The sequence below is a fragment of the Acinetobacter sp. CIP-A165 genome (genome assembly GCF_000367985.1).
Taxonomy (GTDB): Bacteria; Pseudomonadota; Gammaproteobacteria; order Pseudomonadales; family Moraxellaceae; genus Acinetobacter.
In genome coordinates, this window is record NZ_KB849202.1 from 745512 (window position 1) to 803182 (window position 57671).

The window sequence follows — 57671 nt, forward strand, 5'->3', positions numbered from 1 at the left end:
TTTCTAAGCTGCCTATGCGGCAGTGAACAATTAGTCATGACTAATTAATTACAACTAATATTTCTAAGCTGCCTATGCGGCAGTGAACGTCCCTTTGAGGTTTTGACGGCGCTTAACAGTTTCTAAGCTGCCTATGCGGCAGTGAACCTGAGTTGGCAACTTCTGAACGCTTACTTTCATTTCTAAGCTGCCTATGCGGCAGTGAACGCCATTCATAATGTTTAATAAACTTGTTTAAATTTCTAAGCTGCCTATGCGGCAGTGAACTTCAATGCTATCTGCCAACTCTTTAATTTCCATTTCTAAGCTGCCTATGCGGCAGTGAACTATAAAATAGCATAAATAAATTAAGCAAAAACATAAAGTTGAACGCTAATTTATGTAAATACCCAAAGTTTTTACACTGTATCGTAATTTATTGATTTTATTAGGCTGTTAAAGAGTAATAAAAATATTGGGGTAAAAGTGTGAGTTTGTCAAAGTAAAATCATTGAAGATATAACACTTATTCCTTTGCTAAATCATTTTGCACACTTAAAATCGAGAACGAGTGATTCATTAGAGAAGAAAGAACGTGTCTGACCATCAAGAAAATGCATTTGAACTGAGTGACGATGAGATGCATCTATATAGTCGTCAGATTCTGTTGGATGGTTGGGATATTGAAGCACAAGAAAAGCTGAAACTTGCTAATGTTCTGATTGTCGGTGCAGGGGGTATCGGTTGTACCAGTGCCGAATTGCTTGCTCGTGCGGGCGTAGGAAAAATAACGATTGTTGATGCTGATAGTATTGAAATGAGCAATCTACAACGACAGATTGCATTTACCTCAAATGATTTGGGACACTACAAAGCAGAAGTTCTGGCTAAACATCTACAAGATATTAACCCACATATACAAGTCAACTATCAAAATATACGATTTGATGAAACGAATGCTGATGATTTAGTACAGCATCAAGATGTAGTTTTAGATGGTTGTGATAACTTTACTACCCGATATCTAGTAAATTTAACTTGTAGAAAGCAGCAAGTTCCACTGATTAGTGCGTCTGCAATTGGTTTTGAAGCGCAATTATTTATGGTGGATACCGATTCAGCTTGTTATGAATGTCTATTTCCTAAAGAACAGCAAGCTGATGAAGGCTTGCGTTGTGCTGAATCTGGGGTACTAGCGACCACACCTGTAATCATAGCGTCATTACAAGCACATCACACTTTGCTTTATTTAGGCTTGGGTTTAACACCGCTCAAGCAAAAACTGTTACTTTGGAATGGTTTCAACCTTTCACAGCGCATTCTACAATTTGAAAAAGATGCAAATTGTCCAGTTTGTCAGGCAACTTGATCGGTAATATCAGCAAACTTTGCTAAACTAATGCCATTTTCGAGACAATGAAAGATTATGAAAAGAAATATTTTATTTGATGGACTACGCTCTGTTGCACGTATTGGTGAGACAGTTATGGTTGCGGCACAAGCAGGTGTGAAATATGCAACCGAAAAACCGAGTAACGCTAAACTCATGCGTGAAACCTTTGAATCATTAGGTTCAACTTATATTAAGCTCGGGCAGTTTATTGCCAGTACACCATCTTTATTTCCTCGTGAATATGTTCAAGAGTTCCAAGGTTGTTTAGATCAAACCCCAACCTTGCCATTTAGTTATATTCAAGGCGTTTTGGCTGAAGAGTTTGAGGGTAAAAATCTCAATGAGATTTTTAGTTTTATTGATGAAAAGCCGCTTGCTTCAGCATCAATCGCGCAAGTACATGCTGCCAAGTTGGTCACAGGTGAAGACGTTGTATTGAAAGTACAAAAGCCTGGGGTTGAAACCATCTTATATACTGACTTAAATGTTGTACATTGGGCTGCAAAATTACTAGAAAAAGCAGTTCCAAAGATTAAATTTGCATCTTTGTCCGAAATCGTAGACGAGATCAAAACACGTATGGTACGTGAAGTCGACTTTATTGAAGAAGCACAAAACCTCGATGATTTTGTTCAATACCTCAATGTTTCAGGCAATACTGCTGCAACTGCACCAAAGGTTTATCATCAGTTTTCAACACGCCGTGTTTTAACGATGCAACGTTTGTACGGTGTGTCATTAACGGATTTTGATGTTGTTAAACAATATGCAAAAGATCCAACACAAGTTTTAATCACAGCAATGAATACTTGGTTCGGTAGCTTAATGCTATGTAAAAGTTTCCATGCTGATCTGCATGCTGGCAATCTGATGTTGCTTGAAGATGGGCGTGTTGGTTTTATTGATTTTGGTATTGTTGGGCAACTCAATCCTGCGGTGTGGACAGCGTGTATGGCATTTATGGATGCTTTGCAGCATACCAATTATACCGCTATGGCTGAAAACATGCTCAAGATGGGAATGACCAATAAAAAGATCGATACACAAGTCTTGGCTGATGATTTAGAGCGTTTATTTAGCGGCGTATTATTGGCTGACCCTCAAGAAATTTTGAGTTCAAATCCTGCTGATTTGAATGACATCATGATGGATATGATCGGTGTTGGTGAGCGACATGGGATCAAATTCCCGCGTGATTTCGCTTTACTATTCAAGCAAATGTTATATTTTGATCGTTTCATGCGTATTCTTGCACCATATACCGATATTTATGCTGACCAACGTCTGAAAATGGTTCACAATATCGAACCTGCTTCGTTTTTAAAGCATTAATTTATTTATCGGTTCATTATTAGGTCATTATGGATGCCATTATTATTGAAGGATTAAAGGTGGATACGGTTATTGGTTGTTTCAACTGGGAACGCCAAATTATTCAACCTTTGATGTTAGATCTCACCATTCATAATGATCTCAGTCAGGCTGCAAATTCTGATGAGTTAGACGATACACTTAACTATGCTCAAATTTGTGAACTTGCAGCCGAAGTGATTCAACAAGCTCAACCCAAACTCATTGAGCATGCGGCTCAGTTAGTGCTTGATCGTTTATTTTCTACTTTCCCTTCAGTCGAATCTATTATTATCACGATTCGCAAACCTGCAATCATTGCACAAGCTCAAGCAGTAGGAATTCGTCTTGAACGCAACAGAAACGATTTTTGCGCTCGCACTGGCGAGTAATGTTCAGCAACAGCAAAATTTTACTTTTGCTTATACTCAACTTGCAGATTTAGGTACGGTGAAGTTTTCTCCGATTTATCAAATCCCATGTCGTGATGGGATTGGTGCTGATTATTGGAACTCAGCGTGTTTATTGCAAAGCCATCTGCCTGTTGATGAAATAATAGAGATACTCAAAAAGTTTGAAGCGCAATCGGGGCGTATTCGTCCATCGCACCATATCAGTTTAGATATCGATGTAATTGCTTGGGGCAATACTTTAGACAATATGCAATTTAATCCAAAAAAGTTACCATTAGCATTAGACGTAAAAATTCCTTTAAGCGATTTATGGCAGCAAACTGCATTAAGTTATGACCAAAATATACAGTATCCTGTCATTACAATATAATTTTTTATAAATAATAGCGAATAATTAGGAAGCGCTTTATGAAGACTATTTTACTCGGTTTCACTTTGGCGGTTTTACTTTCTGGCTGTGCGTCAATGAGTGTTGAGCAATGTAAAACAGCAAATTGGTTTAATGTCGGTGAGAAAGATGGTTCGGCTGGGCATGCATCTCGTTTAGATAAATATTATTCATCTTGTCAAAAAGCCAATGTTGTTCCAAATCAAAGCTTATATGAAAAAGGTTATCAGAAAGGCTTGGGTTATTATTGTCGACCTGAGACGATTTTTAATGAAGCATTAGATGGTCGTGGTGATTTTAGGGTTTGTCCAATCGAAAAACGAGAGTCATTGCGTAATTATTACCAAGTTGCAAATGCTTACTATCAAGCAGACTCAGAATTCAATCGTTCACAAACTGACATAAATCATTATCTCAAAGAATTGGAGCGCAAAGATCTATCGATTAAGGATCGTGATGATTATAAAAAGCGTTTATATGATTTAAGAATAAATAGTAGTCGGGTGCAATCACGCTATCACGATGCAGTTCGAAACTTAGAGCGCTTTAAAGCAGAGCATGGTTTAAACTAATTACGAACAATTTCTAAAAAAGCCTATGGTTTATCTCATAGGTTTTTTACTTTTAGACTCAACATTTAAATTACAGATCTATTATATGATTGATGTTTAAATAAATAATTGATGAATAGAACATATAAGGGTGCTCTATGCAAATGAAGCTGATGATTGTTGGTCTTATCTCTTGTGGGGTTATGAATTCTGCTTATGCAATCGATGCCAAATATAGACAACAATTGGAATTTTCAGGCTGTACACAATTAAGTGAATTACAAGGCTGTGATATTAGCAAAACTAAAGAAGAAAATATCAAAGCTGGATTCGTTCAATCTAGTACCGTGGTAACTGATCAAAATACATCAATAAGCCAGCCGCAGTGGATCGCTGAACGACGAGATGGAACATCTTTAGCTCGGATCAAAATTGATCAGCAACAGCGTATTTGGGTAAATGATCTAAGAGTTATAGCTGTAAAAAATCGTGATCAAATCAGTTTTAGGCAAGGAAAAATTAACTATACGATTTTTACAGATACAGAAAAGCAATCTCAAAGTTTTTGGTATGATCGTTATTCAAAAGATAAGGGAAAAATTGTATTTAAATAAAATTACTTAAAGTTTTGAAAAAATAGGGGAATTATGATTTCACAATTCCCAAGTCTAAATTTTATAAATAATAACTGGTTTTAGTCATCAATTTTGAAATGGCGGTCATGGTGATACGCACAGGCGCTGGTAGTTCAACAACGCCACCTGCTTGTAATGCGGTGTCGCGATGCTGTAATTCATCCTCATTCATTTGCTCTAAGATCTTACGGGAACGGTCATCGTGTTCAGGTAGTTGTTGAAGGTGCTCTTGCAAATGTTGACTGACTTGGCGCTCAGTTTCCGCGACGAACCCTAAACTGTATTTATCACCCGCAATTCCTGCAATTGCGCCCATGCCGTAAGATAACCCATACCATATTGGGTTTAAGACACTGGTGTGACTATCCAACTCTTTTAAGCGATCCTCGCACCAAGCTAAATGGTCTTGTTCTTCAATCGCAGCGTGTTGCATTTCTTCACGGACATGTGGAAGTTTTGCTGTCAATGCCTGACCGTGATAAAGCGCTTGTGCGCATACCTCACCACTATGGTTTACCCGCATTAAACCCGCGACATGGCGTGCATCGCTGACGCATAATTGTGCAGCTTCGTCATGTGCAGGATTGGCGCGCTGAGAGGCAGTCGCACCCGGAACTAAACTGCGTAATGCTTGGTCAAAGGAGTTAATGAGTTGGTCGAGACCTGTGTACTGACGCATAGATTAATCCTCTAAAGTATTGGGAGCGTTTTCCAATAAAGGTTTTAGGCGTTTTAATAACCAGAATGAATAAATTGCACTTAAAACCGCAGTAATCGTAAATAATATTTTAATATCAATTTTTAAGATGCTTAAGATTAAAATTGAGAAAATTGCTGAAGAGACCATAAATATAGCATTGAGAATGTTATTAGCAGCAACCACTCGAGCACGATGAGAGCGTGGTGAATAAGCTTGCATCATTGCATATAAGGGTACGATATAGAATCCACCGCTAATGCCAAGCAAAGTGACTGCAAGCATAACATGATAATACACAGCACCTTCAGTAAAGACATCTTTTAAGCTCAGCAGTTCACCTGTACGTTCTGGTACAAACGCCAAGCTAGCAGCCAAATAAAGCGCGAAAACGGTTAAACCAATCGCGCCATACGGAACCATTCTGATATTAATATCAGTTCCACCAATTCGTCTACACAGCAAAGAACCGACACCAATACCGACAGAGAAAAAGGTGAGTAGTAAGCTGACGACATTCTCTGAAGCATGAAGATTTTGTTGGGTGAGCTGTGGAATCTGAGTTAAATAGGTCGCCCCATAAAACCAATACCAAGAGTTACCGAGCAAAATCATAAAAATAACAGGAATACTTTTCGCGTATTTTACTGTTTGCAGGCTTGTACGAAAAAAGTTCCAGTCTATTTTTAAATCTGGTGCCGCAACTTTTTGCGGGAGAATAAATCGACTACAAAAATAGCCTAAGCAAGCGATCGTAACAACCGTAATACTAATCCATAATAAATTGCCTGCTGAAGTTGCAATCACAGCACCGCCCAAGATCATCCCGAATAAAATGGCGATCGATGTGCCTGACTGGAATAGCGCATTTCCTGACATGAGTTCATTTGGTTTTAATATTTCAGGGAGAATGGCGTATTTGATTGGGCCAAAACAGGTTGAATGTGTTCCCATTAGAAAAAGAGCGAATAATAGTAACCACAAATTACCGAGCAAGAAACCTGCGGTACCGATCAGCATGATCACGATTTCAAGTAGCTTAAGCAAACGGACGAGCTGTGATCTTTCATATTTATCAGCAACTTGACCAGCAGTTGCTGAAAAGAAAAAGTAAGGCAAAATAAACAGTAATGCAGCTAAATTATTGAGTGTACTTACGGCTGCGGTTTGTTGTTGAATCCAACCATAAGTAATGACTAAAAGAAGGGCTTGCTTATAGACATTATCATTCAGCGCGCCGAAAAATTGAGTGAAAAACATCGGGGCAAACCGACGTGATGTCATTAAGCGCTCATCTTGTTTCATCATGTGTTCACTTCATTGTGATTTATAAAAAAATGTGACGTAGTGTAAATTTACTAAATAATACATGTATGATACTTTCATGTTTGATTGGATGAAAAATCAAAGATTTGAAGCGGTTTTCAACCATCAAAAACGATAAATCTAAAAAGTAAGTTTAGAGTACTACATGCTATCTAAATCTAAGTTTAAACAGTCAACATTGGTTCATTCTATGCATTTAATTCTTAAAATGCAGAGCTTTCCTAAACTTATTTGTAGTGGTTTTTTGATTAGTTGTTTTATATCAAATGCTTATGCGGAAGATCAAGTTGCTGAAGCGATTGAAAATCAAACAATTGAGCGGATGAAAGATCAGGTTAAAAGTATTCCTGCTCCAGAAATCCCAATTCAAGCCTTTCAAATAGATCAACAAAATTTCAATCCAGCACAAGACAGTGTGGCGGCACTAAAACAACAAGAACAGTCAGCACATCAAATTGATGTGTTGCAGCCGATCGATTTGGACGAAAATTTAGACAATTTGCCAGTGATCACTGTTGATCAAAATATGGCAAATGAAATCTTTCAGGTTGCCGAAGACGCAAAAAATCAAGCACAGTCACATCGAGCAGATACTGCAAAGAACACCGATATTTTAGTCAACGAAGCAACACAAACTGAGCTCACCGAGATCAGTCAGGCACCTATTAATATTGATCAATTGATGAAGGATATCCAGACCGATAGCCAGATCATTGTTGAAGCAAATGAATCAGGTAAGACATTGTCTGAATTTCAGGTGCAAACAGATCAAGAGCAAGAAAAAGTTGGGTTCTTTAAAAGAGTCTTGAATCGATTGCGCCCAGAAAATTTGCTCGGTGCAGACAGAATTCCGCGTATTAGTGCGGATGTGACAGGTGCTCCACCTGTGCTTGCTGCCAACATCAAAGCAAAGCTATCTAGTTTTACACAGGAGGCTTTCGAGGAGTTCAATGTCGCTTTGCCTCAATTGAGAGTATTGACCAATCAAGCGGCGCAAGCAGTCGGCTATTATGATTCAACCTATACCTTTGAGAAATTGAGTGATAGCAAAGTCAAAGTGAACGTTGTTCCAAATGAACCCGTTCTGATAAAAGAACAAAATATTGAATTTACTGGCGCGGGTGAGAATGTCCCTCAATTCCAAGTGATTGGTTTGATTCCTGAGCAGGATGAAGGTGATATTTTCAACCACGGTAAATATGAGGCAACCAAAAATAAAATTGCAACAACAGCGTCAGACAATGGTTTCTTTGATGCATTTTGGCGATTACATGACGTTAAAATTAGCCAGCCTGAGAAAACAGCAGAAATTAATTTAAAGTATGAAACAGGCGACCGGTATAAACTCAAACAAGTCCAATATAAAATGAGTGATCCGAGCAAGCCATTACCACTGACACAAAAAGTGCTCGATAGCCTCGTGCCTTGGAAAGAGGGTGATGATTATGCTTTTTGGCGGGTTAATCTTTTAGCAAATAACTTAACCAATACACGTTATTTTAATTACACGTTGGTCGATACCATTAAACCTGATCTGAACCAACCGCCTTTAGAATTACCACCTGACTTGCAAGCATTGGTCGATCAACAACGTATCGAGCAATCTCAGCTCTTAAATACTCAGCAAAAAGCTGACTTAGCGCGACAGAAAGTGACCTCTGCCGAAGAAGTCACCCAAGATGTTGTAGATGAGTCCCAGTTCTCAGGAAGTGAACCAGCACAAGCTTATTCTTTGGCACGTTCGATGCCAAGCGTACAGGATGACAATCAAGAGCGGCAGCAACAAGAAGAACAAGCGCGTTTGGATAAAAAGATTCCGGTTGTGGTCACCTTAAATGCCGATCGGTTAAATAGTATCGAAACAGGTGTGGGTTATGGTACGGATACTGGAGCGCGTATTCGTTCTCAGTATCGTCGTGCAATAGTCAATAAACATGGTCATGCCTTTGATGCCAACATCGAGGTTTCGGAAATACGCCAGTCTATTGATGGACGTTATAGCATCCCTTATAAGCATCCACTCAATGACTACTTTAACCTTGTCGGAGGTTATGAGCGTGAAACTCGAGATGACATCGGTCCTAACATCGGTTTGTTAGTTGAGTCTGCTGTACTTGGTGGTGAACGTGTAATTAAGAATCCACTTGGTAATTGGCAGCATACTTTTGGATTGCGCTATCGCTTAGACCGCCTAACTGAAAAAGGGAATGTTGATATTTCGGAGTTACCCGATGCCTTTAAAGCAGCAGGTACAAACTCTGAGCAACAATCATTACTCTTAGGTTATGAAATTTCTAAGACAAATACGAATACTCGTTTAAATCCAACCAAAGGCTTTAAACAAATTTATAAACTCGAATTAGGAGCTGAGTCGCTTCTTTCAGATGCCAATATGGCGATACTGGGAGCAGGTTGGAGATTTATTTACTCGCTAGGAGAAAATGACAATCATCAATTTGTCGGGCGTGGTGATGCAAGTTATATTTTTACCGATGATTTTAATAAAGTCCCTTATAATTTGCGTTTCTTTACGGGTGGTGATCAATCTTTACGTGGATTCGATTATAAAAGTCTATCCCCAGAAATAGATGGATATAAGATTGGTGGTCAGGCGTTAGGTGTTGGATCGTTAGAATATAACTATCAATTTAAAGATGGTTGGCGTGCTGCAGTTTTTTCTGACTTTGGTAATGCTTTTGATAAAGATTTTAGTAATCCAACTGAATATAGTGTAGGTGTTGGTATCCGTTGGAGATCTCCAATTGGTCCGATTCGTTTGGATGTTGCATCGGGTATTTCTAATGAAAACCGCCCAATTCGACTGCACTTCTTTATTGGATCACAACTTTAAAGACTTTTTATAACCCTTTAAAAGCGAAAAAAATTTAGGTTAATTATGACGGAAGCAGACCAGCAACTTACACCTCCAACTGCACCAAGACGAGAACGGCGTATTCTTCGGAGTATCGTGCTGGTGGTGCTGTTCATTCTTTTATTCTTGGTCAGCTCATTATTTGTGATGATGTCAACAGATAAGGGAAGTCGTTTTTTACTCGATCGTGTGCTACAAAACCAAAAAATAATTCAATACGAATATGAAGGTGGCAATTTATTACGAGGCATTATTCTAAAAAACGTTTTGGTGAAATTAGAGGCCGTTGATGTTTCTTTGGACCGTGCAGACGTTTCTTTGGGTTGGCGTGCGATTTTAAATAAAGAGGTGCATTTGAGTCATGCGGATATTTCCAACCTCATCGTTATAAATAAAAAGCCGCCATCAGGAAAACCATTCGATTTTGCGCCAATCAAACTTCCGTTTGTACTTCGTATTGATAAAGCTACTTTAGATCATTTGGAAATAAAGACCACAACTGCAAAAATTGATTTTAATGATATTTATTTAAAAGATGCACTTTGGTCAGATACGAAATTAGAGTTTGAAGACTCTCGTATGGATATGGGGTATTTGGCGGTTAAAAATGCCACAGGTCAAATGGATTTTAATGGTAAGTATCCTTTAGATCTAACAGCAGATCTGATTATTCCATCACTAAAAAGTATTGACGTTGAGACGATCAAGGTCGTGGCGACAGGTACATTGGATACCATAAGAGCAGGCGTGGCGACCCATACACCAGATTTATTGACGGGTTGGGCTGTGATTCATCCTGTGCGTGATCAGGTGCCTATGAAAGGTGCATTGTTATTCAAAAACTATCATCTTCCGATATTGAAAGAGCAAAAACTTTTTGCGAAAGATGGTATCGCTAGATTTAATGGTGATATTGATAAACTGATTTTGAGCTTGGATACTGACCTGAAAGGTGAGCAACTTCCCGAAGGCAAGTATAATGCGCTCATGGAAACAGATCTGAAAAATCAACTCAACATCCAAGACTTTAATGGTCAGTTAATGGGTGGATCGGTTGGATTAAAAGGCTTTGTAAATTGGAATGAACAAGTGTCATGGGATATAAAAGGGCGATTAGATCGCTTAAACCCAAAAGACAAAACGCTACCGCAAATTGCTCAGGATTTTTTGCCGCCAAGCTTGGATGCAAATATAAGCGCTGTAGGCTCGTTGGAAAATGGGTTAGCACTCAATGCGCAGCTTGCCTTTGATAAGTACGAAACTTGGCAGGTCAAATTAAATCAGGCAGAAGCAAAAAATAATAAACCTCAACCGATGGTGTTAGATATTGCTTGGCAAGGTATAGATCGAGCGATGCCTTATATTGGCTGGTTAAGTAGCGCGGAAGGTCAAACCAATGTGACCTTAAGAGAAGATCAACAAGACATTTATCTTACAACGATTGTACGTCCCAATGAGCAAGGTTTATTGCCAGCAGGGAAATATGATGCAAAAGTTGATTTGAAATCGAATGTTCTAAATGTCGAAAATTTCCTTTATCAAGCGGATAAAGGTAGCTTAACTGGACAAGCGACAGTTAAATTACCACATGAAAAGCAGCAACTGTCATGGCAAGCCCAACTTAAAGCACAAGACTTTAATCCTCAAACAGTCGCGACTGCAGCACCTGTAAATCTACTGAATGGCGAAATCAAAGCGTCTGGTTTTGCAAAACCGAACCAACAGATTATTCAACTTGAAAATATTGATCTAAAAGGACAACTTGCTCAAGCCAATCAAAATGAAACGATTGTGCTCAAAGGAAAAAGTACAACGACGTTAATGTTTGATGATGTTCAGGCAGGCGGTGGATTTAAACGTTTTTCGGTAGATTATGATGGTTCGTTAAATGCTTTAAATCAAGGCAACGGGCTGTTAAAGATTAATATTGCAGGAACACCGACTGAGATTCAAATTAATGAGTTAAAGCATGATGGTGTTGCAGGCAAAATGTTTGCAACAGGTAAAGTCGATCTTAAAGATAAGCTTGGTTGGAACATGGAAGTATCCTTAGTCCGATTTAAGCCTCATTACTTTGTTTCTAGTCTTAAAGGTGAAGTCTCAGGCCATGTAAAAACGCAAGGCGTTTGGTCAGATCAAGTAAAACGCGTTGATATTCGAGAACTCAATGCAGCGGGTTTTCTCAACAATAAGCCTGTACGCGGTCGTGGTAATCTGTCTTTGTTACTGGATTCAAATCAGACTGGTTTCTTACCACAGCAGTTTGAAGCAAATAATTTATTTTTTGCTTATGGGCAGAACCAACTTCAAGCCACTGGAAATGCACAAAGTTTACAATTTAAGATAAACGCACCTGCATTATATGAGTTATATCCTGGCTTGCGTGGGCGTGCTTACGGCAATTTAAATGTACAGTCACAACCACGACTTAAGGCGACTGCAAATATTGCTGTCGATAATTTTGCTTTCAGTGACTTGGCAAGTATCAAATCTTTGCGTGTCCAAGGTGAGTTACCAACTTCAGAAACAACAGCAACGCAATTGACTGCAACATTGGATCATTTACGCAGCGGAAAACGTGAAATTGAAAAGGCAACGATCAATTTAGCGGGCACACGAAAAGCGCATTTGTTAAAACTAGAAAGTAAAAATGCGCATACCAATTTTTATGTACAGCTTGCTGGTGGTTTTAATCAAAACAATGATTGGCTAGGTGAAATCCAGAAAGGAAGGTTCAATTCGCGCCGCATTGATCTTGCCCAAAATCAAAATACGCCTGTTATCTATACGACAGCACGATCTGAGTTATATGTCGGTCAGCATTGTTGGCAAAGTGCTGAAAGCCAATTGTGTTTAGATCAACCTGCTCGTATTAGTAAAGAAAAAGGAAGTTTTTCGTTTATTACTAAGGATTTAGATCTAAAAGACTTTGCCGCATTTATGCCTGAAGGCTTGGCTGTAACTGGGCAGTTAAATGGTTATGCAAAAGCATCTTGGGTAAAAGGCACTCGCCCTAAATTAGATTCACGTTTAGTGACACGCAAAGGTGAGATTGGTTTAGCCGCAGAAGATCCACAAGATATTGCAACGACAGTGACCTATGACGAGTTAAGCTTAATTGCAAAAAGTGTCAATGATGGACTTCTGTTCCGTGTTGATATGAAAACACCTGATATTGGAACTGGGTATGCCAACGTTGTAGTCGATCCATTTCAAACAGGTATGCCTATGCGTGGGGAAATTGCTTTTGATGATGTACAACTGAAAATCTTTAAACCATTTATTAAAGATGTACGCTCTATGGCAGGCACATTAGCGCTTGCAGGTAAAATTAATGGCACACTGACTCAGCCACAATTTACAGGCGAAATGCGTTTGAAAAATGGCGCAATCAGTATGATTTCATTGCCTGTAAATTTAACCAATATGCAGCTTTATTCATCTATTCGCCAAGACTCGGCAAGTATTGATGGTGCATTTAATAGTGGTCAAGGCGTTGGGCGGTTGAAAGGAAGCTTTGATTGGAAAGATAAACCACATTTGGCACTGACTTTGAAAGGTGACAACCTCTTGGTTCGCCAAGCTCCAATGATTACAGCAATTGTTAAACCAGATCTCAGTCTAGATGTATATCCATTTGACCAGCGATTAAGTTTGAAAGGTACAATTGATGTGCCGCGTGCTCGAATCTCTATGCCAGAATCAACAGCAAACGTCGTGACGCTTTCACCAGATGTTCGCGTTGTTCATCAAGGACAAGATTTGCTTGCGACATTAAAGGCATCGAAACCGTGGGATATTCGTGCGGATATGACCCTCACTTTGGGTGATCAGGTTATTTTCCAAGGTTTTGAAAGTAATATTCCATTGGTTGGACGATTGCATTTGTCTCAACGTGGTTTAGAAACAGCCATGCGAGCCAATGGTGCAATTGGTGTCAGTCAAAAAGTAAAAATTGAAGCATATGGTCAAAGCTTAGACTTGAATCGTGCGATTGCACGTTTTAATGGCCCACTTGCCAATCCAACGCTTGATATTGATGCCAATAAGCCAGTTCAAGGCAGTATGGTTGGGATACGTGTAACAGGCACCGCGACTGTTCCGAATATTCAAATCTATAACGATGCCGGTCTCTCTGAGCAAGAAGCATTGAATGCGTTATTGACAGGGCGTATCAATGAAGGGAGCAGTGGTCTAAGTAATACTGAAGGATTTAAGTCGGATGTAAACAATACCATTGCCGCGGCGGGTATTAGTATGGGCTTAGGCGGCACACGCGCACTCACCAACCAAATCGGACGAACTTTTGGTTTAAGTGGCTTAGCACTTGATGCACAAGGAACGGGTGATGACACCCAAGTCAGTTTGACAGGGTATATCACCCCAGATCTATTTATCCGCTATGGTATCGGTGTATTTACCCCTGTAAATAAATTGACCTTACGCTATCAAATGAATCGCCGCTTATATCTTGAGGCTAGCCAATCTTTGGAACGAGCGATAGATATATTCTATAATTGGCGATTCTAAATTTTATATCAGACCTGTTTTATGTAAATAAAGCAGGTTTTTTTATTTATAGTCATTTCTACCAAGCTTTGGCATATTCTTAAAAACGAATGTTTGAATATGAATGAGAATACGATCTTTTATTAGATAGAGAACGATTTATCCTTGTAAGTGGCGTTAAATGCCAAAAGACAGGCAATACCATGTATAGTAGTGACGGATTTGTATGTTTTTATTGCTAAAAGGTCAGTTTCAAATGCGTCCTTTTGCAAAATAATTCAGTTTTAGTATGATGTGCGCATCAAATTAGCCGTAGTATGATCATGAAAAAAGTTTTGTTGATTGCAATAGGTTTAGTTTTGGTCGGTTGTGCTGAAAAAAAACCATTAACACCCGAAGAACAATGGCATGGCTATTGTGTTAGTGTCGGCAATGCAGCGCGTTCTATTACGTTGGATCGTCAAAATGGAATTGAGCAAAAGCAAGCAACAGAACATGCTGGCAAAATTGAAGATGAAACAACACGTAAATTTATCTTTGAAATTATTGAAAATGTATATGCGATGCCTGTAGATCAAATAAAAGCAGATCCAGAGGCTATACGCGACAAATTGAAGCAGCAATATACGGATCAGTGTTTAGCTACTCCACACGATAAGCTACCGAGTTATAAGTCATTTTAATGTGTTAATCGAAAAGACAACAACGTTGTCTTTTTTTATGTTTGTAATATTTTATTAGGCTTTAGAGTAAGACCAAAGCGGTATTTAAAAGGTATGAACATTTCGCTATAAAATAATGGTCATCACGTAGATATACGGCAGTTGCATTAACTTTTAACGCGAAGTCTAGTAAAATTTTGCTGTCCATATTGCTTGTAGAGCTTGTATAAAGCTGGAACTTACAAGTAATTTATTAAAGAAGAGGAATAACACTGTGCTAGAAGCTTACCGCCAACACGTTGCAGAACGTGCCGCACTCGGAGTCCCACCGAAGCCACTTGATGATGCTCAAACTGCTGAACTCGTAGTATTATTTAAAAACCCACCGGCAGGTGAAGAGGCATATTTAGTAGATTTGCTTGAAAATCGTGTTCCAGCAGGTGTTGACCAAGCTGCTTATGTAAAAGCTGCTTTCTTAGCTGCGGTTGCAAAAGGCGAAGCGACTTCTCCACTTATTACTAAAGAACGTGCTGTTTACTTACTTGGTACGATGCTTGGTGGTTATAACGTAGCACCACTTGTTGAACTTCTTGACAATGCTGAACTTGCAGGCTTAGCTGCTGAAGCATTGAAAAAGACGCTTCTAGTATTTGATGCATTCCATGATGTTGCTGAAAAAGCAAAAGCTGGCAATGTAAATGCAAAAGCTGTTTTACAGTCTTGGGCTGATGCAGAATGGTTCACAAGCCGTCCTGACGTGCCAGAAGAAATCAAAATCACTGTGTTCAAAGTAACTGGTGAAACCAATACCGATGACTTGTCTCCTGCACAAGATGCTTGGAGTCGTCCAGACATTCCATTGCATGCGAATGCAATGTTGAAAAACGAACGTGATGGTATCAATCCTGAAAAACCAGGTGAAGTTGGTCCATTAAACCAAATCAAAGAATTGATCGCGAAAGGCAACCAAGTTGCTTACGTAGGTGACGTTGTTGGTACTGGTTCATCTCGTAAGTCTGCAACGAACTCTGTGCTTTGGTTCTTTGGTGATGAACTTCCACACATTCCAAACAAAAAAGATGGTGGTGTGTGCTTAGGTTCTAAAATCGCGCCAATTTTCTTCAATACAATGGAAGATGCAGGTGCGTTACCTGTAGAAATCGACGTTGCCAACATGAATATGGGCGACGAAGTTGTATTGAAAATTGACCATGCTGCTGCAAAAGTAACTGCATTCAAAGATGGCGTACAAATCTCAGAAGCAGAACTTAAAACTCCTGTACTTCTAGATGAAGTACGCGCTGGTGGTCGTATTAACTTGATCATTGGTCGTGGTTTGACTTCAAAAGCACGTGACGAATTAGGTTTAGAACCTTCTACATTGTTCCGTACGCCAGTACAACCTGCTGACACAGGTAAAGGTTTTACTCAAGCGCAGAAGATGGTTGGTCGCGCATGTGGCTTAGCTGAAGGTCAAGGTATCCGTCCGGGTACTTACTGTGAACCTAAGATGACTACTGTTGGTTCGCAAGATACAACGGGTCCTATGACGCGTGATGAGTTAAAAGACTTAGCTTGCTTGGGCTTCTCTGCTGACTTAGTCATGCAGTCTTTCTGTCACACTGCTGCATATCCAAAACCAGTTGACGTAACTACTCACCATACATTACCTGACTTCATCATGAACCGTGGTGGTGTATCTTTACGTCCAGGCGATGGTATTATCCACTCTTGGTTAAACCGTATGTTACTTCCTGATACCGTTGGTACAGGTGGCGACTCACATACGCGTTTCCCAATCGGTATTTCATTCCCAGCGGGTTCTGGTCTTGTTGCTTTCGCAGCTGCGACTGGTGTTATGCCACTGGATATGCCTGAATCTATCCTTGTTAAGTTCAAAGGTAAAATGCAGCCTGGTATCACTTTACGTGACCTTGTACATGCGATTCCTTACTATGCGATTCAAGCAGGTGACCTGACTGTTGAGAAGAAAGGTAAGAAAAACATCTTCTCTGGTCGTATCCTTGAGATCGATTTATCAGAAATGGAAAATGACTTGACGGTTGAGCAAGCATTCGAACTTTCTGATGCATCTGCTGAACGTTCTGCTGCTGGTTGTTCTATCACGCTTTCTGAAGAGAAAGTTGCTGAATACTTACGTTCTAACATCACCATGTTGAAGTGGATGATCGCTGAAGGTTATGGCGATGCGCGTACGATGGCTCGTCGTGCTGAAAACATGCAGAAGTGGTTAGATAACCCAAGCTTGTTAAAAGCTGATGCTGATGCTGAATATACGAAAGTATATGAAATCGATCTTGCTGATATCAAAGAACCTATTCTTTGCTGCCCGAACGATCCAGATGATGCAAAACTTCTTTCTGACGTTCAAGGTGACAAAATTGATGAAGTATTCATCGGTTCTTGTATGACCAACATCGGTCACTTCCGTGCAGCGGGTCAATTGTTAGATAAAGTACCAAGTGGTTCATTATCTACTCGTTTATGGTTGGCTCCACCAACTCGTATGGACGAGCATCAATTGATGGAAGAAGGCATGTACAACATCTATGGTCGTGCTGGTGCGCGTACAGAGATGCCAGGTTGTTCATTGTGTATGGGTAACCAAGCACGTGTAGCACCGAATACGACATGTGTATCTACTTCTACTCGTAACTTCCCGAACCGTTTAGGTCAAGGTGCAAACGTTTACTTAGCTTCTGCTGAGCTTGCATCTGTAGCTGCTGTTCTTGGCAAATTACCAAGCCCAGAAGAATATCAACAGTACGCGTCGCAAATCGACAGCGCTTCTGCTGACATCTACAAATACTTGAACTTCGACAAGATGAGCGAATATACAAAAGAAGCTGATCAAGTTGATACTAAGAAAATCCAAGCTGCTCAATTGACTTAATGAGCTAGGATCAAGAAAAGCCGAAAGGCTTTTCCCTGAGAAGTATTACTTCGCAAGAAGAACAAAGCTATGCTTTGTTTGAGCAAAAAGCTAAAATAAGGGCTGATTACTCAGCCCTTATTTTTTATAAAATGAAAAGCATTTTAAGTTTAAAAGACAATATTTTTGAGTTAGAAAATATTTTTTATAAAAAACAAAATCTTGAAGAGTTAAAAATCTCAATCCAACAATTATTTTCTAGGGTATTAAAAGCTTATCCTTATCTAAAACTTCCAACGTTTTTAATTGTTCCCACTAAAAGTCTAGAATTTATCGTTTGGTATCAAGATCCGAATGCTATTACTGAGACATTATTGATCGAGCAAAATGGTTCTGATGCGTATATATGGAAATGTGCTGATCAGAAATGGTATTTGGATGATTTGTATGCTGCACCACATCAGATTGCCTGTAAGTTAATAGAAAGTATTCCTGTATTTCATTCTCTTCCTGAAAATCCTAGAGAGGTAAAGCATCTACTTGAAATAGGTATAATGCATTTTGATGCTAATTTTTTTCCAAAGTTTTCAGAAAGAAAACTAGAAGATGATAGGGAGGTTCTTACATGGGATGATCGTTTTTTGTTGGTAGGAACTCAGCTAGAAAATCTTAAAATTTATAGTCATAAGCAATGGCACGATTTAGTTAATAGAGAAAATTATTATTCAGAGTAAGGTAGTTGTTTATGGCATTTACACATGATTTTGTTTTATTGAATAAAAATGAACTCTCTTACGATGACTGTTGTGATCTTATCGGGGGGATTTCTTACGATGTTTCAATCCATGATGATTTAATCCTATATTTTATGGATTATCTAAAATGGTTACCAACCTATAGTCCTTTATTAAAAAAAAGAATATATGGACTTGATTATCATGCGATGACTATTATAGATGTTGAGGGAGCTACAGAAGCTCTAATTTTATTTTCTAGTCTAGTCAATATTTTAAAGTTATCGCCGAATGTTTTAACGTTAACAGGCACATATACTTTTGTTCACGCTTATGATGATGTGATTGATCCAAATGAGAATGTTGATCGTATTTTACGAGAAACAGCAGGTTATGAAAAAATCATTATGCAAAAGAGTGAAGTGATACAAAAAATTGAAATATTGGCAGAACTTATGCAAAAGGTCATTGATTCAAATAATAGTTTATATGTTCTACATTTGGGTATTTAAGTTTAGAGGAACATTCCTATTCACACAGAATGTTCCTCAGGTTTCAAATCACCAATAACCCAACACTTTCCACCAAAGTCCGCCAATCACCACAAAGATGATGATATTAACGACACTCATAACAAAGCCAGCTTTCCACCATTCACCCAGTGTGGTGTAACCCGAACCGAATACCACAGGCGATGTACCTGTTGCATAATGGGTTAAGGTCATCATGATACTTGAAGCGGCTGCCATCATTAAGGCAAACAACATCGGTGGTGCACCAAGCGCAATCCCTGCGGTATAGAACGCAGCAAACATCGCAGTGATATGTGCTGTGGTACTTGCAAACATATAATGTGCATATAGATATGCGAGCATCAGCAATAGACATGCAGGTGCCCAGCTTAAACCTAATGACCCAATACCACTTTCTAATACACCTGAAAACCAAGCAATCAGACCGAGTTTATTCAGGTATGTTGCCATCATCACTAAAGCGGCGAACCAAGTAATCGTATCCCAAGCGCTTTTTTGCGTCAGAATATCTTCCCAAGTCAGCACACCAGTGAGCAGAAGTAATGTCAAACCAATAAATGCTGTTGTGGTTGGATCAACAGCCCAAGCAGCACCAAAAATCATGGCAGGGATACCCGCCCATAACAACAGTAAAATACCAAATACACCGAGCATGATGCTTTCATTTCGACTGACTGAACCCATTTCTTTTAACTTATCTTTAGCAAATTGAGCTGCATTGGGTGTTTCTTTCACTTCAGGTGGATACATCAAGTACAGAATCAATGGCATCACGATCAATGCAATTAGACCGGGGAGTAGCATCGCCAGTGCCCAAGTGCTCCAACTCAGTGAAATTTCACTATTGGTTGCTTTTGCGACTAGATCAACAATTAAAGGGTTCGGTGCAGTTGCGGTAATAAACATGGCGGAAGTAATCGGATTGGCCTGATAGCTGACAAGGGCTAAATACTTTCCCATGCGCCCCTCAGTTCCTTTGGCGGGATCTGAATCATAGCTAGACGAAATCGCACGAACAATAGGGTGGATGATCCCACCGCCACGTGCAGTATTACTCGGAGTAACAGGTGCAAGAATTAACTCAGAAAGGACCATGCTATAACCGATACCAATGGTTTTTTTGCCCCATACTGCAATAAATAAATAGCCTAAGCGAGCGCCAAGTCCTGTTTTCTGTAAACCTTTCGAGATCATGATTGCGATACCAATCAACCAGATCAATGGATTGGAGAAACTGCTCAAGGCATCTTGAATAGCACCGCTAGGACTATCATTGGTTACACCTGTGACTGCAACGAGCATGATCGCAATAATCGCGATTGCACCAATGGGCATGGCTTTACCAATAATTGCAGCGATTACGCCAACAAACATCGCCAATAAATGCCAAGCATTCGGATCGACACCTATCGGCACAGGTATAACGAACCAAATAATCAATGTAATAAATAAAGAAATAAGCGTAGGGAGGAGCTTAAATCCCATGTGGATTCCCCTTATGATCATGGGTTTAATAAAATTTATAGTTCTTTATGAATGAATCGTTAAAGAAACAACCGTTAAGACGTGATTATCGAAAGTGAGAGACTAGAATTCAAAGGGAGTTTTGTAGATTCAACATTATATAAATCCTTTTTATTTTGCCGATGGCAGAAATACAAAACGGCTAAATAATGATGAAAGATCTAATCACTTTTTTGTTTGATTGAGGAAAGTTATTTATCTAGATCAAAATCATTTATCAAATTGTTTGATGCTGTGTTACATTTTTAACTTGGTTAACATCACTATAAGTGCGGTATGACTCTATTTTCATGGCAACAATTACGTCAATTTGTTTATAAAACACTACATGATGATGACTATCAAACCCGTTTTAGCCGCTGTGTTAACTACTTTTTAATTATTTTGATCGTGGCGAATGCCTCAGCAGTCATCCTTGAATCGATAGATTCAATTTTTTATCCACATCAACGCTTATTTGAAATATTCGAAAATGTATCGATTGCTATTTTCTCAATTGAATACTTACTCAGAGTATGGAGTATTGCAGAAAAAGATCCAGAATCATCCGCATGGAAACAACGCTTTGCATGGATGAAAAGTGGTGGGGCAATCATAGACTTGCTTGCAATCTTACCTGCTTATTTAAACTTCTTCGTCAACTTCGATTTACGTGTACTCCGAATTTTACGACTTTTACGCTTATTAAAATTGACGCGTTATTTTGTCTCCTTACAAATTCTGCTGAGAGTCATTCAACGCGAAAAGGGTTCTTTTCAGGCGGTTATTTTCATTTTAGTCATTATGATCGTCATGACAGCTTCAGCTATGTATGTGGTTGAGAATAAAGTACAACCAGAAGCATTTAGTTCAATACCTCAGTCCATGTGGTGGGCAGTCGTCACATTAACGACAGTGGGCTATGGTGACGTGACACCTGTGACCAATGTGGGGCGTGTATTAGGTGCTTTGATCACGATTTTGGGTGTTGGTATTGCGGCATTGCCCGCGGGTATTTTGGCATCAGGACTAGCCAACGAATTAAATCAAAGGAATCAACGATTAGAACAAGAGTTTCGCGAAGCGTTACAAATTCGGGGGCTTGATTTATTGCATGATCAACGTGAAATTGAAAAGATTCGTATTGGGGTTGGCTTACCAAAAGAGCAAACCCATGAAATTATTATGCAATTGGTCAAGGAAAAGCTACTAGAAGAACAAGAGCAAGCAAACCAACAGAAACAAAAAAGCTATTGCCCACATTGTGGTGAAAAGTTATCCGAGTAAATATCAATTTTATTGTAATAATCAATAAAAAGTTGAGAGAATTAACTGTTATAGTAAGTGAAAATTTGAACAAATGAATTATTTTTCTATATGAGTTTACTTACTTTTTTCTCTTTTATTGTTTATTCAACCGTAACTTCAATTACCCCTGGTCCAAATAACATTATGTTGGCCGCTTCGGGTTTGAATTTTGGCCTAAAGCGAAGCATCCCACATATTTTAGGGATTGGTTTTGGCTTTGGTGTGATGGTGATTCTGGTTGGTTATGGGATTGGTGCTGCGCTTGGTTCTTCGCCTTTGCTTTATGAAGTCTTAAAAATCGTAGGTATTAGCTATTTATTGTATTTAGCCTACAAAATCTATCGAGCAGGTAGCATTAAAACCGATACCAAAGTTGATAAACCATTAAGTTTCATTGGCGCAGCGCTGTTTCAATGGGTCAATCCCAAAGCATGGATTATGGCAATGGGGGCAATTACCACTTATAGTTCTGCAAATAGTCGATTGGTCGAATTTATTTTTATTGGTGTGATCTTTGGCTTGGTGAGTATACCAAGTGTTGGGGTGTGGGCGTATATGGGGGAAAGGTTGAAAACGATCGTAAATCATCCCCATAAAGTACAATGGTTTAATACCGCGATGGCATTGTTATTGGTTGCCTCCGTTATTGTTCCGATTAAAGACTCAGTTCAATTTTTTATCCACTAAGCTTTTAAAGGCTTTAACTGAACTAGCCATATTTTCGAGAGTCTAAGCTGCGAATTTTAATGTTTTATTGATGCTTTTTAATAGTTTGCTTGAATTTTATAAGGAAGTATGGCGATTTATCTGGTTTTAAAATTATGATCTTAAATCAGCTCTGTTACTGAATAATATTTAATTAAACTTAATGTGGATGTTGGTGGTTTAGTAAAAATTAAAAAAAGATAACAATAATAATTATCATTTATGATACTTTCTTATTTGATGTTTATCGTAATTTTTAAGCATTTTTTAAGGTTGTTTATTAAATGAAATTCTCCCGCCATGATTAAACGGCGCTATTTACTTGTGTTACTCATTCCTTTGGCATTGATTTCCTTGTTCGTCGGTGTTGGGGACATGAGCATTGCTGGTTTGATTGCAGGCAATCCGCAAGACTGGCAGCTTTTTTGGACGAGTCGATTACCGCGTTTGATGGCGATTGTTGTTGCAGGTGCTGGTCTAAGTGTCTGTGGCTTAATTATGCAGTCACTGAGTCGGAACCGTTTTGTTTCACCAACCACAGCAGGTTTATATGACTGTGCGCGGCTAGGTGTTTTGATTTCGATTATTCTACTCCCGAGTGCTTCCATTTTTGCCAAAACTGGATTTGCTATCATTGTCACGCTGATTGGTGCGATGACATTTATGAGCATTCTCGCCACCTTAAAGCATCGAGATACGGTATTTGTTCCATTAGTCGGGATGATTTTTGGCAGTATTATTTCTGCATTTACGACTTTTATTGCTTTGCAACTTGATTTGTTGCAGAACTTAGCAGGATGGTTACAAGGGGATTTCTCGACCATTTTGAATGGTCAATATGAATTGATCTATTTAAGTATTCCTGTACTGGTACTGATTTATATATTTGCCAATCGTTTTGTGTTGGCGGGCTTAGGTGAGGATTTTGCAACGAATCTTGGCTTAAATTATAAACAGACACTTTTTTTAGGTTTGCTGCTGATCTCGGTGATTACCGGTGTGGTGATTGTTACGGTGGGGGCGATTCCATTTCTCGGTTTAATCGTACCAAATCTAGTGAGCCTTTATTTAGGCGATCATATTCGCAAAACACTTTCACATACGGTATTGCTTGGTGCATTGCTGGTCTTGCTCTGTGATGTTTTTGGGCGGGTGGTGATTTATCCGTATGAGGTCTCTGTCAGCCTCATAATGGGTGTGGTCGGTAGTGTGATCTTCCTGTGGTTATTACTCAGGAGGTATCGTTATGCATAATACGACGAAGCTGGTTGTGCTTGCGATTGCTGTATTGGTTAGCATTGGATTATATCTCGGTTGGAATCTCGGGATTGCATGGCAGTATGCACTGGGACTGCGTTTAAGAACGGTCGCTGCAATTGCCGTTGCAGGTGTTGCTGTTGGTGTTTCAACTTTGGTTTTTCATACGATTGTGAATAATCGCGTGGTCACACCACAAGCCTTAGGTTTGGATAAATTATACGAATTATCTAAAACTGCAATTATTTATTTCTTTGGTGCGAGTACGTTATTGTCGCTTAACTTTGTGACTGATTATTTGATCAGTTTGTTGTTAATGGTGACTTTTGCTTTATTACTTTATCGCTTCATTTTTCAGAAAGTTGCACAACAAAATATTTATTTTTTGCTGTTGGTTGGTCTGATTTGTTCGACTCTATTTGACAACATGACTACCTTTTTTCAGGTGTTGCTCGATCCTGATGAGTTTCAGGTTGCCGCTTATGCTGGGTTCGCCAGTTTTAATGTCGTGAAAATGGAAACGGTTGCACTATCTTTACTGACGATTCTCCCCATTCTTTTTTACAGTTTTAGACATTATCACAAGCTCAATGTGATGGCGTTGGGACGAGATCATGCGTTAAATCTTGGACTGGACTATGACAAAACGAGTCGGTTGTTACTGGTTTTAGTGGTGTTTGCACTTGCATCTGCAACAGCACTCGCAGGTCCAATGATGTTCCTTGGTTTATTGGTACTCAATATCACGTTGGAACTATTTAAAACTCATCAACATCATATTTTACTGCTCGGCATTATTTTAGTGAGTGTGCTTTGCCTCATGCTCGGTCAATTCATCGTATTACATGTACTGAATTTCAAAACCACATTGAGCGTCATTATTAACTTTGTCGGTGGAATTTATTTCTTCTGGATTTTATTGAAGGAAAATAAAAAATGGCAATAGAGCTGAAGAATTTACGAAAAAGCTATCATCAACAGTGCGTCGTCAATCAAGTCTCACTCACGATTGCCAAAGGTCAATTTACCGCATTTATCGGACCCAATGGCGCAGGTAAAAGTACGCTGCTTTCCATCATGAGTCGTCTGATTGATGCAGATCAGGGGCAGGTATTGTTGGATGGTCAAGATTTACATGACATGAAAAGTGCGGATATCGCCAAAAAAATGGCGATTTTAAAGCAGTCCAATCATACCGAGTTGCGTCTGTGTATCGAGGATTTGGTGGCATTTGGTCGTTTTCCGTATTCACAGGGGCGTTTGACCAAGCAAGACCACGACATTATTGATCGCTCCATTGCTTATATGGATCTGCAATCGATGCGTCATCGTCAGCTAAGTGAGTTGTCAGGTGGACAACGCCAACGTGCCTACATTGCGATGATTCTGGCACAGGACACCGAATATATCTTATTGGATGAGCCGTTGAACAACTTAGATATGAAGCATTCTGCGCAAATTATGCGTGTGCTGAAAGATCTTGCTGAAAATCATGGTAAATCCATCATTGTGGTGATCCATGACATTAACTTTGCCTCTGTGTATGCCGATCACATTATTGCAATGAAAAATGGTGAGTTGGTCTATCAAGGGCATCCACAGCAGATCATGAATGAAACAACTTTAGAAGCGATCTTTGATTTTCATATCCCGATTCAACAAATTCAACAACACAAATTAGGTTTATATTTTATTAGTTAGGAGTTCGTTATGCTGTTCAAAAAGACGTTGCCGATCATGATGTTGAGTGCAGTATTGGCTGCATGTGGTCATTCAAATGAACCTTCTGCGGCACAGGAAGGAAAAACTAATACACATGAGATGATGAGTTTTAGCAGTAAAGCGGGTCAGATTTCGATTCCATCCACTTTGTCACGTATTGCTGTATTAGATACCAACGCCCTGAATACCATTCATGCACTTGGGGCAGATGACAAAGTGGTTGCTTTACCCAAAGGTACGCCGTTACCTGCGGTGCTACAAAACTTTAGTGATGGTCAATATCTGGATGTTGGCACAGTAAAAGAGCCAAATCTGGAAAAAATTGCGGGTAGTCAGCCTGAGTTGATCTTGATGAGTGGGCGTATGGAAAATCTGGTGAATCAGATTAAACAAATTGCACCAACTTATTTTGTAGATGTGGATTATAACGATCAGTTTAATTCGTTTAAACAACAAACCTTGAATATTGCAGAAATGGTCGGCAAGAAACCTGAGGCAGAGCAACAATTAAAAACCTTGGAGCAAGACATTGCAGCATTAAAAGCAAAAACCAAAGGTAAAACTGCATTGGTGATCTTGGTGAATAATAGCAAGATTGCTGCCTATGGTTCAGGTTCACGGTTTGGTAATATCCATGATTTATACGGTTTTACCCCAGCAGATGCTTCGATTAAAGTGGGCTTGCATGGGATGGCCATTTCCCACGAGTTCATTGCCCAGAAAGATCCAGACTATTTATTCGTAATTGATCGTGGTGCTGCAATCACGGGCAATCAAGAGGGTGCAAAACGTGTGTTAAATAACAATATTGTCAATCAATCCAAAGCGGCCAAAAATGGCAATATTGTTTATTTGGATTCGAGCAACTGGTATTTAATGAATAATGGTTTGGGTGGTATGCAGGCGATGTTAAAAGAAGTAGCTGATGTTGTGAAATAACATTTAGTGATGACGCCTTGTATTCTATTGAGAAGAATCTGTCGTTAAGCAACGACAGATTCTTTTTTATCAGTGTATTTTGCATAAGCCAAGGCGATTAATAAAATCACTAAACCGCCTAAACTGAGTACGAACCCCACCCAAATCGGTGCTAACCAACCCATATTATGGCTCAGTACCCATCCACCTAAAAAAGCGCCTAATGCATTGGCTAGGTTGAAGGCTGAGTGATTCAACGATGCAGCTAATGTTTGTGCATCACCTGCAATATCCATTAAATGCGTTTGTAAGGCACTGCCTAAACCAATCACCGTAAAACCAATCAAAAATAAGGCTGCGATAGCCGTATATAGATTTGCCATCATAAAACTGGCGAGCACGAAGGTGAGTGCGGAACTGATTAAAATCCCAATCATGGTTTTAAACAAATGCCGATCTGCGAGCCAACCAGCAACCAAGCCACCAATCACCATACCCACGCCCCAGATCGCCAATGCAATTGGAACAACGGAAATATCGGCATGTGTATATTCAGTGAGGATTGGGGAGACGTAACTATAAACGGAAAACATGCCGCCAAAACCAATCGCACCAACTGCTAGGGTGAGCCACATATTGATATTTTTTAAGCCTTTCAATTCTGCTCGAATACTTGCCGTTTTTTGTGGGCGAATATTGGGCACAAAAAGTCCGATGCCGATCAAGGTAATAAAGGCAATGACAGCAGAAAATTCAAAACCAGTTTTCCAGCCGAATTGTTGACCAAGCCATGTTGCGATGGGTACACCAATCACATTGGCAATGGTTAAACCCATCATCACTTGGGCAATAGCAATCGCACGACGTTGCTTACCTGCTAACTCGGCTGCGACTAGCGCAGCAACACCAAAGTAAGCACCATGTGGAAAACCAGCAATAAAACGTGAAACGAGCATGGTCTCTGATGTGGTTGCGAACGCTGTAGCTGCATTTGCCAAACCGTAAAATAGCATTAAACCCAGCAATAAGGTTTTACGTGGGACTTTAGCGCCTAAGATCGCAATAATGGGTGCACCAACCATCACGCCGAGCGCATAAGCACTGATGAAATAACCTGCATGGGGAACACTAACATTTAAATCTGTGGCTATTTCTTGGATCAGTCCCATTGCAACAAATTCAGTTGTACCAATACAAAAACTACCAATCGCGAGTGAAAAAATCACCAGAAATAAAGAATAGTTTTTTGACGGGGAAGAAAGAGAGGGAGAGCTTGGGGAAGACATACGATCTCGAAACATATAAAGCGACGATATTATATCGAGCAGATCACAGAAATGTGAAAAAGAACACAAATTTTATATATGCAACCTAAGATTGAAATAGCAGATCAAGATAGTAATACTAAATCTTTATGATAATTATTTTCATTTATGTATAATGCATTTCATAGACTAATTGGCTGAACCACTATACTTAATCAATGAGTATGTGGATGAATGGATGGGAAACAACTGTGAAAAAATTATTGATTGCGTCGTTGGCTTTAATCTCAGGTTATAGTGCTGCACACGAGCCTTATGTTGCACCTGTTGCATATCAAACGACAAATACGCAAGTCGCGATTTTAGCAGGTTATGCTGAAGAAGCCTTGAACAGTGAATATGCGCTAAAAAGTCCTAAGTTTGAAATCACAAATCCAAAACAAGTTAAAAGTACGATAGAGCCAGATTCGAAACTTGGTTCTACTACAGTATTTGATTTGAAATTACCTGAAGCGGGTACTTATAGCGTACAAACCAAAGCAAGCTATCCATTGAAGTATGTGCAAGACCAAAAAGAATGGAAATTATTTTTTGATTTAGCGGAAGACAAAGCACCAGCAAAAGCTGAACGGGATTATCTGATTCCTGCTGATTTAAAAGGCAAGAAAATTGCCCCAGTTGAAGTGACGCGTGAATGGTCATTATTTACCTATATCACAAAAGAGAAAAGTTCACCTGTACAGTCAACTGCAGCGCCGATTCAAGTTGAGTTTTTAACTCATCCAAATGAGTTAAAAGCGAATCAGACGATGAAAGTGAAGATTGCAAAAGCGAATCAGCCTTTAGCAAATGCTGAAGTTGTGCTTCGCGCTAAAGGTGCAACGGACGAACAAGCGAAAACCATAAAAGCAAATACAGATGGTACAGTGGATTTAGTTTTCCCAAGTGCAGGGGAATATTTAGTCGAAGTTACAGAGTCGGTTGATAGCAAGAAAAAACCAAGTAATCAGTTCTATAGCATTATTAGTTTGTCTGTAAATTAAGAAATGGAAAGGCTAATCTTTAGAATGGATTAGCCTTTTTTTAGTTAAACTTTTCCCGCTTTTCGTTTTATTCATCAAGTTGATTCATTGTGTTCATCATCCATCGCGTTGCTATAGAATTTTACGCCGAGTTTGATGCGATCGCGTCCATTGCCCATACGCCAGCGATTGGTATCTCTGAGTGAATAAACACAGCCACAGTACTCTTGCTGATAGAATTCTTCACGTTTACTGACTTCCAGCATCCTGACAGCACCACCGTTTTTACGCCAGTTATAGTCCCAATATTGCATTTCTGGATAATGAGATGCGGCTCGAAGACCACAGTCGTTAATTTGCTGCATATTCTTCCAACGCGAAATACCCAACGAACTACTAATTAAGCCAAAGCCATGTTCATGGGCATACAATGCAGTTCTTTCAAAGCGCATATCAAAACACATGGTGCAGCGAATGCCTTTCTCAGGTTCGTCTTCCATACCTTTGGCGCGTGCAAACCAATTGTCGGTATCGTAGTCACAGTCAATAAACGGAATATTATGCTTTTCTGCAAAACGAATATTTTCTTCTTTACGAATCAAATATTCTTTGACTGGATGGATGTTGGGATTATAAAAAAAGATCGAAAAGGCGATACCAGATTCGATTAATGTTTCCATGACTTCACCTGAACAAGGTGCGCAGCATGAATGTAATAATAATTTATCGTGACCTTCAGGCAGTGTAAGCTTTTTGCGTTCAAGAGACATGGCAAACAAAGATAAATAAGTGAATAATCTCCTATTGTAAAAGCTTTCTGATCGTCTTGAATTTGAATTAAGTGAAATATTCTCAGGTTGAACTGAATTTTTCTAATTAAAAATACGCTTGAAGGTTTCGGATAGCTCAGTATATGCGCTTGAATCGACAGAATATGCGTTCAACTTTTTAAGATTATTAAAATTCATTTTACCTAAGAATAATGAGGTAAAATTCATGTTGAGACAAGCTCATTAATTCCATGTTAAGATGAATTAAATTCAATTTTTGGTTCGTATCGTGCTAGAACTTCGTCATTTAAAAACACTGACTGCTTTAAGAGAGCATGGTTCATTGGTTGCAGCCGCTGCAGATTTATGTCTTACGCCTTCGGCAATTTCGCATCAACTCAAAGAGCTTGATCACTGGTATGGTATTGAAGTGGTCAATCGCCGTAGCCGCCCAGTGACCTTTTCTAATGTTGGAGAACGCTTGCTCAAACTTGCAGATGATGTATTGCCGCAGGTGCAAATTACCCAAACCGATATTGCACGTATCGTACATGGGCAAACAGGGCGGATCATCTTCTCATCTGAGTGTCATAGTTGTTTTGATTGGTTGATGCCTTTGTTAAATCAATATCGTCACCAATATCCTGATGTTGACTTGGATTTTGCCGCAGGCTTTGAATCAAACCCACATGAATTACTCCAAAATGCAGAATTTGATTTATTGATTACGGCAGATCCGATTGTACTCAAGGGGATCGCGTATTTCCCAATCTTTGAATATGAGTCACGCTTGGTGTTATCTAACACACATCCTTTTGTTCGCGCAGAACATGTATCTGTACAAGATTTGGCAGAAGAAACCTTGATCACTTATCCTGTCGATAAACATCGTTTGGACATCATGGCGCATTTGTTTATTCCTGAAAATATTCAACCGAAACATATTCGAACTACCGATTTGACGCAGATGTTAATTCAGCTCGTTGCCAGTGGGCGAGGGATCGCGGCTTTGCCTGATTGGGTGGTTAATGAATATGAGCAAAAGGGTTGGGTGGTCAGTCGTCGTTTGGATTGCGTTTCACCTCAAGGGCTAAGACGTACCTTATATGCTGGCTATCGTTCTGAAGACAAAGAAAAGAATTATTTTGAGGGCTTTTTAAAGCAGCTAGAAAAATTTTCGCAGAAGCGAGCTGTTTATTATGAAAAATAGTTAAAACAAGCGTCTGTTGAATAGGTAGTGAATGAAATTAATTTCTGAACTACCCCTTAGACTGTTTTCTATCAAAATGGATGTACGACGAAGATTAAGATTTCCCAATAAAAACAGATAAAATCCCTGCGGCGATAAGTGGACCAACAGGAACGCCTCTCAGTAACGCAACACCAGCGACAGTTCCGATCAATAAGCCTGCAATGACATCGGGTTGGCTGGTCATGAGTTTCATGCCACGGCCTCCCAGCCATGCAACCAATAGTCCGATAGCAATGGCGATTAAAGACTTCACACTGATAAAAGACTTTAAAATATTTTCGCCACTTATTTTCCCGCTGGCGATAGGCGCAAGCACGCCGATAGTGAGAATAATAATTCCAATGTTTAAGCCATGTTGTTGGATATAAGGGAAAAATTGTTCTAACGGTGTGAGTTTTACCAGTATCAGTACCCCAGTTGCTATCGTCACCGCAGTATTATGACTAAAAACACCAACAGCGAGTAAGATGAGCAGAACCAATAGATTGATATCGAGTTGTGAAAACATATCGCCGTCATTTATAAATAAAGTTGAATTGTATCGCAATTTATCAGGCTGCTCTTTAATAAATTACATGATCGCAAAGTAAGCGAATCCTGTGAAAAACCTTGAATATGCCGTTATTAAGATTTTACTGCATGGTGGTCGTGCATTTTTGCTTGATAAAGTTGATCAAACTCGTATGCAAGGTCAGCAAGTGTCGTTGCTTTTAATTTTGCTAAAAGAATATTTTGTGCCTGTTGCATTGCATCTTCTAAGGCTGCATTTACAACACGTTCGACACCACACTCTGGATTTTGTCTTTCATTACCCATAGCAAAAATTGTTGGCTCACCCACTGCATTATAAATATCTAGTAAAGTAATTTTCTCTAAATCGGCGATAAGATGCCAACCACCCTTAGGTCCTTTTTCTGATTGGATAAAACCAGCGGTTTTCAATCCAGCCATCGTGCGTCTAACGACCACTGCATTGGTTGATAGCATATTGGCGATCTCTTCCGAAGTAAAAATTTTATTCTGTCTGGCCAAGTGAAGCAGTACATGAAGCATACGAGAAAGCTTGCTGTCGATACGCATAAGATAAAAAATCAAATGTTGAAATGAATTATTAATGTAACATTAAAAGTTGCAAATATAAATGAAAAGTATTAATGTAACTTTAAAAGTTACTTAATGGTGTTGAAATGAATTATGATGTTGCAATCATTGGAGGGAGTTATGCGGGCTTAGCGGCAGCGTTACCTTTAGGACGAGCGAGAAGAGGTGTTGTGGTCATCGATGCAGGGCAGCGTAGAAATCGTTTTGCAGATCATTCACATGGATTTCTCACGCAAGATGGTACTGCAGCGAGTGAAATAGCTCAGATCGGAAAGCAACAATTACTTCAGTATAAAACTGTAGATTGGATGGATGGATTCGTCAAACGGATTGAACGGAAAGAAGATAACTTCCATCTTTGTATTGATGGAACAGATGCAGTCAGCGCTAAAAAGATCATTGTAGCAACAGGTGTGAAAGATCAACTACCTGAAATCAAAGGACTTGCGGAGCGTTGGGGTAAAAGTATTTTTCATTGTCCTTATTGTCATGGCTATGAACTCAACCAAGGACGTATTGGTCTTATTGCCAGCTCAGAAAACGCTGTGCACATGGCGATGATGTTGCCTGAATGGGGGAGTGTGACTTTCTTTTTAAATGGACAAAAAATCGAGGCAGAAATACAAGCACAACTTATTGAGCGCGGTGTCATTATTGAACAACGAATCATTAAGGAAATCGTGGGACAAAGTGAGATTATTCTTGAAAATGAAGAGCATCTTTCAATGGATGGTATTTTTGTCACAACTCAATGTTTAATTTCACAAGACTGGATAGCACATTTAGGCTGTGAAATAGAAAAAAATGTAATGGGTGAGGTGATTAAGACCAATGCGCTAAAAGAAACATCCGTGGCTGGTGTTTTTGCCTGCGGGGATGTAGCACGATTGGGTGGTTCTGTATCACTTGCTGTTGGGGATGGAACAATGGCGGGTGTGGCAGCACACCGATCACTGATATTTTAATTAAAATTTAAAGGTCATTTTCCATGAAAAATATGGAGATGACCTTTGATTGATTTTATATTTAAGCTAACTTTCTGTTTGCTTCATATTGATAGCTCACAATTTGTTCATCCCAAAATTGTTGCCATAAATCACAGTACTCAAAACAAATTTTACGAATAGATGCATAGTCGGCTTCAGTACATGCTTGAGCAAGGACAAACCATAAATCATCTTCGTGATCATCGTCTGCGGCTTCAGATGTCGCATCATGCGATACACCATGCACATGATAATATCCGCTGCTCACATCAAAGCCAACCGAATGGGTTGCTTGACGAAGCGCCGGACTAAATAAAATCACTTCTTCTTCTGCCACAGCCAACAGTGCAGTAACTGAACGATAGCAATGAAAGGAGTTTTCTAAATAAGCACGAACTTTTTGTGCGATGATTGAAGGTAAATAGTTATAGCGTTCCGCTTGAGTTAATTCAAAATCATCAAGGACGTCTTCAAATAATGGATAATGTGCATATTCTGGATTTCCAGAATAATATTCATCTTTATCGAGTGCAGGGCGGAAACCAAACTCATCTAATATATTAAGATTTAATAAAAAACGAGGGTACATTTTGGAACCAGATAATAATCGAGGTTCTAATTGTTTTGTTTGGAATTGCGCCATCAGCAAAGCATCGGTAAATACCTGTACGATTGCATGGCGATATTCTAAATGAATGTGTTTTAAGGTCTCCTTATCAATTAAACCGTCATTTAGAAGTTGGATTGCGGGGTGTTTAGATACTGGATGATTTGAAATTTCTGCTCTTAATGTCTTCAGAAAATTCACATTGTTGTTCCATGCATCGGCAGAAATACTATTTTTCATTCCGTCTATAGCTTTCTGTCTAGGGTTGTCAAAGTTTTCAAATTTTTTTGGCATAGTTTTTTACTCAATGAATTAATAAATATTATTGCTTTTCCAATGGTATAGTTCGATTTTTTTGGTTGCTTATGAATATAACTATTGGTCCAACCAAAGATATTTTTATTGGATAAATTAAATATAAGATGAATTTTTTGTGAAATCAATTTTTTCAATAAGCTAAATAATCACAATTTAGATTGATAATTAATCAAAATTGCACTAAAAGGTGAATTAATGCACAATATATTTTAATTTTTTTAGAAATAGAAAGATTTTTTTACAAATCAGCTTGTTTATAACCTCATTTTTGCTTAATTTATAAGAGAGATAATAAGGAAAAACCTATATTTTCTGTAATGATCTTAAAATAATATGAAAAAGCATGGTTGCCAGAATTGTCCAGCTTATAAACCATGCCTAAATAATACATTAATTTTTTTTAAAGAATTCTAAAAAGGATAATAAAATGTCAAAAAAAGAAGATATTATTGCAACGGCTCTAAACCTATTTAATCGTCATAGTTTCAGTTCGGTAGGCGTAGATCGAATTATTGCTGAGTCCAACGTTGCAAAAATGACGTTCTATAAATACTTTCCTTCCAAAGAAAATTTGATCGAGGAGTGTTTATCACGAAGAAATAAAAGTATTCAAGAAGCGATTGAGCAAGAAATTAACTTACTCAAAGAAGATGATTACTTGGGTAAAATTAAAGCGGTCTATTTTTGGCACTTAGGTTGGTTCAATTCTGATGATTTTCATGGATGTATGTTTCAAAAAGCATCCCTGGAAATCTTACAACAATACCCATCCATTATTGGTCCAATTGTAGCGTATAGAGAGTGGTTGATGGGATTGCTTGAGGATTTGTTCGAAAAAGCCAAAGTCTTTCAACCTCATGTGCTTACATCGATGTATGTCAATATCTTAGATGGTATGACTGCCTATGCAAAAGTGACCAAAGATCACAGCGAAATTGAAGAGTGTTGGTATTATATTGAACGACTGATTACTTTGGATGCAGCCTAAGTCATCATTTTTAACTGAATTTTTATTTTTCATGGATTTAAGCTAAATAAAAAAACCGAGTCAATTGACTCGGTTTTTTTAGATCTCATCTGAAAATTACTTCTCAACAAATGCGCGTTCAATCACATAATCGCCCATAACACCCATACGTGGTGATTCGACTAAACCATGCTGATCAAGTAGCGCAGCCACATCTTTTAGGAAAGCTGGGCTACCACAAAGCATGGCACGGTCAGTTTCACGATTAAAACGAGGTAAACCAATTTTCTCAAACAGTTCACCAGTCTCAATCGCTGTTGTTACACGACCTTGAGTGCGGAACGGTTCGCGCGTTACAGTTGGGTAGTAAATCAATTTATCTTTGATGCCTAACTCTTCAAAGAACTCGTGATTCGGAAGTTCATTTAGGATTAAGTCTTGGTAAGCAAGTTCTGAAATATAACGTGTACCATGTACCATGATCACTTTCTCAAACTTTTCGTAAGTTTCTGGATCACGAAGCAGAGAAAGGAATGGCGCAAGTCCAGTACCAGAAGATAAAAGATATAAATTTTTACCTGGTAACAAATCGTCGTGTACTAAAGTACCTGTCGGTTTTTTAGAAATCAGGATTTCATCGCCCACTTGTACTTTTTGTAAGATCGAGGTGAGTGGACCATCTTGTACTTTAATTGAGAAGAATTCTAACTCTTCTTCATAATTCGCACTTGCGATCGAATAAGCACGCATTAAAGGCTTACCATTCACTTCAAGTCCGATCATCACGAACTGACCATTTTTAAAACGTAGGCTCGTATCGCGTGTTGTTTTAAAGCTGAAAAGAGTGTCATTCCAGTGGTGAACATGAGTAATGCGTTCAACGTTAAAAGCAGCCATTAAAGGTCTCGATCACATATAAAAGAAACAGATTGCTATTCTAATCTAAAATCATTCTCGATAAACTGAATATATTTAATTGTGTTTATCAGAAAAAGTGATGAGTAACTCTGTAATGATGCCGATAATCGGTTATATGCATTCTCCTTATCGTGAGAAATTTGGCATCCCAAGGCAGCCGAACTTGGTGCAAATCGAGTCGTACATAGAGATGGTTGAACCTTATAATGAGATTTTGGCATTTGAGGGCATAGATGACTTTAGTCATTTGTGGTTGCTGTGGCAGTTTCATGAGAATAAACAAAATGATAGTGCTCCGAATCAAAAGGCTAAATTTCGTGCACAAGTCCGTCCACCGCGTCTCGGGGGCAACCAAAAAATAGGTGTTTTTGCGACCAGAAGTATGTATCGGCCATCGCCAATCGGTTTGTCTGTGGTTCGTTTTCTTCGTGTTGAAAAGTACGGCAAAGTGATTCGTTTATACGTCACAGGTAGTGATTTATTACATGGCACCCCAATTTTTGATATTAAACCTTATATTCAATATTCAGATGCAATTGAAGAATCGCTCAGTGGTTATGCACAAGATGAGCCGATCCGTAAGGATGTCATTTGGGCAGAAACTGCTTCGCTACAGCAAAAACAACTGTTAAATCAGACGATTCTAGATAAAAAGATATTGGATGAACTTGAACAAGTGTTATCTTTAGATCCTCGTCCAGCGTATCAAGAAGATACTGAGCGGGTGTATGGGATGTGTTTCGCTCACTTGAATATTCGTTTTACAGTCGATGAAAAGAATGTCACAGTGGTGAGTGTAGAGCAGTCCAATATAATTTAATTTAAAAATATAAATGATTCATAAATTTGGGGAAATTACGGTCATGCAAGCTGAGGCAAAATTTACGAACTTTTCTTTTACGATTGATGTGACTTGGTGCTTAGAGCAACTGCAAAAAGATGGTCGTATTACTGAACGAGATAAGTTGTTAATCCAAACCACACATCGTCAAAAAGAACAATTGAAATGGCATCCCTTACAATGGATTGCCAATTTTAATTTAAAAGATCAGTTAAATCCTGCTGCAACGCTAACTCTGCATCGTTTGTGTCAGTGGTTGGCGGAAAAAGCGGCTTTGCCCATGTTTGTGATTGATCCTTTAAAAGCGGATGTTGCTGCTTTAACCAGTGTGATGTCGCAAGAGTTCGCTGTTAGAAATCATATTTTGGCTGTTGAAGTACATGCTGATCGTATTTTGATTGGTACGGATCAGCCCTTTACATCGGAATGGGAAAATAACTTACAGCGTAGTTTGGCGCCTAAAAAGATTGAGCGAGTTTTATTAAATCCTGAACAGTTACAACGATATTTACACGAATATTATCAAGTCAGTCGTGCTGTAAATTCGTCACAAAATACCAGCGCTTTTGATCGTGATAATAAAGGCGTAGAGGCGCTATTACAGTTAGGGGATACGCAAACTCCTGATGCGAATGATCAACATATTGTCAAGCTGGTGGATTGGGTGTTGCAGTTTGCTTTTGAACAAGGGGCAAGTGATATTCACTTAGAACCAAGAAAAGACAAAGGCAAAGTGCGTTTTCGTATCGATGGTGTTTTGCACACCATTTATAATATGCCTGCAAATACACTGACTGCCGTGATTTCACGTATCAAAATCTTAGGGCGAATGAATGTCGCGGAAAAAAGAAAACCTCAAGATGGCCGTTTAAAAACACGGACACCAAAAGGGCAAGAAACAGAACTCCGTCTTTCAACTTTGCCTACTGCATTTGGCGAAAAGTTGGTGATGCGGATTTTTGATCCCGAAGTCTTGGTTCGCAGTTTTCAGCAATTGGGTTTTGAGGGGCATTTATTACAAAGTTGGCAGCAACTCACGCAGCACAGTCACGGTATTATCTTGGTGACGGGGCCGACGGGCTCAGGTAAAACCACGACACTTTATTCCTCTTTAAAACAACTGGCAACAGAACAAGTCAACGTATGTACCATTGAAGACCCGATTGAAATGCTTGAACCGAGCTTTAACCAAATGCAGGTAAATCCCAATATTGAACTGGGCTTTGCTGACGGGGTTCGCGCCCTAATGCGACAAGATCCCGATATTATTATGGTCGGGGAAATTCGTGACCATGATACCGCCAATATGGCAATTCAAGCTGCATTGACAGGGCATTTGGTATTATCAACACTACATACCAATGATGCACCATCAAGCTTAACCCGCTTACATGATTTGGGTGTGCAGCCATTCTTAACCGCGGCCACGATTCTTGGTGTGCTTGCACAGCGTTTAGTGCGTCAACTGTGTCCACACTGCAAACAAGAAACCGCAATCAATGAGCAGGAATGGGAACACTTAACATTCGACTATATTATGGATATGCCAGCGACCATGTATAAAGCTGTCGGTTGTGAGGTATGCCGCCAGACTGGCTATAAAGGGCGAGTGGGTATTTATGAGTTTATGCCTGTAAGTTTGGAGTTGAAAACACAGATTAGTGCAAATGGCACATTAAATGATTTGAAAGCTCAAGCGAAAAAAGAAGGGGTTGAACCTTTAAGAATCGCGGGGGCACGCAAAGTCATAGAGGGTGTAACGACTTTAGAGGAAGTGCTGAGAGTTGTTCCTTTAAATTAATACTATTATTTCAAGCAAAAAAAAGCAGTACGCGCTGACATACTGCTATTCCCACGTTTTTTTATTCTCTGATTTTTATTATATTACTTGGTTAAAATCAGGCGATTGTTTCGAGTCAAGCGTAAGCGGTATTCTTCTCCAGCATGCATGATGCGTATTTCTCGTCCTAAGGCAAAAAGGTTGTTCGAATGCAGCATTGGCAATGATTGTGCTGAATCTGTGCTGCGTGTAAAAAGGCTGAATGGTGCGTTCATTTGTTATACTCCGTGGTATGTCTTTTAATGTTTTAAATGATAATCATTATCGAATAAGCCTGTCAACGTAAATTTTTGACTATTTACAAAATCATTTATTATTTTTATTTTGCAAGTGTGAAAGGCTTAATAAATTACTTAAAATTGCTGCATATAGATGAGGAATATAAGACTTTGATGTCAAAGAATACAGTTGATGTTGCGATCGCAATTTTATTACATAGGTCAAAAGTGTTGGTGGGATGGCGACAGGCAAATCAACATCAAGGCAATAAACATGAGTTCCCTGGTGGTAAAGTTGAAGCGGGTGAAACACCTGAGCAAGCGTGTCGTCGTGAAATATACGAAGAAGTTGGTATAGGCATAAAAAACTGGCATGTTTTTGATGTGATACGACATGAATATGATGATGTGATTGTTCATTTACATTTATTTCATGCTTATGTTCCTGATGAGCTGCTTGATCTGATACACCACCAACCATGGACTTGGTATAGTCGAGATCAGTTAGCAGAGCTTAACTTTCCTAAAGCGAATACGCAGATTCTTCAAAGGTTAATGTGGCCGAACCTGATTAAAGTCAGTTCGGAACTTATGGCGCTGCCTGAAAGTGATTGTTTGTTGTATTGGCGTATACAGCCGCAAGATGTTGATCAAATCGAAGCGCAATTATTGGCTTTATCGGATGAGCAACTTGCAAAATTAATCCTTAACTTTGATATTTGGCAGCAGTTGGATGCCGTCATTCAAACTAAAATACAAACGATTCATCTAAAACAATCACAATTATTGAGTTTAAAAAAAGCTGAATTACCTGTCGGAAAGCGTTTGATTGCTGCTTGTCACGATGCGGTGTCTTTACAACATGCTCAACAAATTGGTTGTGATGCGGTGTTCTTAAGCGCTGTAAATTCAACGGATACGCACCCCGATGCGAAAGTGTTAGGGTGGAGTGGTTTTGAGCAGTTAGCCAAAAATAGTGATATTCCAGTGTTTGCTTTAGGTGGTGTTGCGCCCGAAGATTTAGAAAAAGCCCAAAAACATAATGCTTATGGGCTTGCTGGAATTCGCCAGTTTGAATCAATAAATTGAATCGCTGCTTAAAGCGCCTGAATCGCTCTTCTCGCTTCTTGTGCTTTAACGGGGTGGTTACGTGCTTCACTCGCACGCAGCACGATTAACCAGAGTTGCTTCTTCATGCTATTGCTTTGAGCATAACTTAAACCACGGCGAGCTAGTGCCTCTGCATTGGCATACTGTTTACGCTGATCCGCGATTAATCCTAAATATAAATAGGTTTCCGCAGCTTGTGGTGCGATGCGTTGCGCTTGAAGTGCAAAACGTTCTGCATCGGCAAATTGCTTTTGCTTATACGCTGTTTGGGTTTTTTGCATTAGCGTTCTAAAAGCCGGTAGCTGAGAGCCGTCATTACTAAATTTTTGTTGAACTTTCTGTTCAGGCACAACGATAACTGGAACAGTTTGTCGTTTAATCTCTTTTTGCTCATAAGGCGTGATTTTGACGCCAGAAGAAGGTGGCGTAACCTTCTTCTGGCTATCAGTTGCCTTCGCCGGTGGTGTTTGAGGTGCTGGGCGCTCTGGTGTTGTCGTACAACCAGTGAGTACCAGTATCCCAATAGCAAACGTTGCTTTCTTAATCATGTCCAATCATCCTTTTAGATTAGTTCTCACCGTTATAACTACCGCTAGAAATAACGCGTGTAGAGGTGTGATTGGATAAGTCAGTATCCATTTGGTTTTCAGTCTCACGAATATAATTACTGATGCTGTCATCATCAGTTGTTCCATCATTTTGAGGCATATAGGTCGGCTCAACTTCGTAATGCGATTGACCACATAGTGTTGCACGGCGTGGTACAGTTTGACGAAGCAGTGGAATATACATCGCACCTTCACAGCCTTGAGCAGATAAATCACCACTGGTACGATCAATCCATTGCCATTGTACATTGTCAGTTTGACGCAAGTTGACAGGTTCTTGGCGAAGTTGTTTCATGACATTGGTCCAAACTGGCAATGCACCTGAAGAACCTGTTAAGCCCGTTACTTTGTTATCGTCTAGACCTAACCATACAACCGCAACATGATTGCCTGAATAACCTGCAAACCAAGAGTCTCGGGTATCGTTTGTGGTACCTGATTTGCCTGCAAGATTTAATGATTCAGGTAAGCTACTGTAGGCCGATCTGCCTGTACCTGAACGCATCACTTGTTGTAGACCATAGTTTAAAATATACGCGGCAGCTGGGTCGATGGTTTGTTGAACATTTAAACCATAACGGTCGAGTAAACGTCCTTGCGCATCAACCACAGTACGGATAGAGCGTGGTGGATATTTGAAACCACCCGTTGCAAAGTTACCATAAATGCCAAGCACTTCCATCGGTGACATATTGACTGCCCCTAAATAAATCGATGGATATGCTGGGATATCTGAGCTGACACCAAATTGCTTTAACTTATTGCTAAATGTCGATAGACCAAACTCATTTGCTAAGCGCACGGTAGAGAGGTTATACGAATTTGCCAAGGCTTGTTGCATTGGCACAATTCCATTTTCATTACCACTATAGTTCTTTGGTGACCAACCTTTACCGCCATCAATCGGAATATTTACCGCAGTATCTTCAATCGGACTCGCCCAAGTATAGCGACCAGATTCAATGGCATTGAGATAAATGACGGGTTTCAAGAGTGAACCCACCTGACGTTTCGCATCAAGTGTCCGGTTAAAACCTGTAAAATCCTGTGTTGAACCCACTGCTGCAATCAGTTCACCATTTTCAGGGTGTGCCACTAAAACAGCGCCTTGCAAATTCTTCAAACGTGCTGGGTTTCTTTGTGCTAAACGCTCGACCGAATTTTTAAACACGTTTTGAACTTTGGTTTGTGCAATTGGGTCTAAGGTGGTGAAAATTCTTAAACCTTGATTAGTGATATCACTTTCTTGATATTCAGTTCGCAATTGACGACGTACAATATCGAGGAAATCAGGGAATTTTGCAGGCCCAATCGTAGGTTTACTAATTACATTTAAAGGACGGGCGATTTCGTCTTGATATTCAGATTCTGTTAGATAACCCATGACCAACATGTTATTTAACACGACATCACGACGTTTTTTTGCATTTTCAGGGTTGCGCCAAGGGTTATATAACGATGGACCTTGTACTAGACCAACCAAGAACGCTTGTTGTGAAATATTAAGCTCACGTAATGGCAAGCCAAAATAAAATTGTGAAGCGAGACCATAGCCATTAATTGAATAATTGCCATTTTGACCTAAATTTACTTCGTTCAGATAGGTTTCAAGAATTTCATTTTTGCTGTAGTGAAACTCAATTAATAAAGCCATCAGGGCTTCATTTACTTTACGTTTAAGGGTTTTTTCAGGGGAAAGATAAAAGTTCTTTACCAATTGTTGCGTTAAAGTCGAACCACCTTGGCGTCGACCTCCTGTCGCATTACTGACCAGAGCACGAGCTGTTCCTCTGACAGAAACACCATGATGGTTGTAAAAGTTACGATCTTCCGTCGAAATCAATGCTTCGATTAATGTTTTTGGTACTTTATCTAATTTGATCAGTACGCGATCTTCATTGTGTTGCGGATAAATACCGCCGATCAATAGTGGTTCTAAACGAGCGATCCCTGTACTTGAGGGTTTAGTAGAACGAATATCTCCAACACGATCACTTGAGAAACCAATTTCTAGTACCTGTTCAGGTTCAGTACTGTCACCATAGTCAAAACCACGGGTATGCACATACATTTGGTTGCCTTGTGTAACATAGCTACCTGATTTTTCATAGTTTGACGTGTTTTTATAACCCAGTAATTTCAATTCTTGGATGAAATTTTCTTGAGTAATAGGTGCATTCGCATAAATTTCTAATGGGCGAGCAAAAACCTTAGCAGGGATGTCCCAGCGCTGGCCTTCAAACTTATTGCGAATAATACTATCCAAGCGAATCAGATAGATGCTAAAGGCAACAAAAATACCAATCACTAAAATTGAAAAAATTAGTGTTATAAAACCAATACCACGTTCACACTTCATAGATTTGCGTTAAAACCAAAACAATGGGGGTAATGATGCGATAGCTTATCAGTAATTTGCAATCATAAAACTGTGAATAAATAGCAACATGCAATAAAAAATTCAGAAACTATTGATATTCATCGTATAAAAATAAGCAATAGACATTTTTATACTTTTTAATCAATCATCAACGCAACATTGATTGTTAGTGATATGATAGGCAGGAATCGCAGCGGAGCCAAATTTTTCGTGCAAATTTCACATAAATCCTTTCGAAATATTGGTCTAATTGGGCGACCAGATAAATATTCTGTTGTAGAAACGTTATGTTTAATCCATGATCATTTGATCACTTTGGGTTTAAATCCTGTTTTTGATCAGGAAACATCTAAACTTGTACCTTATAGCCATGGACAGACCGTAAGCCGCAACCTACTTGGTGAGGTGGTCGATTTAGTGATCGTAGTGGGTGGAGATGGGTCGCTGTTACATGCTGCTCGTGCACTCGTTCGACATAATACGCCAGTCATTGGGATTAACCGTGGTCGATTAGGCTTCTTAACTGATATCAAACCTGCTGAAGCGATTTTTAAACTTGATCAAGTTCTACAAGGTCAATTTCAATTAGATCGCCGTTTTTTATTGGAAATGGAAGTTCGTACCAACGGTGAAACGATTTATGATGCGATTGCATTAAATGATGTAGTTTTGCATTCTGGCAAATCGGTTCACATGATTGATTTTGAGCTAAATATCGATGGACAATATGTCTATCGTCAGCACAGTGATGGTTTAATTGTTGCGACCCCTACAGGTTCAACTGCATATTCGCTTTCAGGTGGCGGACCAATTGTACATCCGAGTATGGATGCAATTGCTTTAGTACCGATGCACCCGCATACATTATCCTCTCGCCCCATCGTTGTCGGTGGACAAAGTGAGATTAAAATCGTTATTCGAGAAAATCGTGTTTTACCAATGGTGAGCGCCGATGGTCAACACAGTGTTGCACTAAATGTTGGGGATAGTGTGCATATTCGAAAACATCCGTTTAAACTTAGCTTATTACACCCGCCCGGTTATGACTTTTATATGGCATGTCGTACCAAATTGGGGTGGAACCAAGACTTTGAATCTTTTCAGCAGGACGACTCATGAATATTGAACAAATGCTCGCTATTTTAAATCCTGAGATTGTTGAGCGTCTAAGAACTGCCGTTGAAATTGGTAAATGGCCAAATGGTATTGCTTTGACCAAAGAGCAGCGCGAAATTTGTATGCAAGCTGTTTATGCGTGGGAAATGGAAAACCTTCCAGAAGAGCAGCGTAGTGGTTATATCGATCGTGGTACAAAAGAAGAAGGTGAGGAGTGTGATGATGACCATCACAAAAATGAACCTGAGTTTAAACCGATTCGATTTGTGTAAACCGATTGCCTAAAAAAATGCTCCTAAATATTTAGGAGCATTTTTTATTGTTCTTTAAACTTATTAACGATATTTAGAGATTGTGAACAATTTCTTTATCGTCTGTATCAATGAATAATGGCTAAAACATAAAATTGCAATAAAATGAGACAAAATTTGTCACAAATAGACGAAACTGTCTGAGCATGTGGTTAATTTTTTCTGTAAAATGCGCGTCAAGTTTAAAAGAACTCAATAAAAAGTATGCTTAACACGATTCAGTTTGCTTTAGAACAACTTGGCTTAACCGCACAGAAACGCGCGATTCATATTCAATTTGCCAATCAAGCGCTCAACACAGAAGTGTTCCTACAAAAAATACAAGGTCAGCATGCTATTAATCAGGGCGTAACTGCGGAACTGATTTGCCTATCAACCAACGCCACTATCCCACTAAAACAATTCATTGGTTGCCAAGTCGCCGTTGATCAAGTGACTGACACAGGCACTTTATTTAGAACCACAGGCATCATTACCGAAGCTGTGCAAGGACAATCTGATGGAAGTTTGACCTTATATAAACTCAAACTCCAAGATGTCACTGCACTGTGGCATAAACGCCGAAATTCTCGCGTGTTTATGAATAAAACCGTACTGGATATTGCTCAAACGATTTTCAAAGAATGGCAACAACGCAGTCCCTTATTCGCATCCAGTCTCACGCTTGATATCAGCGGCGTAACACAAGACTACGACATCCGACCCTTTGTGATGCAAGCCAATGAAAGCGATTACGATTTCATTAGCCGCTTACTCAGAAGCGAAGGCATTAACTGGCTCATCGACGAAGCCCAACTCACTGTTGCAAACAGCAATAGCCCGATCCAAGCACAAAAACTGCGTTTAATTGACGATAACAACCAATACCAAGCCTTAAATCGAAGAACGATTCGCTACCACCGCAGCAGTGCCACCGAACAATACGACAGCATGACTAGTCTGATTGCTGAACGCTCTCTACAACCAACGGCCGTGCATATCCAACGCTGGCAAGCCGATGCACTAGAACAAGAAGACGGTGCAGGCAGCGTCCAAAGCAAACATCAACATAGCGGACAACACGACAACGCCAGTCTAGGACTCGAAGATGCATGGCACTTCACCCCAGCATGGATGCAAGACCTCAAAGGCGAAGATGGCGCAACTGCATCAGGCAACAACCAAATTGAAAAACTCAATCAAAACTTCGGTCATTACCACGATGCCCAAGCCAAACAATTTATTGCCCATACCACAGTACGCGATAGCCAAGTGGGCTACTGGTTTAAACTGAACGAACACCCAGAGATTGACCAACACAGCGGATCAGACCAAGAATTTCTGATCACTGCTAAAAACTACTACAACCAAAACAACTTGCCCAAAGACTTAAACCAACAAATCCAAAGCCTGATCACTCAAAGCCAATGGCAAAATAACAACATAAACTCAAATATAAACCCAGCAGAACGCCAAGCCAACCAACTGACGCTACAACGTCGCAGCATCAAAACCGTACCCGAATACCAACCCCTACAACACCGCCCAGCAGCCCATCCACAACGCGCTAAAGTGGTTGGACCCGCAGGTGAAGAAATCCATGTCGATGAATGGGGCAGAATTAAAGTCCGCTTCCTGTTTACCCGAAATGATGACCACAGTCATGATGGTGGTGCAGGTAGCAACGACAACGATACCGACTCGGCATGGGTCGATGTATTAACCCCATGGGCAGGCGAAGGCTATGGTGCACGCTTCCTGCCACGCATTGGCGAAATCGTGGTCATCGACTTCTTTGATGGCAACATCGATCGCCCCTATGTCACAGGACGACTGCACGAAGCACAACGCAGCCCGACTAAATTCGATGACCAAGGACAACTGCCCGACACTAAGAAACTGGCAGGGATTAAATCCAAAGAATACCAAGGCTCAGGTTATAACCAACTGCGCTTTGACGACACCACAGGACAGATCAGCGCTCAACTGCAAAGCAGCCATGCATCAAGTCAACTCAATCTCGGTAAACTCAGCCACCCTAAAGCCCAAGCAGAAAGCGAAGATCGAGGCGAAGGCTTTGAACTACGCACTGACCAATGGGGTGCGATTCGAGCAGGCGAAGGCTTACTGATCACCACCCATACACAAGACCAAGCTGAAGGCGATCATCTCGAAGCCCAAACAGCCAAACAACAACTAGAAGGCAACCAGAACAATGCCAAAGCCTTGAGTGAAGTGGCAAAAAACCAACAGACTGATGAACTCGAAGCTTTAGAACAACTCAAAGCATTTGCAGAAGAGATTCAACAAGACATTGCCAAATTTAACAAAGCTTTATTACTACTCAGCTCGCCAAATGGGATTGGATTGAGTACATCAGAGGACATACACCTTTCTGCGGATGGGCAATTGAACCAATTTGCAGGGGATAGCATTAACCTGACCACGCAAAAGAATTTGATCGCCCAAGCCAGTCAAAAGATTAGTCTATTTACAGCACAAGGTGGGATTAAACAAGTTGCAGCAAAAGGTAAGTTTGAGCTACAGGCACAAGATGATGGGGCTGACTTCATTGCTCGTAAAGATATACAAATCATTTCGACTGAAGATGCCATCTATATCACCAGTCCAAAGGAGATTGTATTTAAAGCGGATAGTTCAGAGCTTAAGCTGAATGATTCAGGGATATTTCCAACTACAGGTGGCAAGTTTGAGGTGAAAGCTGGGCAGCATTTGTTTATGGGTGGACAAGCTGCGGGCGTAAATATTAAAGGTTTACCAGCTTTAGAGATCTTTGATGAGCAGTTTTCACTGAAATTGCCTTCAGGTGAACCTTTCAAGGAAATTGATTACAAACTCACTTCAGGTGATGACTCTTTTATGGCTCTAACGAATAAAAAAGGATGGACCAAACGTATTCATTCACCGCAAGAAAAAGAGCTTAAATTAGATTTAAACTGGATAAATTTACAAGTCGATCCCGACACGACAGAAGATCAGGAGTAGAGTGTGACTGGGACTTTAGCGTGGCAGAGTAATACCAACACAAGTGAAAATAGTTGTACCTTGGTGCAGTGTGATTGCATTACTTTTTGGGAGGTTTATCAACAGCAATCGATTATCAGATTATCCAATCTGCAAGATCGAAATACTAATACTTATAGATTAGAACCTGGTTATGAAGCCCGGGCTCGTAGAATAGCTTCTGTTTATGCCAAGATTTATTTGGAGACTGAAGTTTCAGGCAATCGTTTATTGAAAGGGCGTTATTACTGGATGGGATTAGGCGCTTTTGCCTCAAAAACAGTTGCTGCTGTTTTTAAGCACGGATTAACACGGTATGGATATTGGATTCCATCGGACAAAATTCGTAATCCAGTACATGCTTTTGCAAAAGGAAATCTATGGTTATTTATGGATATTGCACCATGGCATTATGCATGGAGTGCTTCACCTGTCTCATTTAACCAATGTAAAACACAACGAGATGTTTCTAACTTTACACATATTAAGAATGAGGTGATGAATTTACCTTGGTCAAGTTGCCTTCCTCAAATCAAGAATTTGTCCGTAACTTCGGAAATCAACAAGGCTTTTGTTTTTTTGCAAGAAATAGAAAGAGTTTTTAAACAGGGCGGGGCTAGGCAAGATAAATTTAAACGGGCGGAAGGACCCTTATTCAAACATTTAATGGCAATCGCAGTACAAGAGCAATATAACATTTTACAAGAGATCGTTTGGAAAGATAGTCAAGTTCAAACAATGGCTGGGATACAACGTATTACTAAAACCCCAGATAGTACTTTAGTATTATCAAGTGATTATAGTGTTAGAGCAGTTAAACCTGACAGGTCAGGAAAATATAGAGGGGAAAATGCAGAGCAGTTAGCCAGTTTACCTGAGGAACCTTATAGTACTCCTTTAGAAGGAACCAAAGTAGAAGACTATGACAGTCGAATGAAATGGATTAATAAAGCGGCGGAGAAATATCATGATTTAATGCGACATGAATTGGGTAGAGCCTTTTTAGAACAAGAATTACTAATAATATCTGGTTGGGGAGGGAGTTCGGCTGACTTTAATGTAGGGAGAGACAGTAATGATGGAAAAATATAAGCAACTGATTTGTGTGTTTCTATTTGGATGGGTATTAAGTGCCTGTCAGCCTCACTCTAAAGCTCAAGAGAATCAATATATGAATAATCAAAAAACTGTTAATTTGCATTTAGGTCCGCAAGGCGTACAAGATTTCATGACATATACTGATGGAAAGGTTGATCAACAACCTGCAGGTATGAATTTCATGGATTTGGATTGGAATCCGCCAAATTTGGGTAAAGTCAGAATTGAGCATGGTGTCAACAGCCTAGAATTAGAGCATGTATTTTCAGTTATGGGAGCCCAATTGGCAAATGATCCGAATATAAAAGGAATTAAAAGTATTGTAGTCAATGCTGGCCTAACCCAAGAAGAATTTGTAGAGCCAGAACAAGCATATGCTGCTTATGTAGAGTTAATGCAGAGAATTAATAAGGCAGGTTGGAAACAATATTTTTATCGTTTTAGTGGGAGGATTGCTAAAGAAGATAATATAAAATACATTTTGGATAGAAAAGAGGTAGTTGACCCAAACTATATTTTGAGTTTTAAGGAATGGCAATACATTTTTAATGAAATCCCAACAGAATCATTTGGCTATCGACTTTATGTTAATGGTGTTTTATTAACTTTTACTTTAGATCGAACCTCAATTAATGAAAAAAAACAAGAACAGTATATGCTTAGATATAGTTTTCAGACAATTCGATATGATGAGCGTAATAGTATAACAGGTTCTTATAAGATGGATGCGAATGAGATAGAGGAAGCATTTAAAAAGATGCTTGAAAGAAATAAACAAGCTCGATTATATGAAGAGAAAAAGTTGAAAACAGAAGGTTATAGAATAGATGAAAGCTATAAAGACCCAGATGTTTGGCCTTATGTGAAGTAGTCATCTTGTCGTTGATTTGATTTAATCAATAAAGAAGCGATTTCACTGAGAAATCGCTTCACTCATTCTAATTTAAACGACTATCCCAAAGCTGTTTTGCTTTTGCCATCGCCTCATCATAGTTACTGACCACACCCATGGTATAAAGTGCAATTCCCATGGTTTCTATGATAGCCATTTCCCCATATTCATGGGTTTGTTCGCCCAGCCAAACAGCTTTAAATACCGCAAGATCAAGCTCTTCTTCGATTGGACTGCGATCGGGCGTAAGTTTCGGCAATTCATGTTCATACAGTTCGCCATTTTTTATTCCACAAATCAGGGTTTTAGCATCAGGATTGCGCTCAAATTCCCCACCTTCACCTTTGATCACCGCGCTATTTTGATAACCTAAACGAAAAGCTGTGTGTTGATGAGAAGTACGATAAGCAGGGTGGAAAATGGCTTGTAAAGTTGCTTTGGCATTAAACGGATTAATCAAACGTGCAAGCGTATGAATTGGAGAGCGCAAACCCATCACATTTCTCAGAGAAATCAGTTCGCTTAAAATAGGTGAAATCGTTTCGAGTGGTAGATAAGCAAAATTATGATGATTTAATTGTTCGCGAACATCGTGCTCATTTTGGCAAATTGAATAGCCTAAGTACTGTAAAACTTGCTCAGTATAAACACGGTTGATCGTATGGCCCGATGCACCATGCATTACGATTTTATAACCATGATGAGACAAAGTTAGAGCCGCTAATAAAAACCACGGATAATGTTTACGTTTACCTGCATAGGATGACCAATCCAAATCCGCTTCAAGGGGCTGAAAATTGAGTTGATCGCGGGTTGCTTGTACAAAACCAGCAAGTTCATCGACAGATTCTTCTTTGACGCGTAATAGCATCAAAAATGCACCGAGTTGAACATCCAGAACCTCACCTTTCAAGATCATGCTAAAAGCTTGATAGGCTTCTTCATAGCTGAGTGAGCGAGACCCTGTTTTTCCTTTACCCAAGATACGAACATACTGTGCGAAAGGATGTTCTGAAGTTTTATAGATATTTCGTTTTGTATTCATGGTCAGATTGAAGTCATCGCTAGGAGTAAAATTAATATGACATAAAAGTGGAGTGTTTAGCGTAAAAAATAAGTTGAGCTGTTTAATCATTAAGCAATTGTGCTTCAATTTACATGATTGCAAATAAAATAATTGACCGAATGAGTCTTGTGATTTGATGTAAAAGGAACATGACAGTACGCTTAAAAATCATTAGCATGGCTGCGGAGTAATTTTTTAAGAAAAATGAAATCGAAAGGAAATAATGATGTTAGCTTACGATGCAGATTTGGAACTCTTCCGCGATAACTTTAAACGTTTTATGAGTGAGCATATTGCACCTCATTATGAACAATGGGAACGTGAAGGACTTATGCCACGTTCGGTTTGGACATTGTTGGGTGAAAATGGCTTTCTCTGTGTAGATGTACCAGAAGAATATGGTGGTTATGGTGTTCCAACACATTATTCACTCATGTTGGTTGAAGAGTCTGCTCGTGCGGGATATTGTGCATTATCGACAGGTATTTCATGTCATTCTGAAATCGCCGCACCTTATATTCAACATATTGGCACTGAAGAACAAAAGCAGTATTGGCTACCAAAAATGGTATCTGGAGAAGTGGTTGGTGCAATTGGTATGACTGAACCGGGTGCTGGTTCAGACTTACAAGCAATGCGTACCAGCGCGATTTTGCAAGATGATCATTATCTATTAAATGGTTCTAAAACATTTATTTCCAATGGTCAGCATGCCGATGTAGTTGTGCTTGCAGTAAAAACAGATCCTCAAGCGCGTGCTAAAGGTGTCTCTTTAATGCTCGTCGATACACATTTGGAGGGTTTTAAGAAAGGCACAAACCTAGACAAAATCGGCTTACATTCGCAAGATACTTCTGAATTGTTCTTTGACAATGTCAAAGTGCCTAAAGATCAATTATTAGGTAATGCAGGTTCAGGCTTTGCGTACTTGATGCAAGAGTTGCCGCGTGAGCGTACAGCGATTGCTTCTACAGCATTGGGTGCGATTCGTGGTGCGATAGATCTAGCAACTGCTTATGTGAAAGAGCGTCAAGCGTTCGGTCAGGCTATTGCTCAGTTCCAAAACACGCGTTTTGTATTGGCTCAAGCCAAAATTGATGAGTTAGCGACAGCAGCTTTTTACAATCAGAATGTGGCTTTATATAACGAAGGTAAGTTGGATGTCGAAACTGCGGCTGCACTCAAGAGTTTTAGTACAGACATGCAAATGAAAGTTGCTGATAACCTACTTCAACTATTTGGTGGTTATGGTTATATGAGCGAATATCCAATTTCACGTTTCTTCACAGATGCTCGTATCCAGCGTATCTATGGTGGTACCAATGAGATCATGAAAGAAATCGTGGCGCGTGGGTTAATTGGTAAAGCTTAATTTAAGAATGGATAACGTTTGAATAGCGATTTAAACGTGTAAATTGAGTTGAATCAGTTAATCTGATTCAACTTTTTTATATTTAAAAATATCATTTTATGGGGGATAAACTTGTTTCAAAATCAGGAGTTTATTTCGGCACTCGCAAATGAAGAGTTTTATTTACATGTATTGTGTGAAGAAGATGCTAACGATGTATATGAGGCGATCATAGATTCTCTAGCTCATTTGCAGAAGTATCCCGCAACAATTCCTTGGGTATTAAATAAACAAAGTTTAGAAAATACGAAATTATATTGTCAGACCGTGCAAGATAACCTATCAAAAAATAAGGATGTCGTGTTTGTTATTCGACATAAGAAAACAGAACGGTTAATTGGTCTGGTTGGGTTGCATAATATCTGTTGGGAGATACCTAGACTAGAAATTGGTTTTTGGGGAAACATTGTATTCAATAAACAAGGTTTGATGAAGCAGGCGATACAACGCTTACTTGAGGCCTTACAGGTGCATTATAATTTTAAACGTATAGAGGCTCTTGTTGATCAAGAAAATCAAGATGCGAGAAAGTTATATGAGCGCCTTGGTTTCCAATTGGAAAGGATCATGCGAAATGCGCTTAGAAACCCAGTTGATCGGTCTCTGCGCCATTTATGTATCTATACGATCCTAACGGAATAATTCTTATTTTTCTTAGATATAAAGCACAGGATTGTTTTGTTGTTTTTGGTGGGTTTTGATTGTATTGACTTCTATTTTGAATATTGACCCCATAGTAAAAGAGTTAAAACTCAGCGTGTTTAATGTGTGAAAGTCTTGTTATACTAGCTGAATTGAACAATTCATTGATGAATTGTAATCCATTCTTATAGATGATTTTGCTGAGGCTGCATTCAATGGTAAACGATGGACAAAACACATCGACTTCACTCAATTTAGAACAAATTCGTAACGATATTGATAGTGTTGATCAACAAATCCAAGAGTTACTCAATCGTCGCGCTACGCTGGCAGAAACTGTCGCTAAAGCGAAGTTTGCAGCCGAAGATAATCCTTTGTTTTATCGTCCAGAACGTGAAGCTCAGGTCTTACGTAAAGTAATGGAACGCAATCAAGGCCCTTTATCTGATGCAACCATGGCACGGTTGTTTCGTGAAATCATGTCTGCTTGCTTAGCGCTCGAAGCACCGCAAAGTATTGCATTCTTAGGGCCAGAAGGTACCTTTACTCAATCAGCCGTACTTAAACACTTTGGCCAAGATGCAATTGTGCGTCCATTACCAACAATTGATGAAGTGTTCCGTGAAGTTGAAGCGGGTAGCGCACATTATGGTGTCGTTCCTGTTGAGAACTCATCGGAAGGGATCGTGAACCATACCCTTGATTGCTTTAAGGCATCGACTTTAAATGTGATCGGTGAAGTTGAATTACGTATTCATCATCAATTTCTTGTTTCTGAAAATACCCGAAAAGACAGTATTAAACAGATTTATGCGCATCAGCAAACATTGGCGCAATGCCGTAAATGGTTAGATGCACATTATCCTGGTGTAGAGCGTGTAGCCTTAAACTCAAATGCAGAAGCGGCACGTCGTATCCGCAATGAATGGCACTCGGCTGCCATTGCGTCTGATATCGCAGCAAGCATGTACAATCTTGAGATTTTGCACAGCAATATTGAAGATAATCCTGAAAATACAACGCGTTTCCTAGTGATCGGGCGTGAGAAAATTCCTCAAAGTGGCAATGATAAGACCTCGTTGTTGATTTCAGCACACGACCGTGCAGGTGCTCTATTAGAAATACTTGCACCATTTGCGAAGCATCAGATTAGCTTGACCAGTATCGAAACTCGACCAGCACTGCCTGAAAAATGGGCTTATGTGTTCTTTATTGATTTAGAAGGTCATATTGATCAGGAAAATGTGGCTGCGGCATTGGATGAAATTCGTCCGATGGTGAAAGAGTTACGTGTACTCGGTTCTTATCCAATCGCTGTTTTATAATTCTGTTTGATCGTGTGGGTAGATGGTTTATACATCTATCCATATCAAAATCGTCTTATTGGGCAAACATCTTTTATGTCTCAACCACCTATTTCTAAAGTATTGTTTAAAAAAGTCGCTTTTATTGGGCTTGGGCTGATCGGTTCTAGTCTTGCGCGTGTGATTGTGGCAGAACAACTTGCAGCTCAAATTGTGGCTTCAACACGCTCAGAAAAAACATTAGCAGACGCACTCGCATTGGGTTTGATCCAACAGGGTTATGAAAATCCTGAGGAAGCAGTTCAGGGGGCAGATTTAATTGTGCTCGCACTTCCTGTGCGGGCAACACAGAAAGTCCTTGAGCAGATCAAACCTTTTCTTGCGGAAAATGTCATTATTACGGATGTCGGCAGTACAAAAGGTAATGTGGTTGATGCTGCAAAAGCAGTTTTTGGTGAAAATCTACCAGCTGGATTTGTACCGGGGCATCCGATTGCAGGCGCAGAACATACGGGTGTACATGCGGGCAAAGTTGATTTATTCGCAAATCATAAAGTGATTTTGACGCCACTTCCAAGTAGTGCGGATTGGGCAGTTGAGAAACTGATTCAGCTCTGGTCAGCGGCGAAAGCAGAAGTGATTTGTATGGATGTGACCAAGCATGATGAAGTGTTGGCACATACCAGTCATTTACCGCATTTGATGGCATTCAATTTGGTGGAACAACTGGCGAATCGTGAAGATAATTTAGATATTTTCCGTTATGCTGCGGGCGGTTTTAGAGACTTCTCACGGATTGCAGCCAGTGATCCGCAGATGTGGCATGACATTTTCTTTGCCAATAAAACTGCAATTTTGAATGCTGTTGATGGTTTTGAACAGCAATTGTCAGTTTTGAAAAAATTGATCGAACAGGAAGATTCTCAAGTGTTAATGGGTTTACTTGGCCATGCCCAAGCCGCTCGTCAACACTTCAACCATATGTTAGCCAACAAACCTTTGATGGAGAAAAATAAGGTGACACAGCAATTTAGCATTTTACCGGGAAAGAAAACATTCTCAGGTAAATTCACTGTACCGGGTGACAAATCTGTGTCACATCGCTCTATTATGTTTGGTGCAATTGCCGAGGGTACAACGCACGTTACAGGCTTCTTGGAAGGTGAGGATGCCTTAGCAACCCTACAAGCGTTCCGTGATATGGGTGTAAGCATTGAAGGTCCTAAGAATGGTGAAGTCACTATTCACGGGGTGGGTATGCACGGTTTAAAAGCACCGGCAAGCGCATTGTATATGGGTAATTCGGGTACCAGTATGCGTTTATTGTCGGGTATGCTTTCAGCGCAAAAATTTGATTCGGTGATGACGGGTGATGCATCGTTGTCTAAACGTCCGATGGAGCGTATTGCCAAGCCACTTCGTGAAATGGGTGCGCAAATCCAAACCACAGGTGAGAAAGGTACACCGCCAGTCAGTATTACGGGTAGCCAAGCGTTAAAAGGCATTCAGTACAACTTACCGATGGCTTCTGCTCAGGTGAAATCAGGGATTTTATTGGCAGGTTTGTGGGCAGAAGGTGAAACTTCTGTGACTGAACCTGAACCTACACGTGATCATACCGAACGTATGCTACGTGCCTTTGGCTATGATGTGAAAACAGAGGGCAATAAAATTTCCCTTGTTGGTGGCGGTAAATTGGTTGGTACGGATATTCAAGTACCATCTGATATTTCCTCGGCTGCGTTCTTTATGGTCGGCGCTGCAATTACTGAAAATGCAGATGTTGTCCTAGAAGCCGTGGGGATCAATCCAACACGTACGGGTGTAATTGAAATCCTTAAGCAAATGGGTGCAGATATCAGCGTTGAAAATGAACGTATCGCTGGTGGTGAGCCGATTGCGGATATTCATATCAAAGGATCGAGAACATTAAAAGGTATTCACATGCCTGAAGATCAAGTGCCTTTAGCAATTGATGAATTCCCAGCGTTATTTATTGCTGCTGCTTGTGCAGAAGGTCAAACAGTCTTGACGGGGGCTGCTGAGTTGCGTGTTAAAGAGTCCGACCGTATCCAAGTGATGGCAGATGGCTTGAAAATCATGGGGATTGATTGCACCCCAACTGAAGATGGCATCATCATCGAAGGTAAAGGTAAGTCAGGTGATTGGTCAGCAATCTTTACAGGTGGTGAAATAGAATCACATCATGATCATCGTATTGCAATGAGCTTTAGTATTGCCGGTTTACGTACTTCAGGCGAGATTACCATTCTGGGTACAGAAACGGTTGCAACAAGTTTCCCAACCTTTACTGAACTTGCAAATACAGCGGGTTTGGATTTACAAGTTGTGAATCCATAATACATTTTGCTTAACGCTAACAGTGATCACATTTGAACTAAAACCGAGTTAAACAATTAGCTCGGTTTTTCTTTTTTATCGTTTAGCTTAAAAATAAATATTTAACGATAAGATCTTGATTGAAAAAAATCTTGATAAAAATAACTGAAAAGTGAGAAATTATTAGATAATAGTAGTGTTTTCCAATAAGAAAAATTATTAAATATAGAAATGATTGGAAATTTTTACCAAATATTCTTTTCAAAGAATAAAAAGACAGTAATAATGCTAGTAGCGCTGTATTTTCCTATATTTCGAGATATAAAAAGGATGGTGAAATGGAACTTGATCGTTTTGATAAACAAATTCTTGAAGTTTTGACACATGAAGATGTAAATCTGAATGAATTGTCAGAACGCATTAATCTATCGGTAAGTTCTGTTCATCGCCGTATAAAAAACTTGATTGAATCAAAAGTAATGGGGCAGCTTAAACGAGAAATTAACTTCAATAAATTAGGCTTTAGCTTGCATATTCTTTTGCAGGTCTCACTGAGTAAACATGACAGCGAAACTTTTGATAAGTTCTTAGCCGAAATTGAAGACATCCCAGAAGTGACGAATGCTTTTTTGGTCACAGGACAGAGTGCTGATTTTATTTTAGAACTTGTTGCACGTAATATGGATGACTACAGTGAAATCTTGTTACGGCGTATCGGCAAGATTGATAGTGTTGTTGCTTTACATTCAAGTTTTGTGATCAAAGAATACAACGTATTTAACTGTTATAAACTTTTAAATAAGCTATAAAAAAATGCATCTAAAAAGATGCATTTTTTCTGATCCTCTAATGATTAAGCATCTAGCTGAGCTAATACTTCATCAGAGAATTCAACATTGGTATAAACGTTTTGAACGTCGTCTAAATCTTCAAACATATCAATCATTTTCATGATGAGCTTAGCTTGCTCAATGTCTGTGATTTCTGCTTTGGTTGATGGGCTCATCACAACTTCCGCATTATCCGACTTTAAGCCAGCAGCACTTAACGCATCTTGCACATCACCAAAACTTTCTGGTGTTGTGATGACTAAGATTTCATCTTCTGAAACCTCGATGTCTTCGGCGCCTGCTTCTAATGCTGCATCCATAATTTGGTCTTCTAAAGAAACATCTTCAAAAGTAATTTCGCCGCGTTTAGTAAACATGTAAGCAACGGAACCAGAAGTACCCAAGTTGCCGTTTGTTTTAGAGAAGCAGTGACGGACATCTGGCACGGTACGGTTTAAGTTATCGGTCATCGTTTCTACGATTACAGCAACGCCACCTACACCATAACCTTCATAGGTCACTTCTTTTAAATCATCATTATCGTCACCACCAGCACCGCGTTGAATCGCACGGTTGATGGTGTCGCGTGTCATATTCACTGAAAGTGCTTTCTCAACTACAGCACGCAGACGGGGATTACTTGCCGCATCTGGACCGCCTAATCTCGCAGCAGTTACGATTTCACGGATGTATTTGGTAAAAACCTTGCCGCGACTTGCATCTTGTTTGGCTTTACGATGCTTAATATTGGCCCATTTTGAATGACCCGCCATGGAAGTAACTCCAAAAAATTAAAACTCAAAAAGTGACTGAATATTAGCATAGCCATGGTTTCGTTGAAAACTATCGGGCCCTATATTCAAATCTAAAATCTTGCTCAACCTTCAAAGATTGATCAAATAAGGGCGATTACTTAGTTAATTTTTACGTCTATTCCATATTCAGCATAAAGTGCTTTAATTTGTTCTAAGTCTTGTTGTAGATCGGCTGGATAAATTTTACCTAGGATTCCACCTTGCTTTGTACGTGGGTTGGCGTACATCAAAATAATCGGTATATTGGCTGCTTTGGCGATATGCCAAAAACCTGTACGAATAGGTTTACGTT

Annotated in this window: 50 protein-coding genes and 1 CRISPR repeat array (1 of these 51 only partly in view); of the genes, 35 read left to right on the forward strand and 15 right to left on the reverse strand. The window is 39.6% G+C overall.

Features of this window, described 5'->3' with window-relative positions:
* A CRISPR array of direct repeats spans nt 1–327; the repeat unit is 28 nt; unit sequence TTTCTAAGCTGCCTATGCGGCAGTGAAC.
* Between the two features lie 292 nt (nt 328–619).
* From F991_RS09015 to F991_RS09040, 6 genes are all read left to right on the forward strand, one after another.
* Complete coding sequence (locus tag F991_RS09015; RefSeq protein ID WP_416201914.1) at nt 620–1348, forward strand: HesA/MoeB/ThiF family protein; 729 nt, start codon at nt 620–622, stop codon at nt 1346–1348.
* Nucleotides 1349–1405: 57 nt separating this feature from the next.
* Complete coding sequence (locus F991_RS09020) at nt 1406–2704, forward strand: ABC1 kinase family protein (protein ID WP_004670699.1); 1299 nt, start codon at nt 1406–1408, stop codon at nt 2702–2704.
* 29 nt (nt 2705–2733) lie between these two features.
* Nucleotides 2734–3114, forward strand: a complete 381-nt coding sequence (folB, locus tag F991_RS09025; protein ID WP_004670700.1) for a dihydroneopterin aldolase — start codon at nt 2734–2736, stop codon at nt 3112–3114.
* A complete protein-coding gene (locus tag F991_RS09030; protein ID WP_004670701.1) occupies nt 3071–3505 on the forward strand; it encodes a 2-amino-4-hydroxy-6-hydroxymethyldihydropteridine diphosphokinase in 435 nt (144 codons plus the stop codon). The genes folB and F991_RS09030 overlap by 44 nt, the downstream gene beginning before the upstream one ends.
* A 38-nt stretch (nt 3506–3543) precedes the next feature.
* Nucleotides 3544–4095 (forward strand): DUF2799 domain-containing protein, encoded by a 552-nt coding sequence (locus tag F991_RS09035; protein ID WP_004670702.1) that lies wholly within the window; start codon nt 3544–3546, stop codon nt 4093–4095.
* Nucleotides 4096–4232: 137 nt separating this feature from the next.
* Nucleotides 4233–4688: a hypothetical protein gene (locus F991_RS09040; protein ID WP_004670703.1), complete on the forward strand. Its 456-nt coding sequence runs from the start codon at nt 4233–4235 to the stop codon at nt 4686–4688.
* 61 nt (nt 4689–4749) lie between these two features.
* Here F991_RS09040 and coq7 read toward each other — a convergent pair whose 3' ends face one another.
* Nucleotides 4750–5388 carry a 2-polyprenyl-3-methyl-6-methoxy-1,4-benzoquinone monooxygenase gene (gene coq7 / locus F991_RS09045; protein WP_004670704.1) on the reverse strand — a complete coding sequence of 213 codons (639 nt, stop codon included), beginning with the start codon at nt 5386–5388 and terminating at the stop codon, nt 4750–4752.
* A 3-nt stretch (nt 5389–5391) separates the two neighbouring features.
* Nucleotides 5392–6714 carry an MFS transporter gene (locus tag F991_RS09050; protein WP_155757145.1) on the reverse strand — a complete coding sequence of 441 codons (1323 nt, stop codon included), beginning with the start codon at nt 6712–6714 and terminating at the stop codon, nt 5392–5394.
* Between the two features lie 163 nt (nt 6715–6877).
* Here F991_RS09050 and F991_RS09055 point away from each other — a divergent pair, with 163 nt between their 5' ends.
* The 6 genes from F991_RS09055 to F991_RS09080 all read left to right on the forward strand — a co-directional run bounded on the left by F991_RS09055 (nt 6878) and on the right by F991_RS09080 (nt 18914).
* A complete protein-coding gene (locus F991_RS09055) occupies nt 6878–9583 on the forward strand; it encodes an autotransporter assembly complex protein TamA (protein WP_004670706.1) in 2706 nt (901 codons plus the stop codon).
* Nucleotides 9584–9628: 45 nt separating this feature from the next.
* Nucleotides 9629–14134, forward strand: coding sequence for a translocation/assembly module TamB domain-containing protein (locus F991_RS09060; protein ID WP_004670707.1), 4506 nt, complete (start codon nt 9629–9631; stop codon nt 14132–14134).
* Nucleotides 14135–14436: 302 nt separating this feature from the next.
* Nucleotides 14437–14796, forward strand: a complete 360-nt coding sequence (locus F991_RS09065; protein ID WP_004670708.1) for a hypothetical protein — start codon at nt 14437–14439, stop codon at nt 14794–14796.
* 253 nt (nt 14797–15049) lie between these two features.
* Nucleotides 15050–17689: a bifunctional aconitate hydratase 2/2-methylisocitrate dehydratase gene (locus F991_RS09070; RefSeq protein WP_004670709.1), complete on the forward strand. Its 2640-nt coding sequence runs from the start codon at nt 15050–15052 to the stop codon at nt 17687–17689.
* Between the two features lie 131 nt (nt 17690–17820).
* Nucleotides 17821–18402, forward strand: coding sequence for a hypothetical protein (locus tag F991_RS09075; RefSeq protein WP_004670710.1), 582 nt, complete (start codon nt 17821–17823; stop codon nt 18400–18402).
* 11 nt (nt 18403–18413) lie between these two features.
* Nucleotides 18414–18914 (forward strand): hypothetical protein, encoded by a 501-nt coding sequence (locus F991_RS09080; protein ID WP_004670711.1) that lies wholly within the window; start codon nt 18414–18416, stop codon nt 18912–18914.
* Between the two features lie 48 nt (nt 18915–18962).
* Here the strand turns inward: F991_RS09080 and F991_RS09085 are convergent, their stop codons facing one another.
* Nucleotides 18963–20420 carry a DASS family sodium-coupled anion symporter gene (locus F991_RS09085; RefSeq protein ID WP_004670712.1) on the reverse strand — a complete coding sequence of 486 codons (1458 nt, stop codon included), beginning with the start codon at nt 20418–20420 and terminating at the stop codon, nt 18963–18965.
* Between the two features lie 315 nt (nt 20421–20735).
* On the opposite strand from F991_RS09085, the gene F991_RS09090 reads away from it, so the two are divergent.
* The 6 genes from F991_RS09090 (at nt 20736) to F991_RS09115 (ending at nt 26369) form a co-directional block, all read left to right on the forward strand.
* Nucleotides 20736–21725 (forward strand): ion transporter, encoded by a 990-nt coding sequence (locus F991_RS09090; RefSeq protein WP_004670713.1) that lies wholly within the window; start codon nt 20736–20738, stop codon nt 21723–21725.
* Nucleotides 21726–21815: 90 nt separating this feature from the next.
* The gene (locus tag F991_RS09095) at nt 21816–22433 is read left to right on the forward strand and encodes a LysE family translocator (protein ID WP_004670714.1); all 618 of its coding nucleotides are present in this window, start codon (nt 21816–21818) and stop codon (nt 22431–22433) included.
* A 318-nt stretch (nt 22434–22751) separates the two neighbouring features.
* Complete coding sequence (locus F991_RS09100; RefSeq protein WP_004670715.1) at nt 22752–23705, forward strand: ABC transporter permease; 954 nt, start codon at nt 22752–22754, stop codon at nt 23703–23705.
* The gene (locus tag F991_RS09105) at nt 23698–24654 is read left to right on the forward strand and encodes an iron chelate uptake ABC transporter family permease subunit (protein ID WP_004670716.1); all 957 of its coding nucleotides are present in this window, start codon (nt 23698–23700) and stop codon (nt 24652–24654) included. The genes F991_RS09100 and F991_RS09105 overlap by 8 nt, the downstream gene beginning before the upstream one ends.
* On the forward strand, nt 24645–25409 hold the full coding sequence (locus F991_RS09110; RefSeq protein ID WP_004670717.1) for an iron ABC transporter ATP-binding protein: 765 nt from the start codon (nt 24645–24647) through the stop codon (nt 25407–25409). The genes F991_RS09105 and F991_RS09110 overlap by 10 nt, the downstream gene beginning before the upstream one ends.
* Before the next feature lie 9 nt (nt 25410–25418).
* Complete coding sequence (locus tag F991_RS09115; RefSeq protein ID WP_004670718.1) at nt 25419–26369, forward strand: siderophore ABC transporter substrate-binding protein; 951 nt, start codon at nt 25419–25421, stop codon at nt 26367–26369.
* 44 nt (nt 26370–26413) lie between these two features.
* On the opposite strand, the gene F991_RS09120 is transcribed toward F991_RS09115, so the two are convergent.
* Complete coding sequence (locus F991_RS09120) at nt 26414–27634, reverse strand: MFS transporter (protein WP_004670719.1); 1221 nt, start codon at nt 27632–27634, stop codon at nt 26414–26416.
* 230 nt (nt 27635–27864) lie between these two features.
* Between F991_RS09120 and F991_RS09125 the strand changes: the two genes are divergently transcribed.
* Nucleotides 27865–28656, forward strand: a complete 792-nt coding sequence (locus tag F991_RS09125; RefSeq protein WP_212749355.1) for a DUF4198 domain-containing protein — start codon at nt 27865–27867, stop codon at nt 28654–28656.
* 74 nt (nt 28657–28730) lie between these two features.
* On the opposite strand, the gene F991_RS09130 is transcribed toward F991_RS09125, so the two are convergent.
* Nucleotides 28731–29405, reverse strand: coding sequence for an epoxyqueuosine reductase QueH (locus tag F991_RS09130; protein WP_004670721.1), 675 nt, complete (start codon nt 29403–29405; stop codon nt 28731–28733).
* Nucleotides 29406–29694: 289 nt separating this feature from the next.
* Between F991_RS09130 and F991_RS09135 the strand changes: the two genes are divergently transcribed.
* Nucleotides 29695–30615: a LysR family transcriptional regulator gene (locus F991_RS09135; RefSeq protein ID WP_004670723.1), complete on the forward strand. Its 921-nt coding sequence runs from the start codon at nt 29695–29697 to the stop codon at nt 30613–30615.
* A 94-nt stretch (nt 30616–30709) separates the two neighbouring features.
* Here the strand turns inward: F991_RS09135 and F991_RS09140 are convergent, their stop codons facing one another.
* Together F991_RS09140 and F991_RS09145 are read right to left on the reverse strand one after the other, a co-directional pair.
* Nucleotides 30710–31165: a DUF441 domain-containing protein gene (locus F991_RS09140; protein WP_004670724.1), complete on the reverse strand. Its 456-nt coding sequence runs from the start codon at nt 31163–31165 to the stop codon at nt 30710–30712.
* A 116-nt stretch (nt 31166–31281) separates the two neighbouring features.
* Complete coding sequence (locus F991_RS09145; RefSeq protein ID WP_004670725.1) at nt 31282–31737, reverse strand: Rrf2 family transcriptional regulator; 456 nt, start codon at nt 31735–31737, stop codon at nt 31282–31284.
* A gap of 107 nt (nt 31738–31844) precedes the next feature.
* Between F991_RS09145 and F991_RS09150 the strand changes: the two genes are divergently transcribed.
* Nucleotides 31845–32723, forward strand: coding sequence for an NAD(P)/FAD-dependent oxidoreductase (locus F991_RS09150; protein WP_004670726.1), 879 nt, complete (start codon nt 31845–31847; stop codon nt 32721–32723).
* A 61-nt stretch (nt 32724–32784) separates the two neighbouring features.
* On the opposite strand, the gene F991_RS09155 is transcribed toward F991_RS09150, so the two are convergent.
* Nucleotides 32785–33645, reverse strand: coding sequence for a hypothetical protein (locus F991_RS09155; protein WP_004670727.1), 861 nt, complete (start codon nt 33643–33645; stop codon nt 32785–32787).
* Between the two features lie 451 nt (nt 33646–34096).
* Between F991_RS09155 and F991_RS09160 the strand changes: the two genes are divergently transcribed.
* Entirely contained in the window at nt 34097–34657 is a 561-nt protein-coding gene (locus F991_RS09160) for a TetR/AcrR family transcriptional regulator (RefSeq protein WP_004670728.1), read from the forward strand.
* Between the two features lie 96 nt (nt 34658–34753).
* Here the strand turns inward: F991_RS09160 and F991_RS09165 are convergent, their stop codons facing one another.
* Nucleotides 34754–35533 carry a ferredoxin--NADP reductase gene (locus F991_RS09165; protein WP_004670729.1) on the reverse strand — a complete coding sequence of 260 codons (780 nt, stop codon included), beginning with the start codon at nt 35531–35533 and terminating at the stop codon, nt 34754–34756.
* A 100-nt stretch (nt 35534–35633) separates the two neighbouring features.
* Between F991_RS09165 and tsaA the strand changes: the two genes are divergently transcribed.
* On the forward strand, nt 35634–36374 hold the full coding sequence (tsaA, locus tag F991_RS09170) for a tRNA (N6-threonylcarbamoyladenosine(37)-N6)-methyltransferase TrmO (protein WP_051064205.1): 741 nt from the start codon (nt 35634–35636) through the stop codon (nt 36372–36374).
* 43 nt (nt 36375–36417) lie between these two features.
* Nucleotides 36418–38196: a type IV pilus assembly ATPase TfpB gene (locus F991_RS09175; protein ID WP_004670731.1), complete on the forward strand. Its 1779-nt coding sequence runs from the start codon at nt 36418–36420 to the stop codon at nt 38194–38196.
* An 83-nt stretch (nt 38197–38279) separates the two neighbouring features.
* On the opposite strand, the gene hemP is transcribed toward F991_RS09175, so the two are convergent.
* Nucleotides 38280–38450, reverse strand: coding sequence for a hemin uptake protein HemP (gene hemP, locus F991_RS09180; protein ID WP_004670732.1), 171 nt, complete (start codon nt 38448–38450; stop codon nt 38280–38282).
* Between the two features lie 177 nt (nt 38451–38627).
* Here hemP and F991_RS09185 point away from each other — a divergent pair, with 177 nt between their 5' ends.
* A complete protein-coding gene (locus F991_RS09185) occupies nt 38628–39542 on the forward strand; it encodes a thiamine phosphate synthase (protein ID WP_004670733.1) in 915 nt (304 codons plus the stop codon).
* An 8-nt stretch (nt 39543–39550) separates the two neighbouring features.
* Here F991_RS09185 and F991_RS09190 read toward each other — a convergent pair whose 3' ends face one another.
* A complete protein-coding gene (locus tag F991_RS09190) occupies nt 39551–40111 on the reverse strand; it encodes a tetratricopeptide repeat protein (RefSeq protein ID WP_004670734.1) in 561 nt (186 codons plus the stop codon).
* A gap of 19 nt (nt 40112–40130) precedes the next feature.
* Complete coding sequence (gene mrcB / locus F991_RS09195) at nt 40131–42530, reverse strand: penicillin-binding protein 1B (protein WP_004670735.1); 2400 nt, start codon at nt 42528–42530, stop codon at nt 40131–40133.
* A 231-nt stretch (nt 42531–42761) separates the two neighbouring features.
* Between mrcB and F991_RS09200 the strand changes: the two genes are divergently transcribed.
* From F991_RS09200 to F991_RS09220, 5 genes are all read left to right on the forward strand, one after another.
* Complete coding sequence (locus F991_RS09200; RefSeq protein ID WP_004670736.1) at nt 42762–43670, forward strand: NAD(+) kinase; 909 nt, start codon at nt 42762–42764, stop codon at nt 43668–43670.
* The gene (locus F991_RS09205) at nt 43667–43939 is read left to right on the forward strand and encodes a YeaC family protein (protein WP_004670737.1); all 273 of its coding nucleotides are present in this window, start codon (nt 43667–43669) and stop codon (nt 43937–43939) included. Before F991_RS09200 ends, F991_RS09205 begins: the two co-directional genes overlap by 4 nt.
* Nucleotides 43940–44182: 243 nt before the next feature.
* Entirely contained in the window at nt 44183–46963 is a 2781-nt protein-coding gene (locus tag F991_RS09210) for a type VI secretion system Vgr family protein (protein WP_004670738.1), read from the forward strand.
* Between the two features lie 3 nt (nt 46964–46966).
* On the forward strand, nt 46967–48073 hold the full coding sequence (locus F991_RS09215) for a DUF2515 family protein (RefSeq protein ID WP_004670739.1): 1107 nt from the start codon (nt 46967–46969) through the stop codon (nt 48071–48073).
* Nucleotides 48057–48950 carry a hypothetical protein gene (locus F991_RS09220; protein ID WP_004670740.1) on the forward strand — a complete coding sequence of 298 codons (894 nt, stop codon included), beginning with the start codon at nt 48057–48059 and terminating at the stop codon, nt 48948–48950. Before F991_RS09215 ends, F991_RS09220 begins: the two co-directional genes overlap by 17 nt.
* A gap of 67 nt (nt 48951–49017) precedes the next feature.
* Here the strand turns inward: F991_RS09220 and F991_RS09225 are convergent, their stop codons facing one another.
* Entirely contained in the window at nt 49018–50016 is a 999-nt protein-coding gene (locus F991_RS09225) for a glycosyl transferase family protein (protein ID WP_034595620.1), read from the reverse strand.
* A gap of 247 nt (nt 50017–50263) precedes the next feature.
* Between F991_RS09225 and F991_RS09230 the strand changes: the two genes are divergently transcribed.
* From F991_RS09230 to F991_RS09250, 5 genes are all read left to right on the forward strand, one after another.
* Complete coding sequence (locus F991_RS09230; protein WP_004670742.1) at nt 50264–51409, forward strand: acyl-CoA dehydrogenase family protein; 1146 nt, start codon at nt 50264–50266, stop codon at nt 51407–51409.
* Between the two features lie 111 nt (nt 51410–51520).
* Complete coding sequence (locus F991_RS09235; protein WP_004670743.1) at nt 51521–52090, forward strand: GNAT family N-acetyltransferase; 570 nt, start codon at nt 51521–51523, stop codon at nt 52088–52090.
* A gap of 215 nt (nt 52091–52305) precedes the next feature.
* A complete protein-coding gene (gene pheA / locus F991_RS09240) occupies nt 52306–53415 on the forward strand; it encodes a prephenate dehydratase (RefSeq protein ID WP_004670744.1) in 1110 nt (369 codons plus the stop codon).
* A gap of 90 nt (nt 53416–53505) precedes the next feature.
* A complete protein-coding gene (locus F991_RS09245; RefSeq protein WP_416201915.1) occupies nt 53506–55755 on the forward strand; it encodes a bifunctional prephenate dehydrogenase/3-phosphoshikimate 1-carboxyvinyltransferase in 2250 nt (749 codons plus the stop codon).
* 317 nt (nt 55756–56072) lie between these two features.
* Complete coding sequence (locus F991_RS09250) at nt 56073–56543, forward strand: Lrp/AsnC family transcriptional regulator (protein ID WP_004670748.1); 471 nt, start codon at nt 56073–56075, stop codon at nt 56541–56543.
* A gap of 44 nt (nt 56544–56587) precedes the next feature.
* Here the strand turns inward: F991_RS09250 and F991_RS09255 are convergent, their stop codons facing one another.
* Both F991_RS09255 and F991_RS09260 read right to left on the reverse strand, forming a co-directional pair.
* A complete protein-coding gene (locus F991_RS09255) occupies nt 56588–57337 on the reverse strand; it encodes a YebC/PmpR family DNA-binding transcriptional regulator (protein ID WP_004670750.1) in 750 nt (249 codons plus the stop codon).
* A gap of 140 nt (nt 57338–57477) precedes the next feature.
* Nucleotides 57478–57671, reverse strand: partial view of a 1-acyl-sn-glycerol-3-phosphate acyltransferase gene (locus F991_RS09260; RefSeq protein ID WP_171063434.1) — the end only. It continues 364 nt past the right edge of the window; only the last 194 of its 558 coding nucleotides appear in the window; its start codon lies beyond the right edge, outside the window; the stop codon is at nt 57478–57480.

What these genes read in the sequence shown, in the direction of transcription:
- F991_RS09190 (WP_004670734.1), bottom strand. Translation starts at nt 40,111, where the DNA reads ATGATTAAGAAAGCAACGTTTGCTATTGGGATACTGGTACTCACTGGT.
- pheA (WP_004670744.1), top strand. Translation starts at nt 52,306, where the DNA reads ATGGTAAACGATGGACAAAACACATCGACTTCACTCAATTTAGAACAA.
- F991_RS09140 (WP_004670724.1), bottom strand. Translation starts at nt 31,165, where the DNA reads ATGTTTTCACAACTCGATATCAATCTATTGGTTCTGCTCATCTTACTC.
- F991_RS09110 (WP_004670717.1), top strand. Translation starts at nt 24,645, where the DNA reads ATGGCAATAGAGCTGAAGAATTTACGAAAAAGCTATCATCAACAGTGC.
- F991_RS09155 (WP_004670727.1), bottom strand. Translation starts at nt 33,645, where the DNA reads ATGCCAAAAAAATTTGAAAACTTTGACAACCCTAGACAGAAAGCTATA.
- F991_RS09225 (WP_034595620.1), bottom strand. Translation starts at nt 50,016, where the DNA reads ATGAATACAAAACGAAATATCTATAAAACTTCAGAACATCCTTTCGCA.
- hemP (WP_004670732.1), bottom strand. Translation starts at nt 38,450, where the DNA reads ATGAACGCACCATTCAGCCTTTTTACACGCAGCACAGATTCAGCACAA.
- F991_RS09075 (WP_004670710.1), top strand. Translation starts at nt 17,821, where the DNA reads ATGAAAAGCATTTTAAGTTTAAAAGACAATATTTTTGAGTTAGAAAAT.
- F991_RS09230 (WP_004670742.1), top strand. Translation starts at nt 50,264, where the DNA reads ATGTTAGCTTACGATGCAGATTTGGAACTCTTCCGCGATAACTTTAAA.
- F991_RS09080 (WP_004670711.1), top strand. Translation starts at nt 18,414, where the DNA reads ATGGCATTTACACATGATTTTGTTTTATTGAATAAAAATGAACTCTCT.
- folB (WP_004670700.1), top strand. Translation starts at nt 2,734, where the DNA reads ATGGATGCCATTATTATTGAAGGATTAAAGGTGGATACGGTTATTGGT.
- F991_RS09050 (WP_155757145.1), bottom strand. Translation starts at nt 6,714, where the DNA reads ATGATGAAACAAGATGAGCGCTTAATGACATCACGTCGGTTTGCCCCG.
- F991_RS09105 (WP_004670716.1), top strand. Translation starts at nt 23,698, where the DNA reads ATGCATAATACGACGAAGCTGGTTGTGCTTGCGATTGCTGTATTGGTT.
- F991_RS09085 (WP_004670712.1), bottom strand. Translation starts at nt 20,420, where the DNA reads ATGGGATTTAAGCTCCTCCCTACGCTTATTTCTTTATTTATTACATTG.
- F991_RS09040 (WP_004670703.1), top strand. Translation starts at nt 4,233, where the DNA reads ATGCAAATGAAGCTGATGATTGTTGGTCTTATCTCTTGTGGGGTTATG.
- F991_RS09205 (WP_004670737.1), top strand. Translation starts at nt 43,667, where the DNA reads ATGAATATTGAACAAATGCTCGCTATTTTAAATCCTGAGATTGTTGAG.
- F991_RS09165 (WP_004670729.1), bottom strand. Translation starts at nt 35,533, where the DNA reads ATGGCTGCTTTTAACGTTGAACGCATTACTCATGTTCACCACTGGAAT.
- F991_RS09130 (WP_004670721.1), bottom strand. Translation starts at nt 29,405, where the DNA reads ATGTCTCTTGAACGCAAAAAGCTTACACTGCCTGAAGGTCACGATAAA.
- F991_RS09220 (WP_004670740.1), top strand. Translation starts at nt 48,057, where the DNA reads ATGATGGAAAAATATAAGCAACTGATTTGTGTGTTTCTATTTGGATGG.
- F991_RS09255 (WP_004670750.1), bottom strand. Translation starts at nt 57,337, where the DNA reads ATGGCGGGTCATTCAAAATGGGCCAATATTAAGCATCGTAAAGCCAAA.
- coq7 (WP_004670704.1), bottom strand. Translation starts at nt 5,388, where the DNA reads ATGCGTCAGTACACAGGTCTCGACCAACTCATTAACTCCTTTGACCAA.
- tsaA (WP_051064205.1), top strand. Translation starts at nt 35,634, where the DNA reads ATGAGTAACTCTGTAATGATGCCGATAATCGGTTATATGCATTCTCCT.
- F991_RS09020 (WP_004670699.1), top strand. Translation starts at nt 1,406, where the DNA reads ATGAAAAGAAATATTTTATTTGATGGACTACGCTCTGTTGCACGTATT.
- F991_RS09065 (WP_004670708.1), top strand. Translation starts at nt 14,437, where the DNA reads ATGAAAAAAGTTTTGTTGATTGCAATAGGTTTAGTTTTGGTCGGTTGT.
- F991_RS09160 (WP_004670728.1), top strand. Translation starts at nt 34,097, where the DNA reads ATGTCAAAAAAAGAAGATATTATTGCAACGGCTCTAAACCTATTTAAT.
- F991_RS09035 (WP_004670702.1), top strand. Translation starts at nt 3,544, where the DNA reads ATGAAGACTATTTTACTCGGTTTCACTTTGGCGGTTTTACTTTCTGGC.
- F991_RS09115 (WP_004670718.1), top strand. Translation starts at nt 25,419, where the DNA reads ATGCTGTTCAAAAAGACGTTGCCGATCATGATGTTGAGTGCAGTATTG.
- F991_RS09145 (WP_004670725.1), bottom strand. Translation starts at nt 31,737, where the DNA reads ATGCGTATCGACAGCAAGCTTTCTCGTATGCTTCATGTACTGCTTCAC.
- F991_RS09150 (WP_004670726.1), top strand. Translation starts at nt 31,845, where the DNA reads ATGAATTATGATGTTGCAATCATTGGAGGGAGTTATGCGGGCTTAGCG.
- F991_RS09175 (WP_004670731.1), top strand. Translation starts at nt 36,418, where the DNA reads ATGCAAGCTGAGGCAAAATTTACGAACTTTTCTTTTACGATTGATGTG.
- F991_RS09120 (WP_004670719.1), bottom strand. Translation starts at nt 27,634, where the DNA reads ATGTCTTCCCCAAGCTCTCCCTCTCTTTCTTCCCCGTCAAAAAACTAT.
- F991_RS09250 (WP_004670748.1), top strand. Translation starts at nt 56,073, where the DNA reads ATGGAACTTGATCGTTTTGATAAACAAATTCTTGAAGTTTTGACACAT.
- F991_RS09185 (WP_004670733.1), top strand. Translation starts at nt 38,628, where the DNA reads ATGTCAAAGAATACAGTTGATGTTGCGATCGCAATTTTATTACATAGG.
- F991_RS09100 (WP_004670715.1), top strand. Translation starts at nt 22,752, where the DNA reads ATGATTAAACGGCGCTATTTACTTGTGTTACTCATTCCTTTGGCATTG.
- F991_RS09210 (WP_004670738.1), top strand. Translation starts at nt 44,183, where the DNA reads ATGCTTAACACGATTCAGTTTGCTTTAGAACAACTTGGCTTAACCGCA.
- F991_RS09055 (WP_004670706.1), top strand. Translation starts at nt 6,878, where the DNA reads ATGCTATCTAAATCTAAGTTTAAACAGTCAACATTGGTTCATTCTATG.
- F991_RS09060 (WP_004670707.1), top strand. Translation starts at nt 9,629, where the DNA reads ATGACGGAAGCAGACCAGCAACTTACACCTCCAACTGCACCAAGACGA.
- F991_RS09015 (WP_416201914.1), top strand. Translation starts at nt 620, where the DNA reads ATGCATCTATATAGTCGTCAGATTCTGTTGGATGGTTGGGATATTGAA.
- F991_RS09095 (WP_004670714.1), top strand. Translation starts at nt 21,816, where the DNA reads ATGAGTTTACTTACTTTTTTCTCTTTTATTGTTTATTCAACCGTAACT.
- mrcB (WP_004670735.1), bottom strand. Translation starts at nt 42,530, where the DNA reads ATGAAGTGTGAACGTGGTATTGGTTTTATAACACTAATTTTTTCAATT.
- F991_RS09090 (WP_004670713.1), top strand. Translation starts at nt 20,736, where the DNA reads ATGACTCTATTTTCATGGCAACAATTACGTCAATTTGTTTATAAAACA.